The sequence below is a fragment of the Candidatus Omnitrophota bacterium genome (genome assembly GCA_028717245.1).
Classification (GTDB): domain Bacteria; phylum Omnitrophota; class Gorgyraeia; order Gygaellales; family Profunditerraquicolaceae; genus JAGUYA01.
The window spans coordinates 110,060-167,730 of sequence record JAQUOD010000001.1; the positions used below are offsets into that span (position 1 = coordinate 110,060).

55 protein-coding genes and 2 tRNA genes (2 of these 57 running past the window's edge) are annotated in these 57,671 nt (G+C 42.0%); 1 reads left to right on the forward strand and 56 read right to left on the reverse strand.

Annotated features, from left to right (window positions below):
• The 30 genes from rpoC to recA form a co-directional block, all read right to left on the reverse strand.
• Nucleotides 1–656, reverse strand: the 5' end (the start) of a protein-coding gene (rpoC, locus tag PHV44_00695; protein ID MDD5591800.1) for a DNA-directed RNA polymerase subunit beta'. It extends 3,379 nt beyond the left edge of the window; the window shows 656 of its 4,035 coding nt (coding positions 1–656); its start codon is at nucleotides 654–656; its stop codon lies off the left edge, out of view.
• Between the two features lie 2 nt (nucleotides 657–658).
• Nucleotides 659–4,063 carry a DNA-directed RNA polymerase subunit beta gene (gene rpoB, locus PHV44_00700; GenBank protein MDD5591801.1) on the reverse strand — a complete coding sequence of 1,135 codons (3,405 nt, stop codon included), beginning with the start codon at nucleotides 4,061–4,063 and terminating at the stop codon, nucleotides 659–661.
• Nucleotides 4,064–4,183: 120 nt separating this feature from the next.
• Nucleotides 4,184–4,576: a 50S ribosomal protein L7/L12 gene (rplL, locus tag PHV44_00705; protein MDD5591802.1), complete on the reverse strand. Its 393-nt coding sequence runs from the start codon at nucleotides 4,574–4,576 to the stop codon at nucleotides 4,184–4,186.
• A 103-nt stretch (nucleotides 4,577–4,679) separates the two neighbouring features.
• The gene (gene rplJ / locus PHV44_00710; protein MDD5591803.1) at nucleotides 4,680–5,207 is read right to left on the reverse strand and encodes a 50S ribosomal protein L10; all 528 of its coding nucleotides are present in this window, start codon (nucleotides 5,205–5,207) and stop codon (nucleotides 4,680–4,682) included.
• Between the two features lie 2 nt (nucleotides 5,208–5,209).
• Nucleotides 5,210–5,890: a 50S ribosomal protein L1 gene (rplA, locus tag PHV44_00715; GenBank protein ID MDD5591804.1), complete on the reverse strand. Its 681-nt coding sequence runs from the start codon at nucleotides 5,888–5,890 to the stop codon at nucleotides 5,210–5,212.
• 15 nt (nucleotides 5,891–5,905) lie between these two features.
• Entirely contained in the window at nucleotides 5,906–6,331 is a 426-nt protein-coding gene (gene rplK / locus PHV44_00720; GenBank protein ID MDD5591805.1) for a 50S ribosomal protein L11, read from the reverse strand.
• 3 nt (nucleotides 6,332–6,334) lie between these two features.
• Complete coding sequence (gene nusG / locus PHV44_00725; GenBank protein MDD5591806.1) at nucleotides 6,335–6,862, reverse strand: transcription termination/antitermination protein NusG; 528 nt, start codon at nucleotides 6,860–6,862, stop codon at nucleotides 6,335–6,337.
• Nucleotides 6,859–7,050: a preprotein translocase subunit SecE gene (gene secE, locus PHV44_00730; GenBank protein MDD5591807.1), complete on the reverse strand. Its 192-nt coding sequence runs from the start codon at nucleotides 7,048–7,050 to the stop codon at nucleotides 6,859–6,861. Before secE ends, nusG begins: the two co-directional genes overlap by 4 nt.
• A gap of 25 nt (nucleotides 7,051–7,075) precedes the next feature.
• Nucleotides 7,076–7,146 (reverse strand) — tRNA-Trp (locus tag PHV44_00735).
• Nucleotides 7,147–7,261: 115 nt separating this feature from the next.
• Nucleotides 7,262–7,411: a 50S ribosomal protein L33 gene (rpmG, locus tag PHV44_00740; GenBank protein ID MDD5591808.1), complete on the reverse strand. Its 150-nt coding sequence runs from the start codon at nucleotides 7,409–7,411 to the stop codon at nucleotides 7,262–7,264.
• Nucleotides 7,412–7,498: 87 nt separating this feature from the next.
• Nucleotides 7,499–7,571 (reverse strand) — tRNA-Thr (locus PHV44_00745).
• 432 nt (nucleotides 7,572–8,003) lie between these two features.
• The gene (gene rsmA, locus PHV44_00750; protein ID MDD5591809.1) at nucleotides 8,004–8,816 is read right to left on the reverse strand and encodes a 16S rRNA (adenine(1518)-N(6)/adenine(1519)-N(6))-dimethyltransferase RsmA; all 813 of its coding nucleotides are present in this window, start codon (nucleotides 8,814–8,816) and stop codon (nucleotides 8,004–8,006) included.
• Nucleotides 8,789–9,754 carry a 4-hydroxythreonine-4-phosphate dehydrogenase PdxA gene (gene pdxA, locus PHV44_00755; protein MDD5591810.1) on the reverse strand — a complete coding sequence of 322 codons (966 nt, stop codon included), beginning with the start codon at nucleotides 9,752–9,754 and terminating at the stop codon, nucleotides 8,789–8,791. Before pdxA ends, rsmA begins: the two co-directional genes overlap by 28 nt.
• A gap of 117 nt (nucleotides 9,755–9,871) precedes the next feature.
• Complete coding sequence (locus PHV44_00760; GenBank protein ID MDD5591811.1) at nucleotides 9,872–10,819, reverse strand: peptidyl-prolyl cis-trans isomerase; 948 nt, start codon at nucleotides 10,817–10,819, stop codon at nucleotides 9,872–9,874.
• Nucleotides 10,812–12,716, reverse strand: coding sequence for a transcription-repair coupling factor (gene mfd / locus PHV44_00765; protein MDD5591812.1), 1,905 nt, complete (start codon nucleotides 12,714–12,716; stop codon nucleotides 10,812–10,814). The genes PHV44_00760 and mfd overlap by 8 nt, the downstream gene beginning before the upstream one ends.
• Before the next feature lie 9 nt (nucleotides 12,717–12,725).
• Nucleotides 12,726–14,930 (reverse strand): protein translocase subunit SecD, encoded by a 2,205-nt coding sequence (gene secD / locus PHV44_00770; protein MDD5591813.1) that lies wholly within the window; start codon nucleotides 14,928–14,930, stop codon nucleotides 12,726–12,728.
• 2 nt (nucleotides 14,931–14,932) lie between these two features.
• Entirely contained in the window at nucleotides 14,933–15,232 is a 300-nt protein-coding gene (gene yajC / locus PHV44_00775; protein ID MDD5591814.1) for a preprotein translocase subunit YajC, read from the reverse strand.
• Nucleotide 15,233: 1 nt separating this feature from the next.
• Entirely contained in the window at nucleotides 15,234–15,488 is a 255-nt protein-coding gene (gene rpsP, locus PHV44_00780; GenBank protein MDD5591815.1) for a 30S ribosomal protein S16, read from the reverse strand.
• Between the two features lie 90 nt (nucleotides 15,489–15,578).
• Nucleotides 15,579–17,066 (reverse strand): anthranilate synthase component I, encoded by a 1,488-nt coding sequence (gene trpE, locus PHV44_00785; protein MDD5591816.1) that lies wholly within the window; start codon nucleotides 17,064–17,066, stop codon nucleotides 15,579–15,581.
• A gap of 49 nt (nucleotides 17,067–17,115) precedes the next feature.
• Nucleotides 17,116–17,454: a phosphoribosyl-AMP cyclohydrolase gene (hisI, locus tag PHV44_00790; GenBank protein ID MDD5591817.1), complete on the reverse strand. Its 339-nt coding sequence runs from the start codon at nucleotides 17,452–17,454 to the stop codon at nucleotides 17,116–17,118.
• A gap of 2 nt (nucleotides 17,455–17,456) precedes the next feature.
• Complete coding sequence (gene hisF, locus PHV44_00795; GenBank protein MDD5591818.1) at nucleotides 17,457–18,212, reverse strand: imidazole glycerol phosphate synthase subunit HisF; 756 nt, start codon at nucleotides 18,210–18,212, stop codon at nucleotides 17,457–17,459.
• Nucleotides 18,213–18,269: 57 nt separating this feature from the next.
• Nucleotides 18,270–18,722 (reverse strand): peptidoglycan-binding domain-containing protein, encoded by a 453-nt coding sequence (locus PHV44_00800; GenBank protein MDD5591819.1) that lies wholly within the window; start codon nucleotides 18,720–18,722, stop codon nucleotides 18,270–18,272.
• Between the two features lie 22 nt (nucleotides 18,723–18,744).
• Entirely contained in the window at nucleotides 18,745–19,464 is a 720-nt protein-coding gene (gene hisA, locus PHV44_00805; protein ID MDD5591820.1) for a 1-(5-phosphoribosyl)-5-[(5-phosphoribosylamino)methylideneamino]imidazole-4-carboxamide isomerase, read from the reverse strand.
• A complete protein-coding gene (gene hisH, locus PHV44_00810) occupies nucleotides 19,458–20,093 on the reverse strand; it encodes an imidazole glycerol phosphate synthase subunit HisH (GenBank protein MDD5591821.1) in 636 nt (211 codons plus the stop codon). Before hisH ends, hisA begins: the two co-directional genes overlap by 7 nt.
• Entirely contained in the window at nucleotides 20,094–20,696 is a 603-nt protein-coding gene (locus PHV44_00815) for an imidazoleglycerol-phosphate dehydratase (protein MDD5591822.1), read from the reverse strand.
• Between the two features lie 16 nt (nucleotides 20,697–20,712).
• Nucleotides 20,713–21,936 (reverse strand): histidinol dehydrogenase, encoded by a 1,224-nt coding sequence (gene hisD / locus PHV44_00820; protein ID MDD5591823.1) that lies wholly within the window; start codon nucleotides 21,934–21,936, stop codon nucleotides 20,713–20,715.
• Entirely contained in the window at nucleotides 21,933–24,551 is a 2,619-nt protein-coding gene (alaS, locus tag PHV44_00825) for an alanine--tRNA ligase (protein MDD5591824.1), read from the reverse strand. The genes hisD and alaS overlap by 4 nt, the downstream gene beginning before the upstream one ends.
• Nucleotides 24,551–25,012, reverse strand: coding sequence for a regulatory protein RecX (locus PHV44_00830; protein MDD5591825.1), 462 nt, complete (start codon nucleotides 25,010–25,012; stop codon nucleotides 24,551–24,553). The genes alaS and PHV44_00830 overlap by 1 nt, the downstream gene beginning before the upstream one ends.
• Nucleotides 25,005–26,507, reverse strand: coding sequence for a Do family serine endopeptidase (locus PHV44_00835; protein ID MDD5591826.1), 1,503 nt, complete (start codon nucleotides 26,505–26,507; stop codon nucleotides 25,005–25,007). Before PHV44_00835 ends, PHV44_00830 begins: the two co-directional genes overlap by 8 nt.
• A 20-nt stretch (nucleotides 26,508–26,527) precedes the next feature.
• Nucleotides 26,528–27,514: a recombinase RecA gene (recA, locus tag PHV44_00840; GenBank protein MDD5591827.1), complete on the reverse strand. Its 987-nt coding sequence runs from the start codon at nucleotides 27,512–27,514 to the stop codon at nucleotides 26,528–26,530.
• Between the two features lie 379 nt (nucleotides 27,515–27,893).
• Between recA and PHV44_00845 the strand changes: the two genes are divergently transcribed.
• Entirely contained in the window at nucleotides 27,894–29,060 is a 1,167-nt protein-coding gene (locus PHV44_00845) for a sensor domain-containing diguanylate cyclase (GenBank protein MDD5591828.1), read from the forward strand.
• On the opposite strand, the gene PHV44_00850 is transcribed toward PHV44_00845, so the two are convergent.
• The 26 genes from PHV44_00850 to PHV44_00975 all read right to left on the reverse strand — a co-directional run.
• Nucleotides 29,057–32,305, reverse strand: a complete 3,249-nt coding sequence (locus PHV44_00850; protein ID MDD5591829.1) for an AAA family ATPase — start codon at nucleotides 32,303–32,305, stop codon at nucleotides 29,057–29,059. The genes PHV44_00845 and PHV44_00850 overlap by 4 nt on opposite strands.
• 12 nt (nucleotides 32,306–32,317) lie before the next feature.
• On the reverse strand, nucleotides 32,318–32,497 hold the full coding sequence (locus PHV44_00855) for a helix-turn-helix domain-containing protein (GenBank protein MDD5591830.1): 180 nt from the start codon (nucleotides 32,495–32,497) through the stop codon (nucleotides 32,318–32,320).
• A 388-nt stretch (nucleotides 32,498–32,885) separates the two neighbouring features.
• Entirely contained in the window at nucleotides 32,886–34,088 is a 1,203-nt protein-coding gene (locus tag PHV44_00860) for an FAD-binding protein (protein ID MDD5591831.1), read from the reverse strand.
• Between the two features lie 72 nt (nucleotides 34,089–34,160).
• On the reverse strand, nucleotides 34,161–34,940 hold the full coding sequence (locus PHV44_00865) for an electron transfer flavoprotein subunit beta/FixA family protein (protein ID MDD5591832.1): 780 nt from the start codon (nucleotides 34,938–34,940) through the stop codon (nucleotides 34,161–34,163).
• 14 nt (nucleotides 34,941–34,954) lie between these two features.
• Nucleotides 34,955–36,106 carry an acyl-CoA dehydrogenase family protein gene (locus PHV44_00870; protein MDD5591833.1) on the reverse strand — a complete coding sequence of 384 codons (1,152 nt, stop codon included), beginning with the start codon at nucleotides 36,104–36,106 and terminating at the stop codon, nucleotides 34,955–34,957.
• A 116-nt stretch (nucleotides 36,107–36,222) separates the two neighbouring features.
• Nucleotides 36,223–36,672, reverse strand: a complete 450-nt coding sequence (locus PHV44_00875) for an N-acetyltransferase (GenBank protein ID MDD5591834.1) — start codon at nucleotides 36,670–36,672, stop codon at nucleotides 36,223–36,225.
• Between the two features lie 37 nt (nucleotides 36,673–36,709).
• On the reverse strand, nucleotides 36,710–37,936 hold the full coding sequence (gene glgC / locus PHV44_00880; protein ID MDD5591835.1) for a glucose-1-phosphate adenylyltransferase: 1,227 nt from the start codon (nucleotides 37,934–37,936) through the stop codon (nucleotides 36,710–36,712).
• Nucleotides 37,933–38,532, reverse strand: coding sequence for a MarC family protein (locus tag PHV44_00885; GenBank protein ID MDD5591836.1), 600 nt, complete (start codon nucleotides 38,530–38,532; stop codon nucleotides 37,933–37,935). The genes glgC and PHV44_00885 overlap by 4 nt, the downstream gene beginning before the upstream one ends.
• 46 nt (nucleotides 38,533–38,578) lie before the next feature.
• Nucleotides 38,579–39,730, reverse strand: coding sequence for an MFS transporter (locus tag PHV44_00890; GenBank protein MDD5591837.1), 1,152 nt, complete (start codon nucleotides 39,728–39,730; stop codon nucleotides 38,579–38,581).
• A 5-nt stretch (nucleotides 39,731–39,735) separates the two neighbouring features.
• The gene (secG, locus tag PHV44_00895; GenBank protein ID MDD5591838.1) at nucleotides 39,736–40,119 is read right to left on the reverse strand and encodes a preprotein translocase subunit SecG; all 384 of its coding nucleotides are present in this window, start codon (nucleotides 40,117–40,119) and stop codon (nucleotides 39,736–39,738) included.
• Nucleotides 40,116–40,889, reverse strand: a complete 774-nt coding sequence (gene tpiA, locus PHV44_00900) for a triose-phosphate isomerase (protein MDD5591839.1) — start codon at nucleotides 40,887–40,889, stop codon at nucleotides 40,116–40,118. Before tpiA ends, secG begins: the two co-directional genes overlap by 4 nt.
• Before the next feature lies 1 nt (nucleotide 40,890).
• Nucleotides 40,891–42,072: a phosphoglycerate kinase gene (locus PHV44_00905; protein MDD5591840.1), complete on the reverse strand. Its 1,182-nt coding sequence runs from the start codon at nucleotides 42,070–42,072 to the stop codon at nucleotides 40,891–40,893.
• 77 nt (nucleotides 42,073–42,149) lie between these two features.
• Nucleotides 42,150–44,414: a spermine synthase gene (locus tag PHV44_00910; protein ID MDD5591841.1), complete on the reverse strand. Its 2,265-nt coding sequence runs from the start codon at nucleotides 44,412–44,414 to the stop codon at nucleotides 42,150–42,152.
• Nucleotides 44,415–44,479: 65 nt separating this feature from the next.
• Nucleotides 44,480–45,727: an O-antigen ligase family protein gene (locus PHV44_00915; protein MDD5591842.1), complete on the reverse strand. Its 1,248-nt coding sequence runs from the start codon at nucleotides 45,725–45,727 to the stop codon at nucleotides 44,480–44,482.
• The gene (locus PHV44_00920) at nucleotides 45,699–47,522 is read right to left on the reverse strand and encodes a hypothetical protein (protein ID MDD5591843.1); all 1,824 of its coding nucleotides are present in this window, start codon (nucleotides 47,520–47,522) and stop codon (nucleotides 45,699–45,701) included. The genes PHV44_00915 and PHV44_00920 overlap by 29 nt, the downstream gene beginning before the upstream one ends.
• A gap of 59 nt (nucleotides 47,523–47,581) precedes the next feature.
• Nucleotides 47,582–49,069 (reverse strand): radical SAM protein, encoded by a 1,488-nt coding sequence (locus PHV44_00925; protein MDD5591844.1) that lies wholly within the window; start codon nucleotides 49,067–49,069, stop codon nucleotides 47,582–47,584.
• A 57-nt stretch (nucleotides 49,070–49,126) separates the two neighbouring features.
• Nucleotides 49,127–50,323, reverse strand: coding sequence for a glycosyltransferase (locus PHV44_00930; protein MDD5591845.1), 1,197 nt, complete (start codon nucleotides 50,321–50,323; stop codon nucleotides 49,127–49,129).
• Nucleotides 50,324–50,356: 33 nt separating this feature from the next.
• Nucleotides 50,357–51,328 (reverse strand): GDP-mannose 4,6-dehydratase, encoded by a 972-nt coding sequence (locus tag PHV44_00935; protein MDD5591846.1) that lies wholly within the window; start codon nucleotides 51,326–51,328, stop codon nucleotides 50,357–50,359.
• A complete protein-coding gene (locus PHV44_00940) occupies nucleotides 51,325–51,696 on the reverse strand; it encodes a hypothetical protein (GenBank protein MDD5591847.1) in 372 nt (123 codons plus the stop codon). The genes PHV44_00935 and PHV44_00940 overlap by 4 nt, the downstream gene beginning before the upstream one ends.
• A gap of 276 nt (nucleotides 51,697–51,972) precedes the next feature.
• Nucleotides 51,973–52,584, reverse strand: a complete 612-nt coding sequence (locus tag PHV44_00945; protein MDD5591848.1) for a DUF4330 domain-containing protein — start codon at nucleotides 52,582–52,584, stop codon at nucleotides 51,973–51,975.
• Nucleotides 52,581–53,102, reverse strand: coding sequence for a DapH/DapD/GlmU-related protein (locus PHV44_00950; GenBank protein MDD5591849.1), 522 nt, complete (start codon nucleotides 53,100–53,102; stop codon nucleotides 52,581–52,583). Before PHV44_00950 ends, PHV44_00945 begins: the two co-directional genes overlap by 4 nt.
• A gap of 59 nt (nucleotides 53,103–53,161) precedes the next feature.
• Nucleotides 53,162–54,538, reverse strand: a complete 1,377-nt coding sequence (locus tag PHV44_00955; GenBank protein MDD5591850.1) for a glycosyltransferase — start codon at nucleotides 54,536–54,538, stop codon at nucleotides 53,162–53,164.
• Nucleotides 54,535–55,179: a class I SAM-dependent methyltransferase gene (locus tag PHV44_00960; protein MDD5591851.1), complete on the reverse strand. Its 645-nt coding sequence runs from the start codon at nucleotides 55,177–55,179 to the stop codon at nucleotides 54,535–54,537. Before PHV44_00960 ends, PHV44_00955 begins: the two co-directional genes overlap by 4 nt.
• 48 nt (nucleotides 55,180–55,227) lie before the next feature.
• Complete coding sequence (locus tag PHV44_00965) at nucleotides 55,228–55,908, reverse strand: methyltransferase domain-containing protein (protein MDD5591852.1); 681 nt, start codon at nucleotides 55,906–55,908, stop codon at nucleotides 55,228–55,230.
• Nucleotides 55,905–57,167 (reverse strand): glycosyltransferase family 39 protein, encoded by a 1,263-nt coding sequence (locus tag PHV44_00970; protein ID MDD5591853.1) that lies wholly within the window; start codon nucleotides 57,165–57,167, stop codon nucleotides 55,905–55,907. Before PHV44_00970 ends, PHV44_00965 begins: the two co-directional genes overlap by 4 nt.
• Nucleotides 57,168–57,171: 4 nt before the next feature.
• On the reverse strand, nucleotides 57,172–57,671 hold the 3' end of the coding sequence (locus PHV44_00975) for an ElyC/SanA/YdcF family protein (protein MDD5591854.1). 1,369 nt of this gene lie beyond the right edge of the window; 500 of the gene's 1,869 nt are visible here — the last part of the coding sequence; its start codon lies beyond the right edge, outside the window; its stop codon occupies nucleotides 57,172–57,174.

Sequence of the window (57,671 nt, forward strand, 5' to 3'; positions counted from 1 at the left end):
TTCTTAAAATCTTCAATAATCTTTAAGGTTTTTAGGGTTTTGCGGTTAGCCATTATTTCTTTGGACTTGCCTAAATCCCGGCGCAGCTTACGGCAGTAAGTATCCATGTCTAATTCTTTTAATAAATCCTGCACTGCTTCTGCGCCGATCTTGGCCTTAAAATTACCGCCGTATTTACTTAATGCCTCCTGGTATTTCTCTTCGCTTAAGAGCTCTTTTTTCTTTAAAGTAGTGGTGCCGGGGTCAATGACCACATATTCTTCATAATAGATTATTTTTTCTAAATCCCGTAGCGTCATATCTAAGAGTGCTGATAAGCGGCTGGGGACAGCTTTAAAAAACCAGATATGCGTAACGGGCGCGGCTAATTCAATGTGCCCCATACGTTCCCTGCGTACGGCTGAGCGCTCTACGGTTACGCCGCAACGGTCGCAGGTGACCCCTTTAAATTTTATGCCTTTATATTTACCGCAGTTACACTCCCAGTCACGCACAGGGCCAAAGATTTTTTCGCAGAACAAGCCGTCTTTTTCCGGCTTAAGGGTACGGTAATTTACCGTCTCTGCCTTTCTAACCTCTCCCTTGGACCAGGATTTTATCACCTGGGAGGATGCAATTTTAATCGAGATACTGTTAAACTGGATAATTTCTTCCATGCTTATTTGTCCTTGTCCATATGCACATCCAGGCCTAACCCCTGGAGTTCTTTTATCAAGACATTAAATGATTCGGGCGTGCCATGGGTCAACCTCTGCTCTCCCTTGACAATTGCCTCGTATATACGAGTCCTTCCTGAGACATCGTCGCTTTTTACGGTAAGCATCTCCTGTAAGGTAAATGCCGCCCCGTATGCCTCTAATGCCCAGACTTCCATTTCTCCTAATCTTTGGCCGCCAAACTGGGCCTTGCCGCCCAAAGGCTGCTGTGTAACCAAAGAATAAGGCCCGATGGAACGGGCGTGGATCTTTTCATCTACCAGATGAATCAGTTTCATCATATAGATATAACCTACAGTGACCTTCTGGTCAAAAGGCTCGCCGTTAAATCCGTCGTAAAGGGTTATTTTGCCGTCTTCGGGTAAGCCCGCTTTTTTCAACATTTCTTTAATTTCTGCTTCTGTGGCACCGTCAAATACCGGAGTGGTCACCGCAAGGCCCAAGGCCTTGGCTGCCCAGCCCAGATGCGTCTCCAGGATTTGCCCTACATTCATACGGGAGGGGACGCCCAGGGGGTTTAATACTATATCAATAGGCGTGCCGTCGGGTAAATAAGGCATGTCCTGCTCGGGGACTATTTTTGCCACTACCCCTTTATTGCCGTGCCTGCCGGCTAATTTATCGCCTTCGGAAAGCTTGCGCTTTGTGGCAATATAAACCACTACCCTTTTTAAAACCCCGGGCGGCAATTCATCGCCGCGTCTGACCTTTTCTATTTCCTGTTCCTGTTCGGCTAATAGTTTTTGTATCTGCTCGTCGAATGAAGAAGCCAGAATTTTTGCCTCTTCATTATTAGTAAAATCCATGGTCTCTATTTTTCTTTTATCTACGCCTAAAACCTGGCTCAGGCGCGCTGTTTTTTCGGTCTGTATAAAATCCATTTCCTGTTTATAGTAAGCCTTTAGTTCCCGGATTTTTGCCAATTCCTTGGTCTTATCTTCCTTGGATTTCCTGCCTCTTTCTTTACGCTGGAAGATGTGTACGTCTATAACTACGCCTTCTACGCCCGGCGGAACGGTTAAAGAAGTATCGCGTACATCCCCGGCCTTTTCGCCGAATATGGCGCGTAGGAGCCTCTCTTCCGGAGAAAGCTCTGACTCGGTCTTGGGCGTAACTTTGCCTACCAGGATATCCCCTGAAGCTACTTCTGCGCCGATACGGATTATACCTGTTTCGTCTAAGTTGTTTAAAGATTCTTCGCTGACATTGGGGATATCGCGGGTTATCTCTTCGTTACCCAGGCGCGTTTCAGTGGCTTCTGTTTCAAATTTTTCTACGTGTATAGAAGTAAAGGCGTCTTCTTTAGTCACCTTTTCGCTGACCAGGATAGCATCTTCAAAATTATACCCTCGCCAGGGCATAAAGGCGCAGAGTAAATTCTTTCCCAGCGCCAATTCCCCATTTTTTGTAGCTGTGCCGTCGGCAATGACCTCGCCTTTTTCGACATGCTGGCCCGGTTTTACCAGCGGCCTTTGATTTAAACAGGTATCTGCGTTTGTACGCAAAAATTTATTAAGGTGATATGTCTTTTTACCTATAGTTATGGTTGAAGCATCGACATAGGCCACCTTGCCTGATTCCGCGGCTACTATTACAGTGCCCGAATCAACGGCAACCTTCTTCTCCATGAATGTCCCTACGATAGGCGCCTCAGTAATCATTAATGGCACAGCCTGTCTTTGCATATTTGAACCCATCAATGCGCGGTTAGCATCATCATGTTCCAGGAAAGGGATTAAAGAAGCAGCAACGGAAACCAGCTGTTTTGGGGAGACGTCCATATATTCCACGCGCTTAGGGCTGACTTTGGGAAAATCGCCTTTATAGCGGCAGGATATTTCGCGTTCTAAGAAATGCCCTTCGTCGTCTATGGGGACGTTCGCCTGGGCGATTACCTTTTCTTCCTCAATATCCGCGGTTAAATATTCAATCTTACGCGTAACCCGGCCCTCTTCTGCCTTACGATATGGCGTCTCCAGTAATCCCAGGGGATTTACCCGGGCATAAGTACTCAGAGAGGCGATCAAGCCGATATTCGGGCCTTCAGGGGTTTCAATGGGGCAAACCCTGCCATAGTGCGAAGGGTGTATATCCCTGACTTCAAACCCGGCGCGTTCCCGGGATAACCCGCCGGGGCCTAAGGCGCTAAGCCTGCGTTTATGGGTCATCTCAGCCAGAGGATTTACCTGGTCCATAAATTGCGAGAGCTGGCTGCGCATAAAGAAATCGCGGATCTGGTTAGATAATAGCTTGGAATTTATCAGGTAATGCACGCTTATGTTGTCAAAATCGCCCAATATGCTTAATCTCTCGCGTATCGAACGTTCGATCCTGCTTAGGCCTATCCTTACCTGGTTCTGCACTAATTCGCCGATAGTCTTGACGCGGCGGTTGCCCAAATGGTCTATATCGTCAATTTTTCCCTGGCCGTCTTTTAATTTAATCAAGTATTCTATTACCTTAATAATAGTAGCCGAATCAAGGATCCTTTTTTCTAAAGCTACGTCCATGCCTAATTTTCTGTTTAAGATAAACCTGCCCGCCCTTTCTAAATCGTACCTGTTGGGGTCAAAGAATAAGCGGTAGAATAAGGCCTCAGCTGCTTCTTTAGTAATCGGCTCAGTCGGCCGCATCTTGCGATAAAAATCTAAATAAGCCTCTTCTTTATTTTTGGTATAGTCTTTCTTTAAGGTATTGGTTATCTCCGGATACTCATGGCCGAAGGCCGCAATAATCTCCTGGTCGGTGGAAAAACCGAGTATCCTTAATATCTGGGTGGCGGGAAAATTTCTGCGCCTGTCTACATAAGCAAGGATGGTTTCGGATAAGTCATATTTAAACTCAAGCCATGCCCCGCGGTAAGGGATAACCCGGCCGTGGAATATCTTTTTGCCGGTAGGATGGCTTTCTTCTTCAAAGGAAACTCCCGGAGAACGCTGCAATTGGCTGACTACTACGCGTTCATCGCCGTTTATGATAAATGTACCGGTTTCTGTCATTAAAGGTATTTCGCCGAAGTAGGCATCCTGTTCTTTGATTTCTTTGGGGGTAGTCAACCTGAACTTTACCTTTAAAGGTGCAGCGTAGCTTAATGCCCGGCGCTTGGATTCGGCAATATCATATTTGGGTTTCCCGAGAGAATAACTGATAAATTCCAGCCTCACTGTGCGGCTTGCGTTTTCTATCGGGAATATATCCAGGAATACCTCCTGTAATCCCTGATGTTTTTTTTCGCGGGAGGGAATATCTATCTGCAGAAATTCACAGTAAGATTCAAGCTGGATATCAAGAAGATTAGGCAGGCCGTAATATTCCTTAAATTTTGCAAAGTTTTTATGTTTAAGCATATTGTCTATCAGGTTACGTAAGGTTGCCTAAGGTTACGTAAGGTTCCATAAAGCTGCCTTTTTTAAGGTAACCTTATGTAACGTTATGGAACCCCATGGAACGTTAGGTAACATTTCTTATTATTTTAATTCTACCGTTGCCCCGGCGGCTTCCAATTTTTTCTTCATCTCCTCAGCCTCTTCCTTAGCTACGTTTTCCTTTACGGGCTTGGGAGCTGCGTCTACTAAGTCCTTTGCTTCTTTTAGGCCGAGGCTGGTCATTGTCCTCACTTCTTTTATTACCGCAATCTTATTGGCACCTGCGCTAGCCAAAACTACGGTAAAGGTACTTTTTTCTTCCGGCGCTGCGGCAGCGGCCCCTGCAGCAGCCCCCCCGGCAGCTGGTGCCGCCATAATCGGCATATTCGCCTGCACGCCGAACTTCTCCTCCAAGGCCTTCACTAAATCCGATAGCTCTAATACGCTCATCTCCTCTATGGATTTAATCAGCCCTTCCATATTTTCTTTAGCCATTTTATGAACCTCCTTTTAGACAAGTTTGTATCAAAGTATCAGGTATCAAGGTATCAAAGTTTTTTCTTTGACACTTTTGACACATTGATACTTTGACACTATTTTAGTTTTCTTTCTTCTTCTTTATCTGCTCTAAACAATAAACTAATTTTCTTAAATTCCCCTTAAGAACCATTACTAAACCAAAGATAGGTGATTTTAAAGCCATTACAGCCTGATATCTCAAAATTTCCTTACAGGGAAGCCGGGCCATCCTTTCGATATCTTTTTTATCCAGGATCTTGTCTTCTAAAAATCCTGCTTCTAATTTTAACTGTTCATGCTCACGGAAAAAGCCATATAACACGCGCGAGGTATCTACTGGTTCTTCTTTGGCAAATACTAAACCGCAGGGCCCCTCTACGGACTTAATTAAACCTTCTAAACCGGAGTCTTTCAGGGCGCGCCTGGCTACGCTATTTTTGGTCACGAAGAGCTTGGCCTTTGCGCCTTTTAGCGATTTCCTCAGGGTAGTCAGATCCGGACTGGATAATTTCGAATATCCCACGATAAAAAGGCCCTGCGATTCCTTAAAATATTTTTTAAGGCGGTTTTCCAGAGTTTCCCTGAATACTAAACCCAGTTTTTTCATCTTTAGAATACCAGCCTTAAGCCCTGGTTCATGGTAGTAGAAACGAACATACTGTCTATAAATTTACCCTTGACCGATGCGGGCTTGGCTTCATTAAGCGCCTCTATTACCCGCGAAGCGTTTTCGTAAATTTTATCTTCCGGGAAGGAAAGTTTGCCTACGGATAAATGTATGCCGCCCTGCTTATCTACGCGGAATTCAACCTTACCCTTCTTTACGTCTTCGATGGCCTTGGCAATATCATTAGTCACTGTGCCGGTCTTAGGGCTAGGCATCAAGCCGCGCGGCCCCAAAATCTTCCCCAGTTTACTTAAGTCTTTCATCATTTCCGGGGTAGCGATGGCGCAATCAAAATCCAGGAATCCTGCGGACACTTTATCTATCAGATCATTAGCCCCTATGTAATCGGCAGCAGCTTCTTTTGCCTGTTTTTCGTGTTCTCCCCTGCAGAATACAGCCACCCTTACCTTTTTTCCGGTGCCGTGCGGCAGGACTACCGTGCCGCGGATCATCTGGTCTGATTTTTTCGGGTCAACATTAAGATGAAAGTGCAAATCTACAGAGGGGTCGAATTTAGGGAACGACAACTTCTTTAAAACAGAAATTGCCTCTTTTAATATGTAAGCCTTATTTCTATCTACTTGTTTTTCAGATTCCCGGTAACGTTTACTGTGCGTTTTCATCTCTTTTTTTGGCCTTTAACCCTCTATGGCTATACCCATACTCTTAGCCGTGCCTGCTATGATCTTAATTGCCTCTTCCATATCGGTAGTATTTAAGTCCTTTGCTTTCTGTTTCGCAATTTCTTCAACCTGTTTTTTGGTCACCTTACCGATGATTTCTTTACCGCTTATGCCTGATGCCTTGGCGAGGTTGGCTGCGCGTTTCAGGAGCACTGAAGAGGGGGGGCTTTTTATAATAAAACTGAAGGTCCTGTCTTCATACACGCTGATCACTGCCGGTAGAATTAAGCCGTCCCTGCCTTTAGTCTGGTCATTGAACTGTTTGCAGAATTGCATAATATTTACTCCGTGCTGGCCTAACGCGGGCCCGACCGGAGGAGCGGGATTCGCCTGCCCTGCGGGAACGTGTAATTTAATTTGCGCGACTACCTTCTTAGCCATAACTTATACCTTTTCTACCTGCCAATACTCTAATTCTACGGGCGTTGACCTGCCGAATATGGAAACGTTCACCTTCAATTTACCCCTTTCGGGATGGATTTCTTCAATGGTGCCGTTGAAATTCAAAAAAGGCCCTTCGTTTACCCTGACCTGTTCGCCTTTTTCAAAAACAATCTTAGGGCTGGGTTTGGCCTGGGTCTCCTGCGTCCTCTTTAAAATATTTTCAACTTCCGCTTCCGATAAAGGCATAGGTTTTTTTCCTAAGCCGATAAACCCGGTTACTCCCGGCGTAGTCTTAATATGGAAATAAGTGTCTTCATTTAATTCCATTTCCACAATAAGATAACCCGGGAAAAATTTTCTTTGCGATATCTTCTTTCTGCCGGAACGAACTTCGGAAATCTGCTCGGTAGGGATAATAACTTTGGTGACAAATTCCCCGAGCCCTTGCAAGGCGATTTTATTCTCTAATGCCTGCTTTACTTTACTCTCTAAACCGGTCTGTGTGTGAACAACGTACCACTTCTTCATCTAAATACCAACCTCAATATGCGGGAAAGTAAGATGTCGATTACGCCTATAAATAAAGCCATAATAAAGGTGGCCGCGATCACCACGGCAGTAGAACCCATCAATTCCTGGCGGGTCGACCAGGATACCTTGCTTAGCTCTGCTTTGACCTCTTTTAAAAAGGTCGTTATCTTTTTGAATACGTTCATTTTTTAGGTTCGGCCTTCAATTAAGCAGGAGCGGCAGGAGTCGAACCTGCAGTAACGGTTTTGGAGACCGTTGGTTTGCCATTAACCGACGCTCCTATTTTTATACCGTTTTCTTTCCCTCGTTTATACGTTTGCAGCCACAAAACGCAGGCGGAACTTGGCCGCTTGAGTATTCAGCTCCGGGAAACCGCGTGCTTTAACCCGCGGAGCTTCATTTTATCTCCTTGTGGAGGGTATGCTTATAACAGAATCTGCAGAACTTTTTTATCTCTAACTTATCCTGATGCAATTTTTTATTCTTAGTGGTGGTATAATTCCTATTTTTACAAACCGTGCATTCTAATGTAATAATTTCGCGCATCTTTGTAGTGTCAAGGTGTCAAAGTATCAGAGTGTCAAAGTAAAACTTTGATACCTTGATACATGATACTTTGATACAGCTTTTACAAGCTGGAGACGGGAATCGAACCCGTGACCCCGTCCTTACCAAGGACGTGCTCTACCGACTGAGCTACTCCAGCGGTTTACCATAAGCCACGTCATTAGTAAAAAACCCTTTAGACGATTTTATCGTCGGGCTATAATCCATTGTTATCCTATGGAGCCCCACGGCTTTACAGCCGTGGTACCTATATTTACCCGCCTACACTTCGCTACGGCGGGTCCGCCTTAGACACGTTTATACGACATCCGCCGTAATGCTACCTCCCTGCATTCATCTACGGGTTTACACCCGTGGATTTCTGCACGAAGGCGGATAAAAATAATTTCAGGATAAAAAAACTCACCCCATGAAGAATTTATAAAATTCTCCTTAACCTTATATGCCGTATATCTATACAGAGAGATATAGAAAAGCGACTTTAGGTTTGCGTAAAGGAAAAAGTATATATTAAAAATCTACCTTTGTCAACCTTTTTTTAATATTTTTTTATAGGCTAGCGGGGTATGGCCTATTCCACCTCTAAAACGGAACAGGTTTTAATGTTGGATAGATTGGCGAAATCCTGAAGAGTAAGGTCTTCGGGCCGGATATTTCTATTGATCCCGTATTTTTCAAAAAATGCGGTTAGTTTCAAAACAGGGATAATGCCAGAAAGGCTGTTCCTTAAGGTTTTTCTCCTTTGGTTAAATGCCTTTCTGATAATGGTAAAAAATAACTTTTCATCTTTTAACCTGACAGCGCCTTCCTCCCTGACCTCTAGCTCTATAAAGCAGGAATCTACTTTGGGGGCGGGGAAAAAACTGTTCTTTTTAATAAAAAATAACGGCCTAGCGGCGCAATAATACTGCACATAGCAGCTAAAAGAGCCGTAGTCCTTTGAGCCGGCTTTAGCGGTTATCCTTTTAGCGAATTCCTTCTGGACGGTAATAAAGATGGATTCAATCTTATCGCGGTATTTTAAAAGATGCTCGATAATAGGCGTGGTAATATAATATGGGATATTTCCCACCACTTTTATTCTCCCCTTCACTTTCTTAAAATAATTCTTCAGGTTAAATTTCAGGATATCCCGGTTAATTATCCTTATATTTGCGTAATCCTTGGTACTATCCTTTAAAACCCTGCTTAAATCTGGATCTATCTCCAGCGCATAGATAAAGGCGCAATGCTGTCCTAGTAACCTGGTTAAATCGCCGTAACCCGAACCTATTTCTAATACATGGTCGCCTGCCCCTAATTGACAGGATACGGCTATCTTTCTCTGGATATTTTTATCTACCAGGAAATTCTGGCCTAATCTTTTTTTTGGTTTAAGGTACATCTGTATGCGAGCATGGTTGCCTCAATTAATGATGCGGGATTGGCCAACCGGTAGTTTTTTGCGATATCAAAGGCAGTCCCGTGTAAAGGAGATGTTCTGATAAAAGGAATGCCCAATGTCAAATTTACACCGCTAAAGCCGGCTGATACCTTCAAAGGGATTAATGCCTGGTCGTGATACATGGCAATCATGCAGTCGTATTGTTTTTGCAGTGTTTTTAAGGCTGCTATATCCGCCCCCTGCGGCCCGGCTATGCTTATGCCTTTTATTTTTTTTCTTAAAAGCGACAGAACAGGTTTAATCACCCTATTTTCTTCCTTTCCTATCAGCCCATTATCAGAGGCGTGCGGATTAAGCCCGCACAATACGATGCGCGGGTTTCTTGTACGGAAGAGTTTTTTTAAGGATTCATAAGTTAAAATTACGGTTTGAAATATTGCTTTTTTGCTTAAGCATAGGGGGACGTCTTTTAAAGCAATGTGGCGCGTAACCAGGGTGATTTTTAATTTTTTATTTAAAAGCATCATGGCAAAATTTTTCGTATTTGTAACAGAGGCCAAATATTCCGTATGCCCGCTGAAATTTTTAAACCCCGCCAAACTCACTGCCTCCTTGGATATAGGGCAGGTAACCAGAGAATCTATCTTGTTATGATTAATTAAATCCATTGCCTTATCCAGGTATTCTATGGATGCCTTGCCATATTCAGCCCGCATTTCACCGAATCTAAAATTTTTACGTGCTACATTATTTAAATCTATAAATTTTATATCTGACACCTGACACCTGGCACCTGACACCTGATTAAATACCCACCTATCTCCTATGATAACAAAATCAGCCAAACCTCTTAATTGAGGTATTGCTTTAGCGATAATAGCAGGGCCTACACCCGCCGGGTCGCCTATGGTAATGCCGATTTTTATTTTATTATGCATTTATTTGTTTCCGTAATCCGTAATTGGTAATTCGTAATTCTTATTTTATTTTAAAAAATTACGATTTACGATTTATGAATTACGATTTACGGCTTTTAAATTACTATTTACTAAAAGTTAATCTTGCATAATTTTAATATAAGACTGCTTTTTGAGTTCGTCCAACCACGTTGCTAATGCCTCTTGCATCTTTTGGTCAAAAAGGAAGGTATAAATATCACCCTGGGCCCCAGAGATACTTTGCTGCCGGGGGGGTATTATATTATCCAGTTTAAAAATATAATATTGTTCTTCTATTTTGACCGGTGCGGAGATTTCACCTACCTTCAACCTGAATATTTTTTCTTCGATGTCTTTTCTCAACTGCCCATTCCCTGCCCCGCTCATTTTATTTACAGCCAGGAAATATTTACTGGCGACATCCTGAAATTCCTGCCCATTCCTTAAATCATTAAAGACTTTGCTCGCCAGGTCCTCTTCACCGGTATTTATGGATTCAAATTCGCGCTGTTCGGGTAGTTTAAATTTATCGATGTTTTGCTGATAGAAATCGGTGACTTCTGCGGGATTAACCAGAATCTTGCTCTTTATCTTTATTTCGATAATAGTATACATAAGCAGCTGGTCTCTTATCTTTGATTCTAAGTCTGCCTGCACCAGCCCTTGCTTAGCCAGGGAAGTTTGAAAATCCTTCTCTGAATCGTAACGCCTGCGGATATCGTCTATCCTAGCTTTGATCCTGCTCTCGTCTATTCTGATATTGCTTTTTTTGGCTTCCTGTAAAATAATGCGGTCTTCAATAAGCTTGTCCATTAAATCCAGCTTTATAGATTGCATTTTACTTTCCAGGCTTCTCCCTTTAAATTCTCCCATTAATTGTACGCGCGTAAAATTAACGAAGTCGTCTAAGTCTTTCTGGGTGATGACATCGTTATTCACGATAGCGACGATTTTGTCTTCGGCGTGTAAGTTGTAAGCTGTAAGTTGTAAGCTGTAAGCAATGGAAAAAAGCAAAAATAATGATATTTTTAAACCCTTTAACCCTTGGTTTTTGATTTTATCCATTTTGAAATACGCCTGTATTCTTAAAATTTCCGATTGTTTCTCTTAATAACCTGCAGTATAAATCGAATCCTACCGCAGCTATAAAACCGTGCTGTTCTAGGCCTAAAAGGTTGCCCGCGCCCCTAAGTTCTAAATCCTGCATGGCAATTTTAAAACCCGCGCCTAACTCGGAATGTTCCTGAATAGCTAAGAGCCTCTTTTGCGCATCCGTATCCAGCATTTCTTTTCTAGGGACCATATAATAAGCATAAGCAGGCTTATCAAACCGGCCCACCCTTCCGCGCAACTGGTGCAGGTCGGATAATCCAAAGTGCTGGGCATTATTGACAATGATGGTATTGGCATTAGGGATATCAATGCCGGATTCTATAATCATGGTACAAACTAAAACGTCTATCTTAGCTTTAAAAAAATCCAGCATCACATCCTCCAGTAAGCTCGCGTTCATCTGGCCATGTGCTACGGTTAATCTGGTAGTGACGGGTAAAAGCCTCAATATCCGTTCCTTGATTTTTTCGATATCAAGGATGCGGTTATGCACGAAATAAACCTGGCCTTTTCTTTGGATCTCCCTCAAGATGGCCTGCCTGATCAGGTCCTCATCGTATTCTACCACAGTTGTCTTTATAGGCAATCTATTTTCAGGAGGGGTATTGATTACGGATAAATCCTTAGCGCCCATCAGGCTCATATATAAGGTGCGGGGTATAGGTGTAGCAGTAAGGGTGAGGACATCGCAGTCAAGCCTTAAGGTCTTAAGCCTCTCTTTTGCCAAGACCCCGAAACGCTGCTCTTCGTCAATAATTACTAACCCCAGGTTCTTAAAGATTACGTCCTTCGATAATAATCTATGCGTCCCGATTACTATATCCACGTTGCCGTTATTGAGCCTCCTGATGATTTCATCCTGCTCTGTTTTAGTTTTAAAACGCGAGAGCATCTGGATATGCACGGGAAAATCCTTCAGGCGCCGGCTGAAATTCTGATAATGCTGTTCTGCCAGAATTGTCGTGGGCACTAGATAAACTACTTGCTTATTATCCATAAGCGCCTTAAAGGCTGCGCGCATGGCTACCTCAGTCTTTCCATACCCTACATCCCCGCATAGAAGCCTGTCCATGGGCTTAGCTGATTCCATATCGGTTTTTACCTCTTGGGTCGCCTTGATTTGGCCGGCGGTCTCTTTGTAAGGAAAGGTAGCCTCAAATTGCTTCTGCCAGTCCGTATCCGCAGAATAAGCGAAACCCGAAACACTTAAGCGCATTGCCTGTAACGAAAGAAGCTCCAGGGCTAATTTACGTATGCCTTTCTTTGCCCTCTCCTTTGTCCGTAGCCAATCTTTGGTGCCTAAACGATAAAGCTTGGGCCTTCTAGTTTGAAAGGCAATGTATTTTTGCACCAGGTGCATATCTTCGATGGGTACATATAATTTTTCCTGCTGGTCATACTCAATAGTCAGGTGGTCTTTGTAGGTACCCGCAACCTTTATTTTATCTAACCCCAGAAACCTGCCTATGCCGTGCTGCGTATGCACCACATAATCGCCTATATCTAAATCCAGAAAGTTTTCTACGGGAAAGTTTTCTGTCAGCAGCGCGGCTTTAAAAGCATGGGCCCTTTTTAAAGGCAGTATAATAACCATTTTGTGTTCCCAAAGAGGAATTCCGTCGGAAGGATTAAACGTTTTTATAGAGGCAATCCTGCCTTCTCTATCCAGTTCGAAGCGTATGGGCAGTTCAAAGGCAAAGGGAAATATGTCCAGGATTGCGCCCCTCCGGGAAAAATCCCCTTCTTCAGAAGGCATTTCCTGCCTTTTATAGCCAAAGTCAATGAGGGCAGCACAGGTGTCTTCCAAATCCACTGCCCCACCTACATATAACTTTAAGGATTTAAACATTCTACTAAATCAAGCGCGGGATTTTTTTCTCTGCCAGGCAAGGACTAAAGGCGAAGCAATGTAAACCGTAGAATATACGCCGGAGATAAAACCTACCAATAAGGCAAAGGCGAAGTTGCTCAATACCTCTCCGCCGTAAAACAGGATAGCAACGACTATCAATAGAGTAAAACCGGAGGTAAGCAGGGTCCTGCCTAATGTCTGGTTTACGCTTAAATTGATCAGTTCACGTAGGCTAATTTTGTGTAAAAGGCGGCTATTCTCCCTTACCCTGTCATAAATAACAATCGTATCATTTATGGAATAACCGGCGATGGTCAAAAAGGCAGTGACGCTTAAGAGGTCTATTTGCCTGCCGGTTACAGCCAAAAATCCCAAAGTGACCAGTACGTCGTGAATGAGGGCAATTACGCCGGCTATGGCAAAGTTAGGGTGCTTGAATCTAAAGGCCACGTAAATAAGAATCCCGAGCATTGACCAGATAAGGGCATGGACAGCTTTGTTTTTAAGGTGTTTGCCGGCTACCGGGCCGACATGCTCTATGCGCAATACCTGGATATCCTGTTCGGGGAATTTCTCTTTTAATTTACTGGTAATCAGGTCGCTTTTATTAGCCGCTGTCCTGATAAGCACAATCCTGGGATTCTCCTTGAACTGCTGTATGGAGGCATCGCCTAAGTTCAATTCCTTCAGCGTCTCTCGCACGGCATCCGGGGCAACGGGTGCTTTAAAACTATATTCCTGTAATTCCCCTCCGGCAAAATCAATCCCATAGGCATTTTTACCTTTAGCGAAGAAGGCGACGAGCCCGAATATGATGACAAATAGTGAGATAGCATAAAAAATTTTTCTTTTACCGATAAAATCCAGCTTTGTCTCTTTGATAAGCCTGAGCATGGGTAAAGATCTTAGAATCCCAAGATCCAGGAGGATTTCAAAGATAGTGCGCGTAACCACGATAGCCGTAAACATACTGGCAATAAGGCCGATGGTCAGGGTAACGGCAAAACCCCTGATTGCGCCTGTCCCGAACTGAAATAATAAAAAGGCAGCAATTAAAGTGGTAAGGTTAGAATCAAAAATTGCGCTAAAGGCCTTATTATAGCCATTGGCTATAGCAGTGCGCAGGGCCTTGCCCGTAGAAATCTCTTCCCTGATACGCTCATTAATAAGTACATTGGCATCTACAGCCATGCCTAAGGATAAGGCTATACCGGCAATACCGGGTAAGGTTAAGGTCGCGGATACGCCCGGAAATAAAAGCGGCAACAACCCCAGACCGCCTAAAATAATCAGCAAGTTTAGTAAAAGCGCTATATCGGCGATAACCCCGGCCAAAAGATAATAAGCAGCCATAAAAATGAATACCAACGCGCTTCCTATAATAGTAGCTCTTATCCCTTTATTTATGGAATCCTGCCCCAATAAGGGGCCGATGGTCCTCTCTTCTTCTATATACATAGGCGCAGGCAAAGCGCCTACCCTTAAGACAATGGATAAATCCTGGGCCTGCTCAACGCTAAAACGGCCGGTAATGACTGCCTCTCCCGTAGGTATAGCTTCTTTTATACGCGGGGCAGACTGCACCTTACCGTCTAGCACAATAGCCAGGCGCCTGTCTATATTATTTCTGGTAATCTCGGCAAATTTCTTTGCTCCCTGGGCATTAAATTCCAAGGAAACTACCGGTTCGTTGAATTGGCTCTGGCTGAAACGTACCGAGGCATTAGTCAGGGCATCGCCGGTTAAAACCGCTTCTTTTTCTAAAAGCAGAGGCTCATTATCTTCCTGGGAATATTTTAATTCATAGCCTTCTACTGCATTATTTTGCAGGGCTTGTTTTAATTTATCCGGGTCGGACGAGACAAGCTTAAATTCCAGCATGGCGGTCTTGCCGATTATATCTATCGCGCGTTCTCTATCAGTGACCCCGGGTAATTGCACCACGATTTCATCCTGCCCCTGTTTTTGTATAGAGGTCTCCCTGACGCCGAACTGGTCAACCCTGTTTCTGATTACCTCTATGGCGCGGTCAGCCGCATCCTCCTTGGCCTGCCCCGTAAGGCGGCTGGCATCGACTTTCAACAAAAGATGCATACCACCCCTTAAATCCAGGCCTAAATTTATCCTTTTTTCCAGAGGAAAGGAAAAATATACGCAGATGCCCAGTACGGCTAAGATAAAAATTATTTTGTAAATAAGTTTTCTTCCCATATTTAATTTCCCGGGTTTATGCCTTGTGTTTTCTTGATATAAGCTATGCAATTTTTCTCTATTTCTATCTTTACGTTATCGTCTACCCTTAAGATTACGCTCTTATCCTTTACATTAATGATTGTGCCATGGATGCCGCTGGAGGTCACTACCTCATCATTCTTATTAAGGCTGCTCAACATCTTCTGGTGTTCTTTCTCCTTTGTTTTTTGCGGACGGATAAGCAGAAAATAAAAAATAACGAAGATAAGGATTAACGGAAAAAACTGCATGATAGGATTAACTGCCGGTGCCTGTGGCATCTTATGCCTCCTTTTGGGTAACGGATTGTTTTTTCATCAGACTTTTAACTGTCAGAGAAAGCTGGGCGCCATTCTTTTTCCAGAATTCCAGCCTCTCCTTATTTATCCTGGTAGCCCCTGAAACCGGATTGTAAAAACCTATTTCTTCGATGAACTTACTATCCCGCCCGGAGCGTTCATCAAAGACGCTGAGGCGAAAATGCGGCCTCTTCTTGGGATTTTTACCTATCCTTCTTAGACGTATAATTACTGCCATTTCGTTAGCCTCCTTTTTAGATACGTTTGTATCAAAGTGTCAGGTATCAGGGTATCAAAGTTTTTTCTTTGATACTTTGATACTTTGACACTATTTAACAATTGCCTCTATTAATGCCTTTGCCTTGTTTATAGATTCCTGGTATTCATTTTTTGGCACCGAATCAGCGACGATACCGGCACCTGCCTGAATATATGCCATCCCATCTTTAATAATTACGGTCCGAAGGGTTATGCAGGTATCCATATTATGCGAAAAGCTGAAATACCCTACGCATCCGGCATAGGGCCCGCGCCTTAAATTTTCCAGCTCGTCTATAATTTCCATAGCGCGTATCTTAGGGCTGCCGCTTACTGTCCCGGCGGGAAAACAGGCCCTTAAAACATCGTAGATATTATATCTCTTATCCAAAATACCCTCAACTTCACTGACTATATGCATTACGTGGGAGTATCTTTCTATGGACATAAACTCACTCACCGCTACCTTGCCTTTTTTACAGACCTTGCCTAAATCATTCCTGCCTAAATCTACCAGCATCAGGTGTTCTGCGCGTTCTTTCTTATCTTCAAGAAGCTCCTTTTCTAATTGCTTGTCTTCTTTTTCATTTTTCCCGCGGGGCCGGGTACCGGCAATAGGCCGGGTGCGGGCAATGCCGTCTTCACAGCGTACCAGTATCTCAGGAGAAGAGCCGACTAAGGTAACTTCCTTTAATTTCAAAAAAAACATATAGGGAGAAGGGTTCAGGCTCCTTAAATCCCTGTAGATATCGAAGGGGTCTTTATCTATCTTTATTTCAAAGCGCTGCGACAATACTGTCTGGATGATATCCCCCTTTTTTATATAATCCCTCGCCTTATTTACTATTTTACAAAATTCCTTTTCTTTAAAGTTAGAAATTACTTTTATGCTGCGCTTACCAGTATCATTACGCTTTGCTTTCTTGAGCAAGGGTTTCTTCAGTTCATTGCATATGGAATCTATTTTTTTCAGCGCCTGATAATAAATCTGCGTTTTTTTAACCCGGGGGATTTTTTTATGCGCCGGCAGGATAATGTTAACAATGATCTTTATGGTATGGTTAATATGGTCAAAGACTAGGATGCTATCGGTAAGTATAAAGACGGAATCGGCGATCTTTAGGTCATCCGGATTTCTATCGGGCAGGTCCTCAAAGAACCTTACCATATCATAAGCCATGAAACCCACGAGCCCTCCGTAAAAGCGCGGTAGTTCTTTAATCCGGGCGGCCTTAAAATCCTGCATGATTTTTTTAATTTCATCCAGGGGGTCATTGCGGGTAACAAAATGCCTGGCTGAACTTCTTGCAGGATAAATGACCCGGACATCCCTGCCTTTACTTCTAAAAATAAGCGCGGGGTTACTCCCTAAGAAAGAATAGCGGGCGATCTTTTCCTGTCCTTCTACGGACTCAAGGAGAAAGGCATAATCGCCTTTTTTTATTTTTAAGAAGGCAGACACAGGCGTATCTAAATCCGCGCTGATCTCCTGATAAACCGGAATAAGATTATATTTTTTAGATAGTTCCAGAAATTCTTTTAGTGATGGATAGTACATATTGGGCTTTGAGCTTTAAGTTGTAAGCCATAAGCTTAAAGCTTAGAGCTTACAGCTTATAGTCTATTTTTCTATAAAAGCACGATCTATTTCCCGTATGGCAGGCAACGCCTGACTGGCGCACCTTAATCAGCAACGCATCCATATCGCAATCGTAAGCCACTGACTTGACAAGCTGGTAATTACCCGACGTTGCGCCTTTAATCCAGTAAACTTTGCGCGAGCGCGACCAGAAGCAGGTCTTGCCTGTTTTCAACGTCCTCTTTAGAGAAAATATATTCATATAAGCGAGCATGAGCACTTCACCGCTTCTATAGTCCTGTATTATCGCGGGGATTAACCCCTGTTTATCCAGCTTTAATTTTTTTAAACTAAATCCTTTTTTCATTTTTATAGGCGCACGCATACCCCTTTTTCTTTCAGATATTCCTTTACCTGCCTGACGGTATATTCCTGGTAATGAAAGATGGAGGCTGCCAAGCTTGCAGAAGCCTCTGTTTTAGCCAGGACATCATAAAAATGCTCCGGTTTTCCTGCCCCACCGGAAGCTATCACCGGAATGTTCACCTTTTGCGCGACAGCCCTGGTTAAAGGTAAATCGTAACCGTCTTTGGTGCCGTCATAGTCCATACTTGTCAGGAGTATCTCACCTGCACCCAGTTCCTCTGCTTTTTTTGCCCACTCCAGGGCATCTAATTCCGCAGAGGTCCTGCCACCGTTAATATAAACCTGCCAGCTATTGTCCTGTTTCTTTGCGTCTATCGCTACCACGATACACTGACTGCCGAATTTTCTGGAAGCATCGCTGATTAAATCCGGGCATTTTACCGCCGCGGTATTTATGGAAACTTTATCCGCGCCTGCATTTAAAAGGTCGCGGATATCTTCAATATCCCTGATTCCGCCGCCTACGGTAAAAGGCATAAATATATTCTCGGCGATCTTCTCGACCAAACCAATAAGCGTCTTCCTGTTCTCAAAACTGGCAGTAATATCTAAAAATACTAGCTCATCTGCCTGCTGCTGGTCGTAAATCTTAGCTACTTCAACAGGGTCGCCCGCGTCCTTTAAGGCCACAAACCTCATACCTTTAACCACCCTGTTTTCTTTGATATCCAGGCAGGGGATAATACGTTTCGTTAACATTTATTTTGCTTTAAGTTGTAAGCTATAAGCTGTAAGCTTAAAGCATAAAGCTTATAGCTATTTAACTTTCTTATCCAAATACCCTTTCAGCAAGTCCCAGGTTTTATTACCCATTTTACCATCTGGACTGAGATTATTTGCTTTCTGAAAAGCCCTTATTGCTTCACGGGTCTGCTTACCCATACGGCCATCAACAGATCCGGGATTATAGCCGGCATTAGTTAAAGCAACCTGTATCTGTTTTATAGTTGGCCGTGATTTTGTTTCTTGGCTGACCTTCTTTTTACCTGTTGCTTTTACCAGGCTTTCTTTCTGCTCAACAGTACTAGTTAAGGTGTCCCTTAGGCCGCCGATCTCTTGGTCTTTGGCTTCAATTTCTGCCTGTAAAACCGAAATCTGATTTTTTAATCCCTGAATTTCCAAATCCTTATCTTTGCGGCCGGTAGCGCATCCACCCAGAGAAATTAGAAAAATAGAACAGACGAAAAAAATAACTACCCTTTTAAACATACCTGCCTCCTTTTTTTACCTCTTATAATATTTTTATGGCCTCAGCTAAAGTAAATTTTCCTTCATATAAGGCCTTGCCTATAATTACACCTACTAATTCTTTTTTATCCAGCAGCCTAAGTTTAGATATATCAGCCAGAGAAGAAATCCCGCCTGAAGCAATCACCCCTAAGCCTGTTTCCTTAATTATACTCTTTATGCCTTTTATATTAGGTCCCTTTAAAGTCCCGTCCTTGAGGATATCAGTATAAATTACCTGCTTAAACCCTATTTGTTTTAAGCGGCATGCCAACTTTAAGATATCTACGCTTGCGGAATTACTCTGCCAACCCTTGGCTAAGACACGGTTAGCCTTAGCATCAAGGCTAACGATAATCTTATCTTTAAATTTCTTAAAGGATTTTTCCAGAAAACCCTTATCTTCTACTGCCTTAGTGCCCAAAATTATACGCCAGATACCGCAATCAAGCAATGTTTTTATTATTATTTCATTTCTTACGCCGCCGCCGAATTGAACGGGTACGTCTATCTCTTTTACTATCTTTTTTACTATATCCAGGTTTTTCGGCTTACCGCTTATCGCGCCGTCTAAGTCTACTATATGGATTAACCTTGCTCCCTGTTTCTGCCAGTGCCGGGCAGTCTTTAGGGGGTCGCGGGAATAAACCTTTTTGTCAAATCTTCCCTGCGTGTATCTGACTACACACCCATCTTTTAAATCTATAGCGGGAATGATTAGCATAATTCTACAAAATTTTTCAGTATTTTTAAACCGGTTTCCTGGCTTTTCTCAGGATGAAACTGCACGCCGTATATATTCTCCCGCCAAAGAACCGGGCTAAAGCTAATCCCGTATTCAGTAGTAGCAGCGATGATATCTTTATCCTTGGGTTGCGGATAATAGGAATGGCAGAAATATACGTAAGCATTATCCGGTATATCTTTTAACAGGGGGCATTCCTTTGACACCTTGACACCCTGACACCTTGATACTATTTTCAACTGGTTCCAGCCCATATGCGGGACCTTCAAATTGCCTTTAATTTTAAATTTCTTTACCTCGCCTTTTAATATCCCTAATCCTTTTATCCCTTTTGCTTCATCGCTTCTCTCAAAGAGAAGCTGCATCCCTAAACAGATACCCAGAAATATCTTTTTTGCCTTAATATGCTCCTTTAGCGCCGTCAACAGATCCTGTTTCTTTAATTCTGCTACAGCATCGGCGAATGCCCCTACCCCCGGCAATACTACCTTATCACAAACCTTGATATCTGCGGGCTTGTTGGTAACTATTGTCTTTGCGCCCATAGACTCTAAGGCCTTTTGCACGCTATGAATATTTCCCATGCCGTAGTCAATTATGGCAATCATCTAGTCAATTACGCCTTTCGTTGAGGGGATACCTTTTCTGCGGGGATCAATTTGAGTAGCTTCATCTAACGCCTTGCCTAAGGCCTTAAAGACGGGTTCAATAGTAGCATGCAAATCGTCATTGGGATTTTCAACCGATATATTCAGGTTCATTCCTAGTTGTTTAGCAAAAGCATCTAGGAAATGCTCTGCGCAATTAAGCTCGTAGCCATCTTTGTCAGCAACTGTTGTTGGAGCTATGTTAAATCTTGACGACCCCCTCCCGCTTATATCAACTGACACACTTGCAGTCACATCTTCCATCGGGACAGATGCAGAACCAAGCCTTTTAATTCCTTCCTTATCCCCCAAGGCTTCTTTGAACGTTTGTCCCAAAAGAATCCCCGTATCCTCATTTGTATGGTGTATATCGATTTTAAAATCGCCTTTGTTAACCTTTATTTTTAAATCAAAATGCCCCCAAAAAGCAAATAATTCAAGCATATGATCCAAAAAACCTATGCCCGTATCTATTTCGTATTCCCCGGCACCATCGATATTTAATTCGACGATTATGTCAGTCTCTTTAGTTTTTCTTTCTTTCTTTGCTATTCTTTCTTTCATATGCGCTCGCTTTTTATCAAAACCTTATCTTCACCGAATCCAAATGTTTATCCAAGCCTTCAATACCGGCCATCTTTTCCAGGGGCTCTTTAATTTTCTCGAGGGCCTTACGCGAGTAACCGATGATGTGGCTGCTCTTCATAAAATCCAGCACCGAGAGCCCGGAAAAGAACCTGGCAGTGCCGCCTGTAGGTAAAACGTGGCTCGGGCCTGCTACATAGTCGCCTACTGCAGTCGGGCTATGCGGGCCTAAAAATATAGCCCCGGCATTCCTGATTCCTTTTAATAATCTTTGTGGATTCTTGACCAGAATCTCCAGGTGTTCGGGTGCAATCTTGTTGGCAATATCAACTGCCTGTTCCAGGTTTTTTGTCAGAATAATAAAACCCGGGTTATCCGCGCATTGAGATTTTATTTCTCTCGCCAGGCTCTTAGAATTGGTAATCAATACCGCTAAACCTCCGGCGTGTTCAGTCTGTGCCCTAAGGTCAGCGACAATAAATTTAGGGTCGCTGAAACGGTTGGCAATAATCACCAGCTCCGTAGGCCCGGCGATCATATCAATATCCACTGACCCGAATACCTGCCTTTTCGCTTCGCTTACATAAATATTGCCTGGCCCGACTATTTTGTCTACCCGCGGAATAGTCTTTGTCCCATACGCTAAAGCAGCAATGCCTTGCGCGCCTCCTACGCGATAAATTTCATCTACCTTAAGCAGGTCTGCTACTACAAGTATGTGGGGATTTATAAGCCCTTGTTTATCCGGGGGGCTAGCCAGGGTTATCTTCTTTACCCCGGCCATTTTTGCGGGAAGCACTGTCATATAAACAGTAGAAACCAGTGGCGCTGTGCCCGCGGGGATATATATGCCTACCCTGTCTAAAGCAGTATAATTCTCGCCTAAAATAGCGCCATCCCCGGCTTTCATCCTCCAGGATTTCTTTATGGTCCTGCGGTAAAAACGGTTGATATTTTCAATGATAACCTTGAGGCTGGAAACAAAATTAGGGCTGATATTCTGATATGCGCCGCTGATTTCAATTTCAGAAACTTTTAGCTGTCTGGGTAGCATTTTAACGCCGTCAAATTTACGCGTATACTTTAAGAGCGCTTCATCACCGAGAAGGCGCACATCATCAATAATCTGCCTGACTTTTTCTTCAACTCGCCTGGATTTAATAAACCCGCGGTTATAAATCTTCTCTAACTTTTTGCTGCTAAAGCGTATGATTTTCATTTTAGTTCCCTGATAATCTCTTTAAGTTTCTTGAATGCCTGCGGAAAATTCTCCGGTTTATTTCCCCCTGCCTGGGCAAAATCCTTCCTGCCTCCGCCGCTACCGCCGATTTCCGGGGCGATTGCTTTTATTATCTTAGCGCTATCAATATCTAAAATTTGCGTATTTAAATTTGTACCCGTAACCAACAGGGCCCCTCCAACGGAAGTAGTTGTCCCTAAGGCAACGATAACGCTTTTTTCCTTCGCTTTGATTAAATCCACGGCCTTTCTTAAGGCGTCCATATCCTGGCCTTCAATAAAACGGGCGATAACATTAATACCGTTAATAATTTCTCCCTCTTTAATATAATTATCTATTGAGGCTCTAAGCATATCCGTCTTGCGGTAACTTAGCTTTTTTTCCAGTTCTTTTATCTGAAATAGCTTCTTCTCTAATTCCTGGGTTATCTTTTGGCTAGGGACATTTAAAAGAGAAGAAATATCAGCCAGGATATTCTCTTCTTCCTTAAGCGCCTTATAGGCACAATCTCCTGTAAGCGCTTCTATCCTTCTTATCCCGCTGGCTATCGACCCCTCGTTAACTATCTTAAAGAGCCCGATTTGGCCGGTGCATTCAAGGTGTGTTCCGCCGCAGAGTTCTTTAGAGAAATCTCCGATTGCTACCATACGCACCTTTTCTGCGTATTTCTCCGTAAAGAATGCCAATGCCCCTTGTCTTTTAGCCTCTGCGAGGGTCAGCGTCTTTGCCTTCAAGCACGTATTATTTACTATGTAGTTATTGACTAATCCTTCTATTCTATCCAACTGTTCCCTAGTCACATCCTTAAAATGCGTAAAGTCAAAACGTAATCTATCTTCGGCTACTAATGAACCTTGCTGTTGCACATGCGCTCCCAAAATTACGCGTAATGCTGCCTGCAATAGGTGTGTGGCAGTATGATTTCTGGCTATGGATAGCCTGCGTTTAATATCCACACAGGACATTAACTCATCTGTGGTTCTAAAACTTCCGGTTTTTACCCTTCCTTTATGCACAATAACATTATCAAATTTACGGGTACCGGTTATCTGAAAGACATTCTTCCCTTTTATCAATTCACCCGTATCGCCTACCTGGCCGCCGGATTCAGGGTAAAGAACGGTTTTATCTAAAATTATCCGGGCCTCTTCGCCCGCGCTTATTTTTTTTACCGGAGTATTATCTTTAATAATCTTGATAACCTTTGCCTTTGTCTCGTATTTGGAGTAACCCAGAAAACTAGTCTTAGCGCCTGCTAAATGCAATTCTTTAATATCAAAGACATCGCCTTTCATCCGACTCTGTAATTTAGAACGGTTTTTCTGCTCTCCTAATTCCTTATCAAATGCCTCCTGCGAGAAATTTATGCCGGCTTTCTCCAGCCAACCCCTGGTTAACTCTAAAGGTATCCCGTAGGTATCGTACAACTGAAAGGCAAGCCTGCCGGCCCTTTGCGCGTCCTGCTTATTACTAAAACCCTTAAATTTTTCTTCAAACAAAACGCTGCTAGAATCTAAAGTAGAAATAAAATTATTCTCTTCAGCCAGAATAATCTGGGAGATATTTTCTTTACGTTTATCCAACTCTGGATATGGCAACTTCATAATATCGGATAAAAGAGGGGTTAATTTATAAAGAAAAGGTTTAGCTATCCCTAACGCCCTTAAATGCAGCATGCTTTTACGGATTATTTTTCTTACTACATACCCGCGGCCTTCATTAGAAGGCAATACGCCATCATAAATAGCAAAAACAATGGCACGTATATGGTCACTAACAGCATAAATAAATTCCTTATCTGACACTTTGACACTTTGACACTTTGACACTATCTCTTTCACTATGGGTTGGAATAAATCCGTTTCAAAATTATTCGGCACCCCCTGCATAACCGCTGCCAATCTTTCCAGCCCCATACCCGTGTCAATATTCTTTTTGGGTAAAGGTTCTAATTTTCCGTCTGCTTTGCGGTTAAATTGTGTAAACACTAAATTCCATATTTCCGGGAACCTGCCGCAACTGCAAGCCGGGCCGCAGCCAGGCTTCCCGCAACCTGCGCCCTGGTCAAAGAATATCTCAGAACATGGCCCGCATGGCCCATTTGGGCCGTTAGCTTTGGCTTCTGATGGCCAGAAATTTTCTTTATCGCCTAATTTTACGATTTTATTTACCGGAACCTTTATTTTATCTTTCCATATGTTATACGATTCATCATCGTCTTTATATACAGAAACCCAGAGTTTATCTTCTTTAATCTTAAGCTCTTCGGTCAGGAACTCCCACGCCCAGGTAATTGCCTCTTCCTTAAAATAGTCCCCGAAAGAAAAATTTCCCAGCATCTCAAAAAAGGTATGGTGAGACGGGGTCTTGCCTACCTTATCTAAATCATCGGTGCGCAGGCAGCGCTGGCTGCTGGCAGCGCGGCTAAAACCGGTTAAATGCCCCAGGAATTGCCTCTTGAATTGGTTCATTCCGGCAGGAGTAAATAATACGGTAGGGTCGTCCTTGGGGATAAGCGAATCGCTTTCTACGATTTTATGCTTTTTAGCTTTAAAAAAGATGGGGAATTTTTCTCTTAATAAATCCGCTTTCATTATTGATTCAATGCCTCTAAAATTATACCGGGAGAAAAACCGCGGCGTAAAAGGCATGCATAGATACGCCTTTTTATTTTTTGGGGATCGCTGCCTTTTGCTTTATTGAGTTTATCTTGGATAATCCGCGTAACTATCTCCTTTTCAGGATAGTTTTTTTTGATTTCGTTTATCTGGTTCTCAATGATTTCTTTATCAACGCCTTTTACCTGTAATTCCTGCCTTAGCCTCCTTATCCCTAACGGCCTTTTTATGCGCGATTCAATCCAGGCCCTGGCAAAATGATTATCGTCAATAAAGGCCTTGTCTTTTAAAAAAGAAAGGGTTTCTTCTATAATCCCGGGGGTGAATTTTTTCTTTTTCAGCCGTTGGCGAATCTCCTGCTCGCTACGCGGCCTGAATTTAAGCAGCAAAAAGGCGTAATTTTTTGCCTTTTCCAATAAACCTTTATCCTTATCCACCCGCTTTTATCAGAAAGAATCCCCTGTCGGTTTTTACCAGGCAATCGCCTTTTAAGCCTTTGGTTAGCTTCTGGTAATCCGCAAGGTTATTGACTTCTTGTCTATTCAGCTCTAAAATTACATCCCCGGGAATTATACCTGCTTCATCTACCGGGCTGTTTGATTCCACATCTATCACTACTACGCCTCTCTTCTCCTCAATCCCAAAGCGCTTGATGTTTTCCGGGTTTAAATCTTCTACGGCTAAGCCGCGCCATTTATCCTGCGCTTTTTCAACGGCGGCCTCTTCCTTTTCCTCTAAGTCCTGGGGCCTTTCGCCTATGACTACCTCTAAAGATACGGGATGCTTATCCCGGATAACGTTTAATTTTACCTTCTGGCCGACTTCTTCTTTTCCGACGATACTCAACAACTCCCTTACGTTATTAACCCGCTTATTATCGAATTCTTTGATAATATCGCCTTCTTTTATGCCGCCTTTCTCTGCCGGGCTATTCTCCAGGGTCTTGGCTACTAAAACACCGTTTTTATCGGCTAACCCGAAATGTTTAGCCAGGTCTTCGGTTAAATCCTGCACAGTTACGCCTAACCAGCCATACATTATCTTTTTACCTTCAATCAGCCGCGAAATGATTCTTTTAGCGCTATTAATGGGTATGGCAAAACCTATGCCCTGATAACCGCCGCTTGTAGAGAATATAGCCACATTAATGCCCACTATTTCGCCTTTAAGATTGACTAAGGGCCCTCCTGAATTACCGGGATTTATGGCAGTGTCGGTCTGGATCAGGTCATTATAATCCCGCTCGCGGGAAACAGTCCTGCCTAAGGAGCGGTGCAGTGCGCTGATGACTCCTACGGTTACCGTAGGCTCGGAATTCTGCATGGCAAAGCCAAAAGGGTTACCGATAGCCACTACCCACTGCCCGATTTTTAAATTATCCGAATCCCCTAAAGATGCTATGGGTAAATTACGCGCGTTTATTTTGATGACGGCTAAATCCGAACGCAAATCCTTGCCCTTTAATTCGCCCTTAAACTCTCTCCCGTCGGGTAAAATCACGTTTATTTTATCGGCATCATTAACCACATGCTCATTAGTCAGAATGTAGCCTTCGGCATCAATGATTACGCCGGAACCCAGGCCCATTTGTTTATATTCTTTCTGCGGCATCTCGCCAAAAAATTCATCAAAGAACCGGCGGAAAAACTCGTCTTCCCCAAAAGGCGCTTCTTGTCCAAAGGGAGAATTAAAATAAAACCTCTTGCCTCCCCCGATCTTTGCCGTATGCTCTGTGCTGATAGATACTACTGCCTTACCGGCAATATTCGCCACATTAACTACCGCATCTTCCATCCCGGAACCTTCAAGAGAAGGGTTTTTTGCTTCCTGGCTCTCTGCGGGCGAAAAAAGATTCAACTTAGCGGTAGAAATGACCCCCATAGTTAAGCCCAGTAATAAAGTTATCGCGAAGAATATTATTTTTTTCTTCATCCCACGCCCCTTTTTTAAGTTTATGCTAAGGAGATTTTCTTACGGATTTCTTTTTCTATCTCTTCCTGTAATTTTGGTTTTTCTCTCAGCGCCTTTACTGCCTGGTCTCTTCCTTGGCCAAGCTTCTCGCCTCCAAAAGAAAGCCAGGTCCCGGTTTTCTCGATAATTTCTAAATTCACCGCGGCATCTATAACGCTGCCGGGCTTGACAATGCCTTCATTATGCATGATTTCAAATTCTGCCTCGCGAAAAGGAGGGGCTACTTTGTTTTTAACTACCCTGGCCCTGACCCGGTTGCCGATAACCATATCGCCGGATTTTAGGGTAGCAATCCTTCTTAAATCCAGCCTTACAGAGGCATAAAATTTTAGTGCCCGTCCCCCGGGCGTGGTTTCCGGCGAACCAAACATTACGCCGATTTTTTCCCTGATCTGATTAATAAAAATCACGCAGGTGCGCGACTTGCTGATGGCCGCGGTAAGTTTACGCAGTGCCTGCGACATCAGCCGGGCCTGCAAACCCATATGCGAATCTCCCATCTCGCCTTCTATTTCCGCGCGGGGAGTAAGCGCGGCTACGGAATCAATCACCACCATATCTACGGCATTTGAACGCACTAATGTCTCGGCAATCTCCAGCGCCTGTTCTCCGGTGTCCGGCTGAGAAATCAAAAGTTCGTCTAAATTTACCCCGATAATCTTAGCATAAGTAGAATCAAAGGCGTGTTCGGCATCAATAAAAGCAGCAACTCCGCCTTTCTTCTGAATTTCCTTGATTACGCTTAAGGTGAGCGTAGTCTTACCTGAAGCCTCTGGACCGAAAATCTCGATTACCCTGCCGCGGGGAAGGCCGCCTACGCCTAAGGCAACATCCAAAGTAAGCGCGCCCGTAGGGATGGCCTCTACGTCTACTTTTATGTCCCCGCCCAGCTTCATAATTGAACCTTTACCGAATTGTTTTTCTATCTGGGAGAGCGCCAATTCCAGTGCTTTTTGACGGTCAGAAATGTCCTTTGCGCCTTCTTTCTTTATGTCTTTGGTAACCATGATAACCTCCTTTTTTTCTGCAAATTAGATTTTAATTATATCTTAACACCCCTTGCCTGTCAATACATATTGACCCATACTTAACATTTAACGGGTGGCTTGGTTTGGTTTCGCACAGCAGTTTTAAAGGGGACCCCGCGAGTGGGTGTGGGCGAGGAAAATTTGACGAGTACACACCCTAAAAGCAGGGGATATTTTTAATCCCTGTGGGAAGCAAAACAAGACAGCCGCAATAAAAATCCCTCCTTTCTACTCCTAATAGACGCAGGAGTAAGAAAAATCTAACAGTCAGTCCTCCTGGCTTGACAATAAGCTGAAAATATGTTAGATTTATAACATTATGGAAGAGATAAATAAAATCAAACAAGAAATCGAGCGCACCAAAACCGAACTGGCTATCCTTTATGAAATATCCAATGCCATGCGTACCACTCTTAAGCTGGATGAAATACTCTACATTATCCTGACCGGGGTCACCGCGCATATAGGATTGGGGTTTAACCGCGCCATCCTCTTTTTAGTCAACGAAAAAAATAGTGTTATCGAAGGTAAAATGGGTATTGGCCCGGGAGACGGCGAAGAAGCTAATCAAATCTGGACCAGGGTAGAACGCGAGCAGATGGATTTAGACGACCTGATTAATGCTTATAAGGTTTCTAAGGATATCCTGGAATCCAGCTTCAACCAGCAGATACGCGCCCTGAAGATGCCCTTAAAAGAACAAAATGGCGGATTACTGGCTTTGGGGGTACTGGAGGGCATGCCTTTGCATCTAACCGCTGAAACCATACAAAACTATAGTAAGGATCCTATTATACGGATATTAAAGGCTGATGAGTTGGTAGTAATCCCCCTGAAAGCAAAGGATAAAGTAAACGGAATAATTTTAGCAGATAATTTTATTACTAAAAAGCCTATTACCAAAGATGATATACGCATGCTGATTATGCTGGCTAACCAGGCGGGTCTAGCCGTTGAGAATTCACAACTTTACGAAAAAGCCGTTATCCGCGCCCATACTGACTTGCTTACCGAACTTTATAATCATGGGCATTTCCAGTACCTTTTATCTACAGAGATAGAGAAGGCAAAGGCGAGTTCCCTTCCTTTAAGCCTGATTATGCTGGATATCGATAATTTTAAGGTCTATAACGATGCGCTCGGGCATCAGGCCGGGGATAAAATCTTAAAGGCGCTGGCGTTGCTGCTAAAGAACCAATCCCGCAAAATGGATTATGTCTGCCGTTACGGCGGGGAGGAATTTACCATTATCCTGCCGCAGACGGAAAAAAAAGAGGCGTTCTTAATCGCTGAACGCCTGAGGATGGATATTGAAAAATACACCTTTATCAATGAAGAAATCCTGCCTAATAAAAAATTAACCGTGAGTATGGGTTTGGGTTCTTACCCGGAAAACGGGGCTACTGCCTCTGATTTAATCACCAGTTCTGACCAAGCCCTCTATCAGGCCAAGCATAAAGGAAAAAATAATACCTGCTGTTGTTAAGCCCCGGCAGGTTCAACTACGGCTACATCCGCCTCTTTATCTTTTACGGCTTTACTCCCCCCGAACTTCACGGAAACAATCTTAGAAACCCCGGATTCCTCCATAGTGATCCCGTACATCACGTCCGCGTTGGCAATGGTTTTCTTGTTGTGGGTAATCACGATAAACTGGGAGGTCCTAATAAACTCCTGCAGCATGCGGCCGAACCTGTCCACATTGGCTTCATCCAAGGCAGCGTCTATCTCATCCAATACGCAGAAAGGCGAAGGCTTAACTTTAAATATGGCAAAAATAAGCGCTATCGCAGACATGGATTTTTCTCCGCCGGAGAGTAAAAGCACATTCTGTAATTTTTTGCCCGGAGGCCGGCAGATAATTTCAATCCCCGATTCCAGCGGGTCCTGTTCATCAACTAAAAAAACCTGGGCATCGCCGCCGTTAAAGAGCAGCCGGAAATAATTCTTAAACTCCAGGCGCACCTTTTCAAAGGTCTCTAAAAACATTTTTTTAGTGGTGCGGTTAATCTTTAAGATCGCCTCATGCACTGATTCGCGCGCCGTTACCAGATCATTCTGCTGCTGGGTCAGGAAATCATAGCGTTTCTTTAATTCGTCATATTCTTCTATGGCTACCAGGTTAACCGTGCCATAGGAATCTAACCTGTCTTTTAATTTTTCTATTTCCTGGGAAAGCGTATCCTTATCTATTGCCTCCTGGAGGCTATTACAGGGCATATCCAAATCCGCCTTATAGGACTGCAGGATCCTCTCTTTAAGGCTAGTGATTTTAAAATCTACGTCTTTATTTTGCATCTGTAGCTCGTATAATTTATTTTTTATGTTGTCCAATTCTTTCCTGTCTGCCTCTACCTTGCCTACGGCATCGCTTACACCTTCATTAATCCCGCGGTATTTATCTTCTGTTTCTTTGAGGAGATTATTTTGCTCCTGAATATCCAACTGCGCCTGCTCAATCCTGCCCTCTGAATTTTTAATCTCCAAGGCCAGTTGTTGTTGTTTATCCGCATTTTCTTTGACTTGCTCCTCAAAATTCAGGAGGCTCTCCTTATCCTGTTGACAGGTATCTTCCAAAATTTTAAGCGTAGCTCCTTCAGAATCTATGCGCTTACTTAAACCCTCCAGCTCTGTTTTAGCCTGGGTAATCGCCACTAACGTCTGCTCTTTAAGGCTATGATTTGCATTAATGTTATTCTGTTCTTTAAGGATCAGCTCTTCATGTCCCTTTTGCTCTTTATCCAGCTCTGCTGCCTGGGTTTGTAGGCCCACTAGCGTATTCTCAAGACTGGATAAATCCTGCCCCACTTCAGATAATTCTAAAACTATTACCTCCTCTTCATCCCTTATTTTATTAAACTGCTCCAGGACTGCCTGATGAGATGCTTTTTTATTGGCTAAGGTTATTTCCTGGTTACGTAAGGCCTCCTGAAGATGAAAGATAGCCTGATTTAATTCTGCGATACGCGCCTGGCTTGCTGTCTTAGCGCCCTCCATGGCCCTTAGGCTGTCTTCAAGTATAGATAATTTCTGGTTAATTTTCTGCGCATCCAAATCAATGGGTTTAGCTTCTCCGTATAATTTAAATTTTGCGCCTTCGATAAGTCGGCCATCCAACGTCGAGCCGGATGGATCTTTTATTTTTATTACTAAAGCGGTTATTTTATCCGATGGCTGCCTGTCTAAATAAATCTGCGCATTCATGGATTCACTGATATCTTCGTATTTTGTCTTTAGCTTATCCAGGAATTCTTTGTGGGACAACAAACCCGACTTTTCTCTTTCTAAATTAGAGATGTCTGTATTTAAGTTATTCAGGCCCTGGGTTTCCCGCTGTAATTTATCCTTAGCATCGGATATCTTCGAACTTAAATCCTGGAAGTCTTTTTCCAGCTCTTTTAGTTCTTGGTTGAGATTATCCAGATTATCCTGAATCTTCGCCTTTTCTTCATTGACCTTTATCTTTTCGATTTCCAGCCTCTTTTTACGCGCTGAATAAATGTGCTGCTTGCCGGTTAAATCAGCAATCTCATTTTTAACCTGCGTAAATTTAGTAACCAGCCCAAGAATGCTTCTATTGGTTTTAGCAATAGCCTCCAGGGAATTTTTAGTGGATAAGGTTATATTGCTCAGCCGCCCTTCTTTATCCTGCAGGAAGAGCCTTTTTTCTTCAATGGTTTGGTTTATCGCATTGCGTTCGTTCTTTAAATTATTTAATTTTTCTTCATCCAGCGAGAGCCTCTTCTTGGTCTGCTCAATCTGCCCCTCTAGGTGCTTCTGGCTTACGTCTAATTCCTTTATCTTTTCTTGGTTAAAATTGACGCGCTCTTTATTGGCTAAAATAGAGTTCTCCAGGGTCATGATTTGATTTTTTATGGCCATGATCGCCTCTTCCATGGCTTTTAGTTCACCGCGTTGGTCGCTATTCTTTGATTCATGCCCCTGGATGATGCTTAAAAGCCGGTCTTCTGCTACCTGCAATTCCTTCAGCTGGTTTATGATATTATCTTTTTCTAAGGCCAATTGGTTCTTATCCCATAGGGCCAGGCTGATTTCTTTTTGTTTTAATTCCTCAAAGGCTTCTTTATACCGGCGCGCCTTATTGGCCTGGCGCTCTAAAGAGCCGATCTGGCGTTTTACTTCCGTAATGATATCATTGACCCTTAAAAGGTTCTGTTGGGTTTCTTCTAATTTCCTCATTGCCTCTCTTTTTTGAACCTTATATTTAGTAATCCCTGCGGCCTCATCAAAAACCAGGCGCCTGTCTTCCGGCCGGGAACTTAAGACTAAATCTATCTTTCCCTGCTCTACCAGAGAATAACTTTCAGCCCCAATGCCGGTACCCATCAGCAAATCCAGGATATCCTTAAGCCGCACCTGGGTTTTATTTAACAGGTATTCGCTCTCGCCTGACCTGAAGATCCTTCTAGTAATGGTCACCTCATCATGATCAATACTGAAATATTTCTGGTCATTATCAAAGGTGAGGCTGACTTCTGCCATGCTTAAGGGCTCTTTAATATCCGTGCCGTTAAAAATCACATCCTGCATATCCGAGCCGCGTAGCGACTTTACTGACTGCTCGCCCAGAACCCAGCGTATAGAATCAAAGATATTGGATTTCCCGCAGCCGTTTGGGCCGACTACCGCAGTAACCCCGGGTTCAAAATGTAAAACGGTTTTATTCAAAAATGACTTGAAACCCACTATCTCCAGTTTTTTGAAATACATCGCCTCTCCTTGTTATGAATGTACTTTGGTTTCTAACCAGGCATCAATTTTATCTTTTTTAAAACGCCACTGGCCGACAAGCTTTACTGCCGGGATCTTATTATTTTTGAGCCAGTCATAAATGGTCCTGCGGGTTACTTTTAAGTAACCGGCTAAATCTTCAATAGTCATTAATGCACTGTTATTCATCATAACTTGCCTCATAGTATTGTTTTAATTATAAAGAAAAAAACAAAATTTGTCAAGGAAAATCTTTACATTCTTTTACATATATATCCAAAAGGGATAGTTTTAGTGCTAAAAGGTATGAAAATAGGAAGAATTTCTAAAATAACGGTTTAGCGGGTGACGAGGCATGTTTTAAGCAGCATCTTGAAGATGCGAGCGGGCAGGGTTCACCTGCTCTTAGAAACCAGTGAGAGCGAGCAGCTTCACCGAAGCGAGAAAATTCCACGCTGGGGAATTTCGAGCGGTGCTGCGAAAACATGACTCGGCAGGACCCGCTACCTCGTAAGAGAAAAGATCGATAGCGCTATAAAAAAATATGCAAGGCAGGACCCGCTCTAAATGGATGGGAAAATTATTTCCTGAGGGTTTGTTGGAATTGTTTGGTTAAGACAGGAACTATTTGGAAGAGGTCACCGACAATACCATAGGTCGCTACTTTAAAGATAGGCGCATCGGGATCTTTATTGATGGCGATGATGATTTTTGAGGACTGCATGCCTACGAGATGCTGGATCTGGCCGGAGATGCCGCAGGCAATATAAATTTTAGGCGATACTGTTCTTCCGGTCTGGCCTACCTGATGCGAATAAGGCATCCACCCGGAATCTACTGCTGCGCGCGAAGCACCCACTGCGGCACCTAAAACATGTGCGAGCTCTTCTAAAATTTTAAAGTTCTCCGGTCCTCCCATCCCCCGGCCGCCTGAAACAATAATATCCGCCTCTGATAAATTTATCAGGGCCTCTACTTCTTCTACTATATCCAGGAGTTTTGCGCGCGAAGCGTAGAGAGAATTATCAAAAGTTTCCCGGATAATTTTACCCTTTCTCTTTTTATCCGGCTCCATCGGTTGCATTACCTTATGCCGGACAGTGGCCATCTGCGGCCGGTAGTTTGGGCTGATGATAGTAGCCATGATGTTTCCGCCGAATGCCGGCCGGGTCTGCAGGAGTATTTTCTTTTCCTGGTCAATATCCAGGCCCGTGCAATCCGCAGTCAGGCCTGTTTTTATTTTAACGGCCACGCGCGAGATTAAAGAACGGCCGATAGCCGTTGCCCCGCAGAGCACGATCTCGGGCTTATGTTTCTTGACTAACTCAACTAAGATATTAGTGTAAGGTTCATCCTGAAAATTAGCTAATTCCGGGGCCTCTATTAGATAAATATTATCCGCCCCGCGCCAAGCCAACTCATCCAATTGGTCATCTAGATTGTGGCCGATTAAAATACCGCTTACCTGACAATTAAGTTTTTGGGATAATTCCCGGGCCTTGCCTAAGAGTTCATAGGAGACAGACTGGACTTTACCTTTCTTCTGTTCGATGAATACCCAGATCCCTTTATAATCTTTTATATCCGGTAAAACGCAGGCAGTAACCTCTTTTTCTAAAAACACTGCCTTAAATTTACAGGCAGGAACGCAAGCGCCGCAGAGATTACATTTATGTAAGTCAATCACTGCCTTCTTGTCCATTATGCGGATTGCGTCAAAAGGGCAAGCCTTAACGCAAAGCGTGCATCCCGTGCATTTTTCTATAATTATTTGTATACCCATATCTTTTTTGGCACCTGGTGCAAATTCAATCGGGTACCTGGTGCGAATTTAAGATTGTACCTGTCCCCAGCGCTATACCTGGACCTGCAATAGCTCTACTAATTGCGCGGCAATCTCAGGAATCTCACCCTTAAGTATCTGGCCACCGGTTCTCTGAGGAGGAGTAAAAATCTTCACTACTTGCGTAGGAGAACCGCATAATCCGATCTGTTGGGGATCTAAATTTAGTTCTTTCTGCGTCCAGAGGGTAATTTTAGCCTGCTTAGCGCGCATCATCCCTTTTAAAGAGGGCAGCCGCGGTTCATTTATCTCTTTGACCACAGTTAAAAGCGCCGGCAGGGGTACTTCAATTATCTCAAAACCCTCTTCCATTAATCTCTCTACGCGCAGAGTTTTTTCTTTTATCTCTTCTATCTTTTTGACATAAGTAACCTGGGGTATGTCTAAATGCGTGGATATCCCCGGCCCAACCTGGGCAGTGTCGCCGTCAGAGGCCTGCTTACCGCAGATAATTAAATCAAACCCCCCTATTTTTTTGATGGCAGCGGATAAGGTATAACTGGTGGCCCAGGTATCGCTTCCGGCAAAGGCGCGGTCGCAAACCAGGATACCTTCATCTATGCCCATGGAAATCGCTTCTCTTAAGGCCGCTTCTGCCTGCGGAGGACCCATAGTAATCACCGTGACCTTGCCGCCGGTTTTTTCTTTCAGCCGCACTGCCTCTTCAATAGCATACATGTCAAAGGGATTAATAATGGACTTTACCCCTTCGCGGATTAAGGTATTCGTTTCCGGGTTAATTTTTACTTCGGTGGTTTCCGGGACCTGTTTGATGCAGACGATGATATTCATTTTCAGCCTTAAGCTTATTTAGCCATTTCTTTGATTAACTGCAATGCGATAATGTTACGCTGAATCTGGTTTGTACCTTCGTAAATTTGGGTAATCTTGGCATCGCGCATATATTTTTCCGCGGGATAATCCCTCATATAACCGTAACCGCCGAGTATCTGTACGGCATCAGTAGTAACTTTCATGGCTACGTCTGAGGCATACATCTTGGCCATGGCCGAATCCTTGCCTACGTCTTTACACCCGCCATCTATTTCCCTGGCGCAGGAATAAACTAAGGCCCGGGCAGCTTCAATTTCCGTAGCCATATCTGCCAACATCCATTGTATACCCTGAAAGCTAGCTATGGTTTTACCAAACTGCTGCCTCTCTTTAGCATATTTTACCGCCACATCCAGCGCCCCCTGGGCAATACCTAAGGCTTGAGCAGCTACTCCCGGCCGCGACATATCAAAGGTCTTCATAGTCACGATAAAACCCATGCCTTCTCTGGATAAAAGATTTTCTTTGGGGATTTTGCAATCAGTGAAAATAAGTTCACGCGTTGAAGAAGCGCGGATGCCTAATTTTTCTTCTTTTTTACCAAAGGTAAAACCAGGCGTGCCCTTTTCTACTATAAATGCCGAAGCACCCCGAGCCCCCTTAGTCTTATCCGTCATGGCAATAACCGTATAGACATCGGCATCCCCGCCGTTAGTAATAAAGTGTTTAAGGCCATTTAAGATATAATGGTCCCCGTCTTTACGCGCAGTAGTCTTAATGCCGGAGGCATCAGAACCTGCTTCCGGTTCAGTAATGCCGAAGGCAGCGATTTTTTTGCCTTTTGCCAGCTCCGGCAGGTATTTTTTCTTCTGCTCGTCATTGCCGAATAAGACAATCGGAAATGTCCCTAAGGCCGAGGCAGCATAGCATACCGCGATACCTCCGCAGGCACGCGATAATTCTTCGGTAGCAATACACAAGTTTAATACGCTGTTAGCCATACCGCCATACTCAGCAGGAATAAATAAACCGAATAAATCCGCATCCGCAATGATCTTGATAATTTCCCAAGGGAATTCTTCGGTTTGATCGTGTTTGGCCGCTACCGGGCGGATCTTCTCGTCGGCGATTTTACGCGCCAGTTCCTGAATCATCTTTTGTTCGTCACTTAGCAGGTAATCCATCCCTTCCTCCTAAAAATTAACACCTGGTGCAAAGTCAATCGGGCACCTGGTGCGAAACTAATCTTGTACCTGTCCCTTTAAATAAATCTTAAGAATTATACCATACTGAAATTATTTTACAAGGTTTTTAGAAGGGCGATTTCCTGGCAATTGGGGAATTTGCAGCAGTTAATGCATTCTGCCCAAATTTTATGGGGGAGAGCAGAATTCTTTACTCTTTTGAACCCGAATTTCTTAAAATACCCGGGCTGATAGGTAAGCACAAATATCCTCCTGGCTGCTAAGGCCCTGGCTTCATTTAAACATGCCAGGATTAATTCCCTGCCTATACCCTTGCCTTGTTTTTGTTTGGCTACGGCCAGGGATTTTATCTCCGCCAGGTCCTCCCAGGAGATATGTAAAGCACAACAACCGATAATTTTCCCGCCTTCTTCAATTACCCAGAAATCCCGCAAGTTTTCATATAATTCATTAAGCGAGCGCGGTAACATCAGGTCCTGTTTGGCAAAAAAATTAATCAAACCCTGTATTTGTTTTATATCTTTTATCTTTGCTTTTCTAATCATCTTCTTCGGCTTATAGCTTACAACTTATGGCTTACGGCTATTTAATTTCTGCCCCCTTCTCCACTACCACGATGCCCGATTTGGTAACATAAAACCTTTTTCTATCCTCTTCAAGATCATAGCCGATTACCATACCTTGCGGGATATGCACATCCTTATCAATAATGGCCTTTTTTATCTTGGCGTATCTGGCTACATTGACGCCTTCCATAATTATAGAATCATAAACCTCTGAATAGCTGTGGATTCTTACATCCGGAGAAAGTATAGAACGCTGAACTTTGCCTCCGCTGACAATGCATCCTCCGGCAATCAGTGAATCCAGCACCAGCCCGACGCGGCCGGTGATCTGATCCCCGGAAAAGACTGTCTTAGCCAGGGGAAACTGCTCTTGATAGGTCCTGATCGACCAGTCTTTATCGTAAAGATTAAATACCGGGTCAACCTGCACTAAATCCATATTTGCTTCATAATAAGCATCAATAGTTCCGATATCCCGCCAATACTGCGCCTCTTTTTTATTCTCATCAACAAAATTAAAAGCAACGACCTTAAGGCCTTTTTTGAGCATCTGCGGGATGATGTCTTTGCCGAAATCATGGGTAGAATTGTGTTTCTTAGCGTCCTGCTGCAGTTCCTCTTCCAGGACCGGATGTTTAAAAACATAGATGCCCATAGAGGCATAGACCTTATCCTGATTCTGGGGTATGGTCTTGGGCCTTGCCGGCTTCTCCTGAAAACCGCTCACCCTGCCTATTGCGTCTACCTCTACTACGCCTAAATGCGGGGCTTTATTTTTATCCATCTCTACCACCCCGACGGTCAAATCCGCATCAGCCTGACGATGAAAATCTATCAGGGTATAATAATTCATTTTATAGATGTGGTCTCCGGCCAGGATTAAAACTTCATCCGGATTATCAATTTCCAGGGTATAGAGGTTTTGATAAATGGCATCGGCAGTGCCTAAATACCAGGAATCCCCTACTCTTTGTTGTGCCGGTAATAATTCGATAAACTGGCCTAACTCAGAAGGCAGGATATTCCATCCCAAACGGATGTGCCTCTGTAAAGATGCGGACTTATATTGCGTGAGGACATAAATTTTGCGCAGCCCCGAATTGATGCAATTACTCAGGGTAAAATCAATAATCCGGTATATCCCGCCAAAAGGCACTGCGGGTTTGGTGCGGTCTTTGGTCAGGGGCAATAGCCGCTCGCCCTTACCGCCTGCCATGATAAAAGTTAAAACGCGTTTCCTCATTTGAATAAGATACCGGTTAACCCGCGCCTGACCATCATTACGCCGATGGCTGCCAGTAAGATATACATCACCTTAGAAAATGCCCTTGTCCCGCCCTGCCCCATAATTTTCATAAAAAATTCTGCCTTTACCAGGGCGATCCAGACAATCAGCATATTCAGCACCAGAGAAACAAAAGTAGGCACAACGCCGAAAGTATCCAGCATGATTAAGGTAGTAGTTAAGACTGCCGGCCCGGTAATCAAGGGTGTACCTAAGGGAAACACACCAGCATCTTTATCATGGCCATCGGATAAAATAATCTTGCGCGCACCGGGTAACAATAGGCGCACAGAAATTACAAAGAGGAGCGCGCCGCCGGCAATCTGAAAATCAGGGATACTAATACCGATGAGGCGAAATACCCATTTACCGACAAACATAAAAAGGATTGCCAATACCGTGGCTGTGGTTACGGATTCGGTAATCGTCCTTTTCTTCTGGTGTTTACTGATTCCTTCTACCAGAGAAATAAATAACGGGATAGTGCCGATAACATCCACGGCCACAAAAATGGGGATAAAGGTAAGTATATACGGCTCTAATATCTTTAACATAATTTTATATTATACCGAAGAGTTGCCTAAAAGGCAAGAAAGAAACTCATTCTATTTTCTTAATTAAAAACAGGCATAAGAAACTAGTCAGGGAAGATAAAACGATGAGCCATTTTAATCCCAGAATAGGCAGTAAAAAAGCCCCTGATAAATTACTTGTTACGAGTGCCAGGTTACTTATGCTGCATAAAAGCGCAAAGGAAGTGGCCTCTAGTCCTGGTATGGTATTTCTAGCCATAAAGTCCATAACCATGATAAATATAAACATACCTATCAGGCTATAGAGCGTATCATAAATCACCGCGGTAACGGGCGTATAATAAAGGTAGCTTAAAGAAGTCAAGGCCCCTAAAAATACCGATATATATAGCCATTTCTTAATATTAATCTTTTGGCTGATTTTATAATAGACCAATGACCCAACAATCCCAAAAACCGTGCTGATTGTCCCCAATCCCCCTATCCATATTTTACTCCACTTAAAACTATCTCTCTGTATAAAGAAAAGCGGCGTCCCGAAAGACGGAGAGTATCTGTATAAAAATATAAATAACCCTACAATGAGCAGCTTTTTATGGGAAAATAATTTTTTTAAGTCTAGAAGCAGTGTTGTGGATGGCTTATTCTGTGAAGCATTATCTTCCTTATAGAAATACGCGGGGATCCCTACTAACACATAAACAGGAACCAGGCACAAGAATGCCGCGCGATACCCCCATTTCTCTGCGATATATCCTCCCAATATCCCCGTAAGTAACCCTGCTATGGAAATAGATATCCACTGAATACTCTGGATCCTGCCTGTAGCATTATATTTTTTTCCTTCTACGCACATAATCCCGTCTACGGCGACATCCCGGAAGGCGGCATTAGCAGAATTAATAATTAATATAGCGATAAGGATAACAAGCGGTAACTGAGTTAACCCCAAAAATAAAACCAGGATTATATCTAAAGCCAAGGCGATAAGAATCCAGGCCTTCTTATTGAAAAAATTATCTATAACATAACCTATTACCGGTTTTACCAGCCAGGCAAACATAGTAAAGCTGCTTAAGAACATTATTTTTTCGGGGCTAAACTTTAGGGTTTCTTTCAGATAATAGAATAAACCCTGGGAGGGAAGGCCTTCTATGCCTTGCGTAAAGTAAACAGCGCTGCTTAATACAAAGGCCCAGAATAGCTTTTTATTCAGCACTTGATTTATCGAGCTTTTGGAACTTCGGGGGATGAAGCGGTAGCAGACTTTTCTGTCGGTTTAGGCAGCTCTTGCTGGGCCTGTTCTATAGGATTATTAACGGGGGCTGCCGCAGTTGCCGGTGCTGGTGGGGCGGTTGGTTTTGCGTCCTGCATTAAAGACCGGCTCTGCCTTACGGATAAAACTGCTAGGCTTAAACAGGTGACAAAAAATACAGCGGATAATACAGTGGTGGTGCGGCTTAAGAAAGCATTGGTTTTTGTGCCAAACATGGATTCTACGCCGGAGAAACTCTCAGCCAGGCCTCCGCCGCGGCCTCTTTGAATTAAAATGATGGTGATTAATAAAGTACAGGCAACCACATGTATAGTAATGATTAAAAATGTCATTTCACCACCTCGCTTGCTTTCAATACAATCTCAGCAAAACTATCCACGGTCAGGCTCGCTCCGCCTACTAAGGCTCCGTCAATATCCGGTTGACGCATCAATTCTGTAATGTTTTCCGGCTTTACGCTTCCGCCGTATTGTATCCTTAGGGCATCGGCAATTTCTTTATTATACATCTTACGCAACAAACCGCGAATATAAATTTGCGCCTCCTGGGCTTGGGCAGGTGTGGCAGTCCTACCTGTGCCTATGGCCCAAACCGGCTCATAGGCAATCACTATTTTTGCCACCTCGCTATCACTTATATCTTTAAGGCCGTTATGAATATGGTCATCCAATACCTGAAAAGTCTTACCGTCTTCCCTTTCTTTAAGGGTTTCGCCTACGCAAACAATGGGCGTAAGGCCATGCTTTAAGGCGGCTTTTATCTTTTTATTTACGGATTCATTGGTTTCGCCGAAATACTGCCGGCGTTCAGAGTGGCCGATAATCACAAACTTGCATCCTATATCTTTGAGCATTATTGGAGAAACCTCTCCGGTAAAAGCGCCCTCATCCTGCCAATGCATATTTTGGGCGCCCAAGTGAATATTAGAATCCAGGATTATTTCGGAAACTTCGCTTAAGGCAGCATAGGGCGGACAAATTACAATATCTACCCCCTGATCATTTAATTTAAAAAGCGCCCTCTTTAAGCCATTGGCTAGTTCTATGGCCTCAACGATGGTTTTATACATCTTCCAGTTTCCGGCAATAATAGTTTTTCTCATATTATTTATCCGTGAGGGCAGCAATACCTGGTAGAATTTTTCCCTCTAAGAATTCCAAACTTGCCCCGCCGCCGGTGGAAATATGCGTCATTTTATCTTCCAGTTTAAACTTAGCCACAGCCGCAGCAGTATCTCCGCCGCCGATAATCGTGGTGGCTTTAAGGGTACTTAGAAACTTGGCAATCTCTTCTGTTCCATGGCTAAAAGCATCCATCTCGAATATACCCAAGGGCCCGTTCCAAACTATTGTCCCGGCTTCTTTGAGGCTCTCCTTAAAAAATGCTACTGTCTTTGGCCCGATATCTACCGCAATCTTGCCTTCAGGGATATCCTCGCCTACAATTTCTGATTTAGCCTGCGGGTCAATATTATCTACCACTAAGTTATCTATGGGTAATAAAATTTCTTTTTTGAGATTTTTGGCCTGATCTAAAATATTTCTGGCTAAATCCAGCTTATCCTTCTCCAGTTTAGAATTGCCGATAGATTTTCCCTGCGCCTTCAAAAAGGTATAAGCCATGCCCCCGCCTATGATAATAGCGTCGGCCTTAGGAAGCAGGTTTTCAATCACGTCTATCTTATCTGAAACCTTTGCCCCTCCCAGGATAACCATAAAAGGCCTTTGCGGTTTTGCTACGGCATTTCCCAGGTACTCGATTTCTTTTTCTAAAAGAAACCCCGCTGCGGATTTAAGATAGTGCGTAACCCCTTCGGTAGAGGCGTGTGCGCGGTGGGCCGTGCCAAAGGCGTCATTGACAAAGATATCGGCTAAATCCGCTAATTCTTTGGCGAAACCTGCGTCATTTGCTTCCTCTTCAGCGTGAAACCTTAAGTTTTCCAAAAGGACGACTTTTTCCGGCACCTGTGCAATTCTTTCTTTAATATTATCGCCTACACAATCATTCAGGAAAGCCACAGGCACACCTAATAACTCTTGAAGCCTCACAGCCGCCGGATTAAGGCTGTATTTAGCCACTACCTTACCATCAGGCCTGCCTAAATGGCTCATCAGAATAATCTTCCTGGCGCCTGCCTGCAATATGTATTTTAGCGTAGGTAACGTTGCCTTGATACGCGTATCATCAGTAATATTTAAAGCGGCATCCTGCGGCACGTTAAAATCCACGCGCACCAGGACAACCTTGTCTTTTAAGTCAAGATCCTTTAAGGTCATTTTATTCATATAACAGCTCCTTAATTTTAGAGTATTTAATATATATTAAATAACCGTATTTGTCAACCCCGTTAGATAACTTTATTTTAATATAGCGGCTTATCTAACGGGGGCAATCTTTTAGAAAAAATTGCTAATAATAGCAAACTGCTCAATTTTAAGAATATGATTATCATACAAGCGCCGAATAAACCTAAGACAGGTAAAAGTATGGCTGCGCCGACAATCCCGGCTAACCAGCCTCCCATGAGGTCAGAAAAATAAAGCAATCCCGAAGTAGAACCTACCTGTGTTTTATCTTTTAGATACATCTTATTAGCCAGCGGAAACTCAAGGCCCACGAGTAAGCCCGAAATAAAAAACATGATGATAAATAGCATTAATGAAAATTTCGTATAGTTAAAAAATCCGGTAATTATCCAGGCGCTAAGATAAGAGAATAGAACTATTGCGGCTTCTAACTTAATGAATAGGCTCAAGCTATCTTTAATCTTCCCGATGTGAGATGTCATAAAAATACTTCCCAGGGTAATCCCGGCCATAAATATACCCGTAAGCAGGCCTATCTTATGGTAAAGGTAACCGTAAACTACCTGAAAGGTGAATATAAGGGTTAGATTTATGAGCATACCAAAAAAACCGGTAGTAGCCATACTATAAGCAATATTTAATTTAGGCTTACGGCAAAATATAAAAAATAACATCAAAGTTATCGCAAAAATTAACAGCAGGATAACTTTAAAATTTAAATTTCCCAAACTTTGTAGAATATATGCAAAAATCGGAGAAAATTGTTTGTTCCAAAGGACTGAAATCTGAAATACCGCAAAAGGCATAAAATCCCGGTTGATTTTTCTGGTAGCGCCCATCAAGGAACGGATAAACCATTCCAGGTGTTCCTTATCTAATCTGTAATCAAGATACGCGGGTACCAGCATATCGGTTTTAATATTACCCCGCTTTATTCTTTGCGTGATTATTCTAGAATCTATAGCCATGATATCAGTGGAATCGGACGCCAGAAACATATTATAATCTCCCGGAATAATGCGTATATAAGGGTATGCTTTTTTTAAGGCGTTTAATATGCAGGCATTAAGGTCTCGCAATTCGCTGCTTAGATAAGCTAAAGAGCCCGGCAGACAGAATACCAGGATTCCTCCGGCATTTAATCTTTTTTTAATCAGCCCGAAAAACTCCTGGGTGAAAAAACGGCCGGTTGATAAATCGGCGGGCCCGGATAAACCAATCAACACAATATCATAGCGATTAAAGGTATTCTTAACAAAGAACCTGGCGTCTTGATTTATTACCTTTACCCTTTCATCTTGGAGCTCTCTTTTAGTCAAATCAGAGGGATATTTTTTCAGCATATCTATAATCAACGGGTCAAGCTCTGCATAATCAATTTTTATAACGGGGTGTTTCCGGATTTCGTTTATTAACCCGCCGGCGCCGGCGCTTAAAATAAGGACCTCCCTTGGCTGGGGATGGAATAACAAAGGGATATTTCCGAAATCCTGCACAAAGGCGATATCCGGGTAGGGCGTAGTGATTATAGGCAGGCCGTTATAAAAAAAGGTATGCTGCTGTTCTTTTTTAACGACTACGACATTACCATAAACAGAATTACGGTAATCCAAAACATCCTGCGTATTCCATTGTTTTTTAATAGCGTAATCTTGTATTTTATTTAAAGCGCCGCTTGAGGATAGATATATCATTAAGAAAATCAAGAATAAGACAACATATTTGAACATTTTTGGGATATTTTTAAAGAAGAGGAGGCAAAGAATAAGATTAAACACAGCTATAATAGTTACTGTCTGGAAAGAATTAAAATATGGTATGAAAAAATAAGTAACAGCTACGCCACCGATAATCGTGCCGATTGTCTCTAAGGTATACGCTTTGCCTATAGAATGAGCTGATTCTTTTATATACGAAGAATATATCTTACAAGCGCAACTGAATAATGCGCCGTGGCAAAAACCTACGGGCAACATTATCAAAAACGAAGAATAAAATATCATAGGTAACCCTATCGCTTCCCCAAAAGGAATTCCCAATATCGGCTTTAAGGTGCGTGATAAATACACGGATAACCCCAGCATAGAGGCAAAGGCTATCTGCAGGATGATAAATACATTTATTTTATTTTTAGCCCTGTCAATAAATCCTCCGATAATATAAACGCCGGCTGCTTCAGAAATAACCCAATTGGCTAAGATCACCCCTAAGGTCAGCTCATTACCATAGAAACTCACCAATAATTCCCGTAAAAGCGTAATCTGCGCTACTATCCCGCTTAGCCCTACCACGATAATAGATAACGTAAGTATATAACTCATAGGTTACTAAATAAAAAATGCGGCTTTTCGCCGCACATCAAACCGCTATCTACCATACAATACGGTTATCCTATCTTTGTGTCAGTTTCTAGCTTAATATTATTCATTGCCGCAGCCCCTAAGCCGAGCAGTATCCAGAACAATAATCCTAAATCAAGGGAATAAAAAATTGTATCTACGGCCATCTGCACGGAATACCCCAGTAGCGCAGCAAGGCTGGCCAATAAAATATACCAGGAAAATGTTTTTTGCTGTTCAATCACTGTTTTAATCCCATTATAGAAAAATAATACTAAGATAGCCAAAAACGAAACGAGCCCTATTATCCCTATCTCCGAAAGTATCTGCAGATAACAATTGTGGGCGTAAGACGGCCCGTATTGATAACTCTCTACTACAAACCTCTTAAAATTAAACATGAATGTCCCTAACCCTAATCCTATCCAGGGGTTGTACATAAACATCTTCCATCCTGCCTGCCAGAAAATTTTTCTTTCTATACTGCCGACATCGCCTAAAAGGGTAATATCAAAAACGAGAAGAAAATTATTCAAGCGGTTTTTTATTAAAGTAGGGTAAAACGGCTGTGTTACAATTATAAAAAGGCCCAGGAGCAAAAGAAATATGCCCACAGGATAAATCCAGACGCCGATGAATAGTGCCGAGGCCATAAAACCGAACCACGCCCCCCGGGAAACCGTCAATATCAAGCAGATAAAAAGCAGGGCAAATAATCCTGATAGAAAAAACCTGGCTGTTTTAGCGCGGGATCTAGCAAAAAAAACAGTGATTAAAAATGGGATTATAGCGTTTAAATAACAACCAAAATCGTTAGGAGTAGGGAAGGTTGCATAGATTCTGTCTACAAAGATGGTAGGGCGGTGGCGTATAAAATCCTTGCGGGTGAAATTCTGATATATCCCGTCGATCCCCAGGACTGCTGAAGAAAAAAAGAAAATATAAATAAAATTCTTCAGTCTTTTTTCGTTATTCAGGGTATCCACAAGCACGAAAAAGAATAATATATCCTGAATAGTTTTACCGAAGAACGTCCTGGTGCTTATCTTGGGATTGGAGCTGATAAAAATTGAAATAAAACAGATAGCTAAATACGTAAGAATGGCTAAATTAAGGGGAGTTACAGAAATACCTTTGCGTTGGGTAATTTTTTTGACTATATAGCATAGAATAGCTAAAGTACTGAATACCTCAATTGCAGCCTTAGAAACAGGAAAAAGAAGAGCTATGGCATATAATGAGGATAAGGCTACTTTATCGCAAATATCAACTATTCTTGATTTTTCCCAAGTCATCTATCATTTCCTCTTTATCCAAAAGCCCCCGTATCTTTCTATAATGGACCCCGCAGCCCTTGCAGATTTTGACTATGTCATAAAAAACGCCTGCGTCTACCGAGGGAATAGCAATAATAACTTCTTTGATATTTTCCGTTTCTACCAATTCTTTAATCTGCTCCCTCGTTCCTAAAACGGGCACCCCCTGTATTTTATAACCGAGCTTAGCAGGGTCATCGTCAATAAGCCCGATAGGGTTATAGTTTAAAGCATTATTTCTCTTTATTTCTCTAATGACCAGTTCGCCGGCATCTCCTGCCCCGAAAATTAATACGTTTTTCCCTTCTTTATGCACCACATGGCTGAATAATTCGCCCAAGACTCTGAACAATACCCTGTATCCGGAGGCTAAGAATAATAACAAGAGCCAATCTATGAAAAATACTGCCCGGGAAAACTCCTGGAACCGGAATAAGAAGGTAAAGATAATAACGGAGAAGGCAGACCCTAAGGTAACGGCCTTAAATATCGTAATCAAATCAGATATGCTGATATATTTCCAGACTCCCCGATACAGGCCAAAGATATAAAAGACCGATATCTTTATTAAAATCAGCCACAACAAGGATTTTTCCACTAATCGCAGATTAGTGCTTAATAATGACCCTTCGAATCTTAAGAAATAGGCAAAATAATAAGCCAGGCAAATAAAGACCAAATCCAGCAATACCTCTAATATCCTGCGTTTATACAACAATATATTATTCAAAATAGTCTTATTGTTTTTGAGCTCCTGCCATTTCTTATGATCGATAAATTCACCGTTATAGGAAAATGTTTCCGATAGAAAAACCCCGAAAAATAACAATATGACGATAGCCAGAAAGGCTATAATCGAAATAGCAAATATATCCAGTTTAGAATACGAAAGCGCGATTAATCCAAAGGCTATACTTATAATATATAATAAAAAAACTGTTTTCTTCGGGGATAACCCCAAGGCGACCAAACGGTGCGAGGTATGGTCTGTCCCTCCTTCAAAAATCTTTTTCCCCTGTAATTTTCTGATAATCATCACGAATATAGTATCGAAGATGGGGACGCTTAAAATAAATACCGGAATAAGTATTGTGGCAAAAAGATGCGAGATGTTACGCGTTGTCCCGCTTATTGAAATGAACGCTAGGGAATATCCCAGAAACATACTGCCGGAATCGCCCATAAAAATTTTAGCCGGATTCAGATTATAAGGCAAAAAACCTAGAGTTGCACCAGCTAAAACCAGGCCAAATACCCCTAATATATTACTCCCGAATATCAGCGAAGAGCAGAATATCATTAATGAAGATATGGCGGCTATCCCCGCAGCTAATCCATCAATATTATCTAAAAGATTGAACGAATTCGTAACCCCCACTATCCATATCAAGGTCAGGGGTATAATCAAAATTTCATTTATCGGTAATCCTATAGCGGCTCCAAAAAAAACAGCAATACAGGCAGCGATAATTTGTAGGAATAACTTAGTATAAGGCCTGATATGATATTTATCGTCAAGTAGCCCCACAACAAACAGGAAGGTCGCCCCGATAAATAATCCTAATGTATCTTTATTTATAATTCCCAGCGCAAAGGCAGAAATCATAGAAGCAAGATATATGCTTATACCCCCGAGGATTGCGGTAGGATATTTGTGCCAGCGGTCTGAACGCGGTTGGACCACCAGGCCATTTTTAATAGCGATGTGGCGCACCGTTGGCGTAAGAACCAGGCTAAGAATAAAGGGTATGAGGAAAAGTGTAAGATATTGCATACTTTAAGCTTTAAAATCAGTGCGTTATACTTTTTGTCTATTATTATAACATAAAAGCCCTATTTTGCTTTCAATATTTTTTTAGCGATGGTGACTGCGATTTTAACAAAATGGATAAGATACTCTTCGGGTTGCGGTCCAATGATATTAAACTTAACGATTATTTTTGTCCTAAATTTAAACCAAAATCCCGTCCATTGTAAACCCGGTACCCGTTTGGCCATATTGGTGCTTTTTACTACATTAACGCTTTTCATCAACCATTTTGCATATTTGGCATCTATGAATGGTAAGCATGTTTTTTCGTCCCAGTCAAATCTTGCCCAGCTTTCAAGTGTCTGGGGGGCTTTAAATCCCATTTCAATACACTTATAATATAAAGGCGTACCTGGATATGGTGTATATACAGACGGCCCCAAAAAATTAGCCCTGGGGTATTGTTCGTATAATTTTAACATAACCTTATAGGTCTGGAGCAAATCTTCTTTAGTCTCTTCAGGAAAACCGGCCATAAAGTGATAGCTAACACCCAAGCCGTATTTTCTTAATTTTTCATTTACCCTGAAGACTTCATCCAATTTAATATCTTTGTGTATTAAGTCTAAAATTCTGGGTGATCCGCTTTCAATGCCAAAAGTTAAAACATTACAACCGCTTTTTTTTAATAAAGCTATGAAGGAATCTTCATATTTGGCAAAATAATCTATTCTGCAATCGGCATGCCAGGCAATCCTGATGCCTCTTCTGATGATCTCAGTACAAATGTCAACAACCCTTTTTCTATCTACGAATAAATTGTCCCCGACAAAATTAATGCCGTCTAAGGAGAATTTTTTGGCGAGATATTCAATCTGCTCAACTATGCTGAAAGCTGCAAGGCCTCTCCATTTGCATTGATTGACGTTAATATTATAGCAAAATCCACACCTGTGGGGACAACCTCTATCTGTATGCAAGTCAAAGATGCGTTTACAATTCGGGTGAGAACTGCGTTTAGCTCTAATATATGTCTCGCAATCCAATAAATGATACGGTAGCGAAGAAACACTATTTAGGTCGATGAACCGATCCTTCGGATTAGAATAGATTTTGCCGTTTTCTTTCCACCAGACATTCGGGATATCTGAAAGAGTGCTACCGCGCCTTAAAGCGGTGACTATCTTTAAAAAAGATTCCTCTCCCTCGCCTCTGACTACAATATCAACCAGGTCATCCCTGACTGTTTCTTCCGGAAGTATGCTTGCATGCAGGCCTCCCCAGACTATCGGTATGCCAGATCTACCCTTGATAATTTTGGCAAATCTTAGCCCTCCTAAAATTTGATTACCCGTCATTGATGAGATACCTACGCAAACAGTAGAATCATTAAGTTCCCTGTCTAGATCATCAAGCCAGTGAAGATTGGTTTCTTCGTCTATAATCTTAACCTTGTAATTATTTTTCAGCAAAATCTGGCAGATAAATAATAATCCCAAGGGGAGCCTCGGGCTTAATGACCTGGCTTCTCCTTTAGAAATCTTGGGCCGGAATAAAATTATATCTGCCATTTTAATGATACTTTATAGCTAACCTATAATTATATAGGATGAGAGGTTTATCTTAGTTTAAGCGAATAGGCTATCGTATAAATTTTGCGTATCCCTTATTAATCTCTCTCTGGCAAATTTAGTTTTTACGAAATCCCTGGCGCGTATACCTATATCTCGCCTTAAGGCATGATCCTGCGATATAAACGTTAGGGCGGCAGCAAAAGTAATGGGATCTGGCAGCTTAACCAGTATGCCCCTTTCCAAAACCCCAAAATTATCCTTAGAATTATCTGCAAGGTGGGCATTATCTCCCAGTAAGTCTTTGACTCCGCCAGCATCTGTTGCCACAACCGTCTTCCCCGAAGCCATAGCCTCAATTAAAGATACGGGTGTTCCTTCATTTAAAGAAGTCAAAACAACAATATCAAGGCCGTTATAAACATTTACTAAATCTCTCTGCCAGCCCAAAAAGGCTACCCGGCTATTAACATTAAGCCTGCACGCGTAAGCTTCTAAATCTTTTTTTAATTCTCCGTCTCCGATAATCTTGAATTTTAGCTGCGTCATAGGATTACTGGCGATAACCAGGGCTATTGTCTCTAAAAATAACCGGTGATTCTTAATCGGCACAAGCCTGCCTACAATACCAATATTCGAAACAATATTATCCCTGATGGGTATCTCTAAAAATTTGTCTAATTCAAGACCTAAGGGAATAACTTCAATTTTATCTTTTCTGCAGATGTGCAGGGCAAGCAGTTCGTTTTTAACGGAATCGCTTACAGTTATAATCCTAGAGCTGAATACGGCCAAGAACCGTTCGATAAAAATAAATACCCTGGTTTGAACTTTATTGAAATACCCTTCAAAGATATGCCCGTGAAAGGTATGGATAAATTTAATTTGTTTCTTTTTTAAAAGATGAAGTAAATTATAGGATATCCCGGCTAATCTGCCGAGGGTACCGGCTTTAGCCGTATGCGTATGAATTATATCGGGCTGTTCGATTTTTATAATATTGTATATTTTCTTAAATGCCTGCAGATCGCAGAAAAAACTCAATTCCCTTTTTAATTCGGGGATAAAAATAAGCTTTATATGTTTCTGGGACGCGTAATAAGACATATCACCCTCATTTTTACTTACGCTGCCGTAAACGAGTAAAGAATCAAATTTCGTTTTATCCAAACCCTCTGTCAGAATAACCGTATTGATAGCGGGGCCGCCGATATTAAGCCTGGCAATAATTCTCAATATTTTTATTCTTTTCATTTTATTCTATTAAGATAACCCGGGGAAGGATTTTTATGCTGGGCTTTTATTTTTCAAGTAACTGACGATATCTTTAATTATCCCGGACAAGGCATACGTGGGTTTGAATCCTATCAATTTATTAATTTTGGTTATATCGGGAACTCTGCGTTGCATATCCTCAAAACCTTCCTCATAGGCTTTTTCATAAGGGATATATTCTATTTTTGAATTACTTTGAGTGATTTTGATTATTTCCCTTGCTAACTGCTCAATGGTAACTTCTTCCTGGCTGCCGATATTGAATACTTCACCTATTGCTTTCGGTTCATTTATCAGTTTAGTCAGTGCCCTAACTGTGTCTTTAACGTGCAAGAAACACCTGGATTGGTTACCCATGCCATACACGGTAATGGGCTCGTTTTTTAATGCCTGCGAGATAAAACGCGGCATAACCATACCATAAGCACCGGTCTGGCGGGGCCCGACAGTATTAAAAAGGCGCACTATGAACGCGGGCAACTTCTTTTCCCGCCAATAAATATACGCTAACATTTCATCAACTGCCTTAGCTGTAGAATAGCTCCAGCGGGCCTTTAAAGGAGAACCTAAAATTCTATCGTCATTTTCCTTTAGCGGCCCGTTAACATTCTTGCCGTATATTTCAGAGGTAGAGGCAATCAGAATTTTTTTGCGATACCTAAGCGCTGCATCCAGCACAACCTCGCTCCCCTTAATATTAGTAGTCAATGACTCCAGCGGCTTTTTTACTATTAAATCAACTCCGACTGCCGCAGCCAAATGAAAAACACAGTCTATTTTCTCGACTAATTTATCTACCAGATTCGCATCTAAAATATCCCCTTCGACAAATTCAAAAGTTCTATTCTTCAACAGGTGCTCGATGTTTTCGTATCTTCCAGTAGAAAGATTGTCTAAAGCAATAACCTCATTGTTGCCGATAAGTAATGCTTCAGTTAAATGCGAACCGATAAATCCCGCGCCACCCGTGATCAATGCCTTCATTTTTCCTCCACATCCAATCGTTTATAATGATTTATCAATTTCAAGAATAAACTTGTACTTGCCAGGGTTTTTGGCCCTACCTCACAAAATAATCCAGCCAATCCCGTAGACAATAACATACCTCTAATAATCCAGCCCGTCAATACCATATCTTTATTAACTAATACAGAAAAAATGGTGTTTGTTAAAATAACGACAACCATAATGATGCTTGCTGTTTTTACGGGTGAAAGATACGCATTTCTTCTGACGGCGACCAACAGACCTATAGTTGCACTTGTGCTTTTATAATCCATGGTTCTTAATTGCCATGCCTTAAATAAATTCCGCAAGCATTTAGCAAATTCGCTATTATCCAAAATTACCATATTGCATTCTCTATCTAACTCAGTAATCTTTTCCCAAAGAATATATTTAAAACTTGCTATTATTTTGGTCCAGAATGTATTGAACGATCTGTATATTCGGTTATTCTTATACGCCTTATACAGCCGTCGTTCAATAGAACAAAAGGCTTCTGATGTCTTCTTTAATACCGATATAAAAAGGCTATTCCTTATTATGATTGCTAACATTATTTTTTTATTAAAGCATGGGTTATTTTACACAGCCCAACATTAACAGAGCCAAAATTATTCCTGTGGCTATATTGGTATAGTTTTATATTTATAAAGATTAGTTTTAAAAAGAAACGCTGAGCCAAGTTTAATATCTTGATTATTATAATATAAATCGGCGCCCCTAACCTCTACCTTAAGCTTAAGTCTTACAGCAATTTGTTTTAATTCCGGGTCTTTTATCCATATTTTTTTCAATTCTCCATATTCATCATTCCCTAAATTATAACTATATTTAAATGGTTCAGGCTTCCCAACTACAGCGATTATTTCTCCCAGCACTTCGCCTTTTGTGCCGATTTCTTTCTCTCCTGCCTTTACATATGGTAAAAGATATGCCGGGACTTCAATAAAATTGCAAAGAATTTCAACCTCTAAAGATTTCTTTGGTACATGTTGCGCCTGTAGTGATTCTTTATTCTGTATTTGCTGCGCTTGCGATGCTTGTTGTGCCTGTAGCGCTTGTTGTGCCTGTAGCGCTTGTTGTGCCTGTAGCGCTTGTTGTTCAAGCTGCTTTGAAGTAGATAACTTATAACCAAAATAAAAGATAGGGGTTAAGCTTAATAAGAAGCTAATCACCAAAAAATCAATTACATTAATTTTACCGAACAATCTGCCTTTTTCATCTATCACCTTCATACTACTCCTCCCTCTGGCTTTAACTGTTTATGTTGTGTTTTTTTAACCTCGCAAGGACTACCGCACGCAACTACAGAATCCGGAATATCGCTCACTACCACACTGCCGGCTCCAATAACAGAATTGTCGCCGATATTTGCTCCGGGGCATATCACCGCATGCGCGCCAATCCAAACATTAGAACCGATTTTTACCATCTTTGGTATATGCCCGACGAATATCCGCGGTAAACCATTTGTTGTTTCAACCGCATGATTTGAAGATCCTATAAACACATGCGGGCCGATTAACACATTATCGCCTATCTCAATGCCGCCTCGGCCATCAATAAAAGCGCCGCTATTAATGGCTAAGCAATTTCCTGCGGAAATATTATAGGTATGAGTAAGGTATGCATTGGAAAAAATTATCGATTTTTTACCTATTTTCTTGAACAACATTTTGTAAAGCGCGCGCCTTAAAATCATACCTTCGTATCCAGGCCAGAAACGAAATAATAATCCAATATATTCTTCCATGACAAGGCGGACTATTTGCCTAAGAGTATGTCGTCTCAAAAAAGAAAGAAGCATAAGTTTTAATCCAAGTCGTTAAAACCCCGCCAACTCGCCTTAAGAAAATAAAGCGTATCTTTAAAAAGCTTCATTTTCGACTTGCCGGCAATCCTGGCTTTATAATGAATAGGCATTTCGATGATTTTCATTTTCAACTTAGAAGCTCCGAATAGTAGATCAAAATCGCCCCACTTGCACCGGCCCATTTTAATATACGGTATATAGCTTCTAAGAAGCGACTTTGTCCCGCAGAGTACGTCGGTATTTCTCTGCCCAATCATAATACTTAAAATAATACCGAATATTTTGTTTCCAATAAATCTCAAAAAACTCATCGCGCCTTCTTCAATTGGATACACCATGCGGGTACCGTTTATAAACTCGGCCCTGCCTCTTGTGATTGGTTCAATAAATCTGTGTAGCTCGACCGGAGATACGGACATATCCGCATCTAATATAATTATCACATCCCCGCCACATTCTTTAAATCCTCTTTCTAAGGCAATCCCTTTTCCTTGATTAGGCTTATAGGATAATAGTTTTATCGTGTGGCCCGACGACCTTTTTAGCTGCTCCACTACTTTGGCTGTGCCATCGGTTGAACCATCATCGACAACAATAATTTCGGTATTCGGCACTAACCGAGGAATCGACTCTATACACTCTTTAATATTTTCGACTTCATTAAAACAAGGCACCACAATAGAACAGGAAAGATCTTTATACGCAATTTTCGGCTTTGCAACAATAAATTGTAAACTACACAAATTATTAATCCCGGGGACGCGGCTGAATATTTTATTCGCAAGATAAGAAAAAAAAGGGATATAAAAAGGCAATAACAACCTATAACCCGCTTCAATTATATCATAATCCAAAAGATTAAGCATATTTATGACATCGCGGTTAGTAACGAAATTCCTGATTTTATCGCTTTCTTTTAACCGCAGAATCTCTAAGAGCTTTATTATCGGTTGCCAAAGCGGATTTACCGTCGTAATGATTATTTTTGAATCTGGCTTAAGATAAAGCTTAAGGGTAGAAAATAAGTCAATTATATCATCGGAATAATCTAATAAGTTAGACAGAACTATATAGTCAAATTTATCGCAGCCCCTTAGTCCGGAAATGTCTGCCACTTGAAACATTAACTCGGCATGCTTTTCTTTAGCTAAACAGATCATCTCTTCGCTTATATCAATGCCAAACCCCCTGGTTGGCATAAGGGCACTCAACAAATCTCCGGTTGCGCAGCCTATTTCTAATATACCTTTGCCTTGCGGGATGATGGATGAATAAAATCTCTGAATCGTCCTATGATAATAGGCATACCGTTTTCTGTGCTTATCATAGGAAGGCGCTATTTTATTAAAATATTCTTTAACAATTAATTTATTCATGCCTCATTCCTAAATTTACCTACAAAGTATAATGCGTTATCTAACCCGAAGATTTTAGGGTACAAAATCGAACGTTCTAACGCTAATTTCTTTTTCGCATTCGTCAATATCTCCTTGTGCCCCGAAGGGTGTATCTCTTTATCATCATAACCCAATATCGCAAATAATGCTTTGCTTAGTTTATTTCGAATCGGAAAACCAATGATAGCACTACTGCCTTTTTTGAGAACGCGGCTAATTTCATTAACTGCCAGCTCTAAATCCTTTATATGTTCCAAAACGCTCTGGCAGACTACAAGATTAAAGGCCTTATCTTTAAATGGCATATTACGTATATCCCCAAAAAATAATTGAATATTTTTTACCCCGCACTCTTTCATTACCAGCCCAACTTTATCCACGTCATTATGTATATCAATACCGTACAGCATAGAACATCTGCCTGCCAAAGTAGGCAAAAGAGCCCCCGGGCCAAATCCAATTTCCAGGATATTATCGTATTTATTGTCTAAAAGGCCTCTTACCATTTCAAACCTATGCCTGTAAAATAGGCCGATTAAAGGATGATACAGATACTCAGTAAAATCGTTTAATTCCTTAGTCCTAAACTGTATCCTTTTTATTGCCGCGGGTAAATTCATTTTATGGCATTACAGAGCATCTTTTTTTTAGTTTTAGTTATAGATATTTTATATCTTCTCTAACACCACGGTAGCCTTAAAGGCGCTTATATATTTCAAGAAAGCAAATTTATCTTCAATGCTTAAAAACAAATTAAGCAGTATACGGGGAATCATGCTGGGATAATTAAAACCGCCTGATAACGGATACACTAAAAAATCATGGATTTCTTGTCTTAAGATAGAAAACTCATTCGCGAATAAATCATTTTGTTTACGATTTTTAAAAAATATTCCTGTTACCATTCCATTTTGTTGTATATTTTCAAAATGAAATAGCCTTAAAACCAAATAGGAAATAATAGAAATATACATATCGATAATAATTACTCTGCCCCCCTGTTTTAGAATCCTCGATGCCTCTTTAAAAAAAACAGTCAAATCCTTTAAGTGGTGAAAAACGTCAATACACACAAGGTTAACAAAGGAATGGTCTCTGAATGGAAAAATAAGATTCGCATCAAACACTAAATCAACCCCCCTTACACCTATGATATCACTCGTAACGCAAGATGGAAAAAAGCGCTTAAAATCTCCGAATCCGCTTCCGATTTCCAGCGTTTTTCCTCCGGCATTAAGATTTTTCGCGATTTGCTTATACCACCTGTAATACACAAGCTGCAATACCTTTTTTTTCTCAAAAATTAACCTGCGTTGCCCGATATCTTTTTCGTCTATCTTAATAATCATTGAAAGCAAGCCCGTTTTTTAAAGTAAGTTCGAAGTTTTAGAAAAACTGAGGCGATCCCAAAAGAAGCCAAAATGAGAATTAACGCTTCTACGCTCCAGCGATGCCTGCCTTCGGCGTAATAAAAACTTTGCAATATAGAAAGCGCAAATAAAAAAAATACTAATAATAGGACGAATTTTCTAAGAGGATATTTTATAAAAGCGAGCCAAAACCCGATTGAGGCAAAAATTATCATGATTGTATAATACGCTTTATATAACCCTAGCCACCTGGATGGATACAGGATCCCGCTTTGTGGGGAAAACCACCAGAAATAGAATATCTTTTTTGAAGTTAGAATTAAAAATTTTAAAGGATTTTCTTTGATAAAACCGATTGCGGTATCTTTAAATAAATCCATTTGCCCCATCTCATCAAGCGTATATAGCTTTTGTTTAAATTCCGCCGGGCTGGTTTCAAAAACTGCAGTTCCGTTAGGTAAATATAACGTTCCGGTGGCATGGGGATTGTTGCCAATCCAAAGGCCTTCCCACTGGTTAGTCTGAATCAAAAAAAATTGCTTATACCTTAATAAATTTCTGATGGACCAAGGCAACAAGAATATTGCAACGATGCACACCGAATACAGCATTATCTTAAGGGTTTCCTTTCTGTTTTGTTGATAGTAATAAAACCATAGGAATATTACGGGAAGAAAGGCAAGAAGCGTAGGGCGTTCTAAAGCTCCTAACCCCAAACATACGCCCAATATAATTTTATTTTTTAAGGACGCCCTATTGTAATTCTTTATTACCATCCACACTATGGCGCTTATTAATAAGGCATACAGGCTAAGCGAATGTACCTTAAGGGTAGAATAGACTATCAACCCGGGATGCAATGCTACTAATAGCATTGAGAGCAACCCAACCTTTTTATCAAAAATAGTCTTGCCGATACAAAAAATAATGTAGCACATTAAGACATTAAAGATTATCTGGAGCCAAATGATATATGCAATTTCGTGACCAAACAATAGGTATACTAACGCACAAAGGTAGGGAAAAAGCGGGGCAATGGCTGAATAGTGCGGCGCATTATACCGGGGCAAAAGAAAACCTTTACCCTGAATCAGGTTGGTTGCGATTTCTTCATATTCGTAGACTTCAATAGAATGATGATGCGCCCCCCAGATAAAGACTACGGCCCTGACTAATGTCGCAATGAATAGAATGCTGACTATTAGCACAAAAACCCGGTTTATTTTGATGCGGGCCATCGTATTAGAGACCTCCTTTCCACCAATAATACGCAATCGCTAAATACTCGTGGATTATGCCTTTTATTTGTTTTAAGTCTATCCTCTTCGATATTTTCTTTGCCGGGCTAATGTCATGGCTATAGAAGCGGCTCTTAATCGGAGTATAAATAACGGTTATGCCGGGGGCATTTTTTCTAATTACTAAAGCGGCTCTACGCATATGGTAAGGAGAACTAATCAATAATACTTTTTTCCAGTTTCTTTTTAACAGGATCTCTTCTACAAACTTAATATTTTCATAGGTGTTCGCTGAGTTTTCCTCTAAAACGATGGCCTCATTAGGCACGCCTAAACTTATAGCCAAAGATTTCATTAGCTGGGCCTCCTTAAACACATACCCGTATCCTGTAGAGAATATTAAATGGCCGGCGTAGCCTTCATTGTACAATTTTACTGCATAGTCAACCCTTTCTTCATAACCCTGCCCTGCCTTGCCGGATTCGCCCACCCCTCCCCCCAAAA

Excerpts from the sequence above, each read along its gene's own strand:
- rpoB (MDD5591801.1), bottom strand. The coding sequence starts at position 4,063 with ATGCTTAAACATAAAAACTTTGCAAAATTTAAGGAATATTACGGCCTG.
- rplL (MDD5591802.1), bottom strand. The coding sequence starts at position 4,576 with ATGGCTAAAGAAAATATGGAAGGGCTGATTAAATCCATAGAGGAGATG.
- rplJ (MDD5591803.1), bottom strand. The coding sequence starts at position 5,207 with ATGAAAAAACTGGGTTTAGTATTCAGGGAAACTCTGGAAAACCGCCTT.
- rplA (MDD5591804.1), bottom strand. The coding sequence starts at position 5,890 with ATGAAAACGCACAGTAAACGTTACCGGGAATCTGAAAAACAAGTAGAT.
- rplK (MDD5591805.1), bottom strand. The coding sequence starts at position 6,331 with ATGGCTAAGAAGGTAGTCGCGCAAATTAAATTACACGTTCCCGCAGGG.
- nusG (MDD5591806.1), bottom strand. The coding sequence starts at position 6,862 with ATGAAGAAGTGGTACGTTGTTCACACACAGACCGGTTTAGAGAGTAAA.
- secE (MDD5591807.1), bottom strand. The coding sequence starts at position 7,050 with ATGAACGTATTCAAAAAGATAACGACCTTTTTAAAAGAGGTCAAAGCA.
- rpmG (MDD5591808.1), bottom strand. The coding sequence starts at position 7,411 with ATGCGCGAAATTATTACATTAGAATGCACGGTTTGTAAAAATAGGAAT.
- rsmA (MDD5591809.1), bottom strand. The coding sequence starts at position 8,816 with ATGTACCTTAAACCAAAAAAAAGATTAGGCCAGAATTTCCTGGTAGAT.
- pdxA (MDD5591810.1), bottom strand. The coding sequence starts at position 9,754 with ATGCATAATAAAATAAAAATCGGCATTACCATAGGCGACCCGGCGGGT.
- PHV44_00760 (MDD5591811.1), bottom strand. The coding sequence starts at position 10,819 with ATGGATAAAATCAAAAACCAAGGGTTAAAGGGTTTAAAAATATCATTA.
- mfd (MDD5591812.1), bottom strand. The coding sequence starts at position 12,716 with ATGTTTAAATCCTTAAAGTTATATGTAGGTGGGGCAGTGGATTTGGAA.
- secD (MDD5591813.1), bottom strand. The coding sequence starts at position 14,930 with ATGGGAAGAAAACTTATTTACAAAATAATTTTTATCTTAGCCGTACTG.
- yajC (MDD5591814.1), bottom strand. The coding sequence starts at position 15,232 with ATGCCACAGGCACCGGCAGTTAATCCTATCATGCAGTTTTTTCCGTTA.
- rpsP (MDD5591815.1), bottom strand. The coding sequence starts at position 15,488 with ATGGCAGTAATTATACGTCTAAGAAGGATAGGTAAAAATCCCAAGAAG.
- trpE (MDD5591816.1), bottom strand. The coding sequence starts at position 17,066 with ATGTACTATCCATCACTAAAAGAATTTCTGGAACTATCTAAAAAATAT.
- hisI (MDD5591817.1), bottom strand. The coding sequence starts at position 17,454 with ATGAAAAAAGGATTTAGTTTAAAAAAATTAAAGCTGGATAAACAGGGG.
- hisF (MDD5591818.1), bottom strand. The coding sequence starts at position 18,212 with ATGTTAACGAAACGTATTATCCCCTGCCTGGATATCAAAGAAAACAGG.
- PHV44_00800 (MDD5591819.1), bottom strand. The coding sequence starts at position 18,722 with ATGTTTAAAAGGGTAGTTATTTTTTTCGTCTGTTCTATTTTTCTAATT.
- hisA (MDD5591820.1), bottom strand. The coding sequence starts at position 19,464 with ATGCTAATCATTCCCGCTATAGATTTAAAAGATGGGTGTGTAGTCAGA.
- hisH (MDD5591821.1), bottom strand. The coding sequence starts at position 20,093 with ATGATTGCCATAATTGACTACGGCATGGGAAATATTCATAGCGTGCAA.
- PHV44_00815 (MDD5591822.1), bottom strand. The coding sequence starts at position 20,696 with ATGAAAGAAAGAATAGCAAAGAAAGAAAGAAAAACTAAAGAGACTGAC.
- hisD (MDD5591823.1), bottom strand. The coding sequence starts at position 21,936 with ATGAAAATCATACGCTTTAGCAGCAAAAAGTTAGAGAAGATTTATAAC.
- alaS (MDD5591824.1), bottom strand. The coding sequence starts at position 24,551 with ATGAAAGCGGATTTATTAAGAGAAAAATTCCCCATCTTTTTTAAAGCT.
- PHV44_00835 (MDD5591826.1), bottom strand. The coding sequence starts at position 26,507 with ATGAAGAAAAAAATAATATTCTTCGCGATAACTTTATTACTGGGCTTA.
- PHV44_00845 (MDD5591828.1), top strand. The coding sequence starts at position 27,894 with ATGGAAGAGATAAATAAAATCAAACAAGAAATCGAGCGCACCAAAACC.
- PHV44_00850 (MDD5591829.1), bottom strand. The coding sequence starts at position 32,305 with ATGTATTTCAAAAAACTGGAGATAGTGGGTTTCAAGTCATTTTTGAAT.
- PHV44_00855 (MDD5591830.1), bottom strand. The coding sequence starts at position 32,497 with ATGATGAATAACAGTGCATTAATGACTATTGAAGATTTAGCCGGTTAC.
- PHV44_00860 (MDD5591831.1), bottom strand. The coding sequence starts at position 34,088 with ATGGGTATACAAATAATTATAGAAAAATGCACGGGATGCACGCTTTGC.
- PHV44_00865 (MDD5591832.1), bottom strand. The coding sequence starts at position 34,940 with ATGAATATCATCGTCTGCATCAAACAGGTCCCGGAAACCACCGAAGTA.
- PHV44_00870 (MDD5591833.1), bottom strand. The coding sequence starts at position 36,106 with ATGGATTACCTGCTAAGTGACGAACAAAAGATGATTCAGGAACTGGCG.
- PHV44_00875 (MDD5591834.1), bottom strand. The coding sequence starts at position 36,672 with ATGATTAGAAAAGCAAAGATAAAAGATATAAAACAAATACAGGGTTTG.
- glgC (MDD5591835.1), bottom strand. The coding sequence starts at position 37,936 with ATGAGGAAACGCGTTTTAACTTTTATCATGGCAGGCGGTAAGGGCGAG.
- PHV44_00885 (MDD5591836.1), bottom strand. The coding sequence starts at position 38,532 with ATGTTAAAGATATTAGAGCCGTATATACTTACCTTTATCCCCATTTTT.
- secG (MDD5591838.1), bottom strand. The coding sequence starts at position 40,119 with ATGACATTTTTAATCATTACTATACATGTGGTTGCCTGTACTTTATTA.
- tpiA (MDD5591839.1), bottom strand. The coding sequence starts at position 40,889 with ATGAGAAAAACTATTATTGCCGGAAACTGGAAGATGTATAAAACCATC.
- PHV44_00905 (MDD5591840.1), bottom strand. The coding sequence starts at position 42,072 with ATGAATAAAATGACCTTAAAGGATCTTGACTTAAAAGACAAGGTTGTC.
- PHV44_00910 (MDD5591841.1), bottom strand. The coding sequence starts at position 44,414 with ATGAGTTATATACTTACGTTATCTATTATCGTGGTAGGGCTAAGCGGG.
- PHV44_00915 (MDD5591842.1), bottom strand. The coding sequence starts at position 45,727 with ATGACTTGGGAAAAATCAAGAATAGTTGATATTTGCGATAAAGTAGCC.
- PHV44_00920 (MDD5591843.1), bottom strand. The coding sequence starts at position 47,522 with ATGCAATATCTTACACTTTTCCTCATACCCTTTATTCTTAGCCTGGTT.
- PHV44_00925 (MDD5591844.1), bottom strand. The coding sequence starts at position 49,069 with ATGGCAGATATAATTTTATTCCGGCCCAAGATTTCTAAAGGAGAAGCC.
- PHV44_00930 (MDD5591845.1), bottom strand. The coding sequence starts at position 50,323 with ATGAAAAGAATAAAAATATTGAGAATTATTGCCAGGCTTAATATCGGC.
- PHV44_00935 (MDD5591846.1), bottom strand. The coding sequence starts at position 51,328 with ATGAAGGCATTGATCACGGGTGGCGCGGGATTTATCGGTTCGCATTTA.
- PHV44_00940 (MDD5591847.1), bottom strand. The coding sequence starts at position 51,696 with ATGGTAATTTTGGATAATAGCGAATTTGCTAAATGCTTGCGGAATTTA.
- PHV44_00945 (MDD5591848.1), bottom strand. The coding sequence starts at position 52,584 with ATGAAGGTGATAGATGAAAAAGGCAGATTGTTCGGTAAAATTAATGTA.
- PHV44_00950 (MDD5591849.1), bottom strand. The coding sequence starts at position 53,102 with ATGGAAGAATATATTGGATTATTATTTCGTTTCTGGCCTGGATACGAA.
- PHV44_00955 (MDD5591850.1), bottom strand. The coding sequence starts at position 54,538 with ATGAATAAATTAATTGTTAAAGAATATTTTAATAAAATAGCGCCTTCC.
- PHV44_00960 (MDD5591851.1), bottom strand. The coding sequence starts at position 55,179 with ATGAATTTACCCGCGGCAATAAAAAGGATACAGTTTAGGACTAAGGAA.
- PHV44_00965 (MDD5591852.1), bottom strand. The coding sequence starts at position 55,908 with ATGATTATTAAGATAGACGAAAAAGATATCGGGCAACGCAGGTTAATT.
- PHV44_00970 (MDD5591853.1), bottom strand. The coding sequence starts at position 57,167 with ATGGCCCGCATCAAAATAAACCGGGTTTTTGTGCTAATAGTCAGCATT.